The organism is Maritalea sp. (assembly GCF_051251695.1).
In the GTDB taxonomy this organism is placed as follows: Bacteria; Pseudomonadota; Alphaproteobacteria; order Rhizobiales; family Devosiaceae; genus Maritalea.
The window spans coordinates 57,672-115,342 of record NZ_JBPOEU010000008.1 but is presented as its reverse complement, the minus strand read 5'-3'; the positions used below and the strand labels follow the sequence as shown (position 1 = coordinate 115,342).

Here is a 57,671-nt window from a genome sequence, read left to right as displayed (position 1 = left end):
CGCATCGATCAACTTGCCAGCAAGGTTCAGTGCGCTATCACCGGGTAGCTTGGCGCTAAAGTTCTCAATCTGCCAATCCGCACCATCTGTCGTGGCGTCAAGAAGCACATTCCTCAGCGCAATCGAGCGCAATCCCAACTCTGTAATATCAACCGATATGGTCCCGGCAACATTACCCAGTGCCGGTGGGGCGGGCAATTGAGTAATCAACGACACCAGCGCATAGGGGTCATCTTCCCCCACATTCAACGCATCATCCGGTAGCAAATTGACCACGCCGCCCGAAACAACCGCATCAAATTGACGGTCGGCCCCAAGTCGCAAATCAACAGCACCTGTCAACCGGGTTCCAGCACGGTTTTCATCCGGCAGCAATGAGTATTCAGTCAATTTAAAACGCTCTGGCTCAAGCTGAACTTTTGCTTCCAAAATTGCGTCACCGCGCACTTCGTTTTCAGCCAAATTTTGTGGCGCAATGCGAAGGGTGAGGTCTCCATCATAAAACGGCGACAAAGCAGCGGTGGTCAAAAGCCCTTCACTAGAAAGCGAAAAACTCTTATCAGCCGGGGTCAAAAACGAACTTATGCGGATATCACCACGCACGTTTACATCCGAAGTATTGACCCGCAAGGCAAACTCTCGTTCGTCTAGGCGACCGTTTCCATTAAAGGCAAATGGCCCCCTTAGGGCCGTCACACTCAGATTTCCATGAATGTCGTCAACACGCCAATGTTCGTCGGATCGCATGTCGCTCAGTAAAAAACTGCCATTGTTGATCTGCGCATCCTGGATCGCAACATTGTCACGTCCACCATTTTGCGCCAGCGAGAACGGCATTTCAAAGCCGCCATCTTCCGCGACTGTTAAGTGAAATGTGGGCGTGTGCAGCACCAGTTTTTGCACTTCATAAAAATCACGCAAAAACTGCATGAGCGCCAAATCGGCGGCAACAAGTTCAATTTCTGCAATAGGAGAATCTTCGGGGCCAACAACAACCTTGGACATACGCATTTGCGGTTGAGGCAACAACGTGAAGTATAAGTCGCCATTTATCGCAACAGGTGTCCCCAACGCTTGAGAAGCGATTTCTTGCATGCGGTCGCGATAAGGCGACCAATCATAAAGCCGCGGCACAACAAATGCTGCCGCGAGCAGCAGAATAACAACAACACCAACAACAATATAAAGCCGATTTAACAACGAGCTAACCGCAGCATTTCAAAGTTCATTTAAAATTCCAAAACTCACTTAAAACACTATGCGTTTGTAAGCCGCTCGTCACCATAAATTGTCGCAAGAATGGGCAATTCACATGTGAAATCACCGCTTTAGGCTATTTCCTCTTGCACAACTGCGTCAAACAGGCCTATCACAAACTAACGATCAAGTGCGGTTTTAGGGGGATCGCGCGCAAAAATGGCAAAAAATGCACGCCTCATTTATCGTGTTGTTTATCGCTGGGTGCACCCTCACCTCGCGTCATTTAGATCTGCCCAACAGCCAAAAATGTGGCTTCTATCTATTGGCGCAGGTGTTGCCGGTGGCGCTGTCGCGATTCTCTTTCGATCCCTAATCGGTTGGCTGCAATTTCTCTGGTTGGGCACCACTTCAGAACGCTTTTTGGATAAGTTAGCGTCACTGCCTTGGTGGTTCACTTTTGGCGGCCCCCTCGTTGGTGGATGCCTTGTTGGCCTAATTTTGTTTTTTCGCCGAAAATCGCGACATGGTGGCGTCGCGGACGTCATCGAAGCCCGCGCACATGACGGGAAAAAGCTTTCCCTCAAAGAAGCATTGGTTGGCACTGCGATATCGGCAATAACACTGGGATTTGGCGGCAGCGCAGGCCGTGAGGGTCCAGTTGTTTATTTCGCCGCCTCCGTTTCAAAAGCATTATTTCGATATTTCGAACTGCCCCCTTCCGCCCGTAGGATTATGCTGGGTTGCGGTGTCGCAGCAGCGATTTCAGCCAGTTTTAACGCGCCAATCGCTGGTGTTTTGTTCGCCCATGAAGTCATTCTTGGCCACTTCGCGATGTCCGCATTTGTGCCCGTTGTCATCGCATCCGTTATTGCTTCCACCATGTCTCGTGGCTGGTTTGGCGACAATCCTGCATTTTTGGTGCCTGATTTTCAAATAACGTCCTATTGGGAAATTCCGGCTTTCGCCCTGTTGGGTGTTACCTGTGCAATCGTTGCTATTTGCTTCCAAACCTCACTTATCGGTAGTGACTGGGTGGCGCGGCATTTCAAAATCAAAGACTATTTCCGCCCAGTCATCGGTGGCGCGGCGGTCGGGTTCATCGCGCTGTTCTTCCCGCAAATTCTGGGCGTTGGATATGAAGCAACCGACGGGGCATTGACCAACCATTGGTCCTTACAAACCATGCTGGCGCTCATCATCGCGAAAACCGCAGCAACGGCGATCACGCTCGCGTCGCGAATGGGCGGCGGGATATTTTCCCCGGCCCTGTATTTGGGGGCGATGACCGGCGGCGCATTTGGATTAATGGCGGCCGCCTTGTTCCCACAAATGGCCTCATCCGAGGCACTCTACGCCATCATTGGCATGGGAGCTGTCGCCGCTGCAGTGCTTGGCGCACCAATATCCACTACCGTTATGATTTTTGAACTTACCGGCGGTTTTGCATTCTCAATTGCTTTGCTGTTTGCAGTGTCTATTTCCACCGGCATCAGCCAAGCCGTTATGGGCCGGTCATTCTTCTACTGGCAACTTTACACCCGTGGCATCATGCTGGAAGAAGGCCCACACCGGCATTTTGTGAAGTATTTCCGGGTGCGCGATTTCATGACGCCATTTGATAAGGAGGGGGAGGAAGAACCCTTCGACATCCTTTCCGGTAAGCCTTGGCTAAAATCCAAGGACACGCTGGAAAACGCCCTTCGTGCATTCGACGCCACCCACAAATCACGACTTCCAGTGATGGAAGGAACCGGCAAACGCATGCGCCAAGTCGGATGGGTCACACATGTCGACGCGCTTTCAAGCTTCAACAAAGCTCTAGTCGAACAAAGCCGCGAAGAGCATCTGTAGGACTATTTTTGAATTGATATTTAAATCTTGGCCAATTGGGGGAACTCATTGCAAAGGTTTCGTGCGCGAGCGCGCATTGAAGCTGCATCATCTTTGAGGGCCGATTGGGTTTTGCCTTTCGCTATATCAACGCCAATCTCATCATTGCAATTCAACCGCACAAACGCGTCGAGTGCCCATACGCGCAATAGAGTTTTGCTGCTTGCTTCACAAGATTTAATAAACCCACGCACATTTTGCGTTTGCGCATCGTCAATATCTAAGAACTGAATTGACTGTAGCAGGTGAAGCTTTGCCTCCCATCCCGTAAGCAGCGCTGAATTTGACAACAGGCTATCGACTACGTCAGATGGCACCGGCTTTGACTGTTCAAGCGCAGTTTTCACCAACCAAGTTGCACTGGCTTGGAGCCTTGTGTCTGGATGTGAAAAATACGTCGCGACTTGATGCCATTCAGCACCAGAAATTCCATTTTTTACCGCAAGCTTTAATTCATCAACATGCTTGCCATCAAAAGACAAAATTACATCAACTATCGACATCACCCGCTCCTTGCTATGTTGAACATGCACAAAAAAACGCCCAGGTCCAAGACCCGGGCGTTTAAAACTCAATTCAACTTTGATGCTACATCTTGCCGATAGAGAAGAACAATGTCTCGCCGGAATGGTCATCCACACCGTCATTGTCCGTCATCGCAAAACCTTCGCCAGACGCATCAATTGCAAAGCCTTCGATTTTATCTTGAACGTATCCGTTCAGCGATTTCAAGTCGGGCAAGAAGTCACGAACCTCTTCCTTAGCTACGACCGGCAACTCTGAACCAAGAGCCGCTGGAACCATATCTGCAAGTTTTACGCGATATAGCTTTTTGATCTTTGCATTTTCAGCAATTTGGTTGTCACGCTCAACGATATAGACATAGTCACCATGCGCGGTAATTTCTGATAGGCCAACCCAGCCTTTTTCGCCAGTTTCAAGTTGGTAGCGCAAAGCGCCCCATTCTTTGGTTGATGGCTTGTAAGAAACCAATTTCACTTGGCCTTTGGGGTCATCTTTCCACTCACGTTGGATCGCGATCCACAAAACCGTGTCGTCACCTTCGCCAACAACCGTGATACCTTCTGATCCAAAACGCTTCTCAACAGCCAACAATTCAGCAGGGAACGGGATTTCGGCTTTGATTTCGCCCTTGGCATTCACATTGTAAATGGCATGTGGGATCAAACGATCTGTCCGGCCTTCTGAAGCAAGCCAGAAGCCGCCCTTGCCGTCCAAAGCAATGCCTTCAAGGTCAAGCTTTTGGGCAGGCGCACCGTCACGGGTTACACCAATACGTTTGGTGATTTTTGCAGGTTTTGACGTCGCATCAATTTCGTAAATTGAAGGCTGCGCACGCAAGAAACTATCGTTGACGGCATAAAGTTTGCCAGCCACATCAGCATCAGCAACCAGACCCGACAGCGCTACCCAACCGATTGGCCGATGCTCATCCGCCATGTCCGACATGATTTGTGGATAGGCCGCTGGTGCATCCTGCAATTCATAAATCATGACGTGGGAGCGAACACCACCATCTTCAATCAAATCGACTTCGTTTGCTGAAACGAAAAGATTGCGAGAAGGAATAGTCAACGCGCCTTCTGGTCCAATACCAGATGGCAAAAGTTGAACGAACTCAGGCGCCGCACCTGTGTCTTTGTAAACACCAACCATTGAAGCACGTTCCAAAAGAACGAAGAAATACATGTCGTCGCCGAATTTCCCTGTTGCCAAACCCTCAGGTTCAACACCTTTATTGCCGGAGCGTTTTTCTGGGTAATGACCAGCTCGAGCGGCCAAAACTTCCAAAGAAGTATTGGATTCAAAAGCAACAGAGCCATCTTTATTGTAGATGGTGAAGCTACGCGATCCGCCTTTATAGTCACCTTCATTGGCGCCAACAAAACGATTATCATCCAACCATTTCACCGCATCTGGCTCGCGCAAACGCGCAGCTTGAGCACCATCGAATGTAAAAGCACGTTCTTCATCAATGTCGATATATTCAAGATCTACAGAACCGGCAGAGAAATGATTTTTAACTTCACCCGTTTTGCCATCAATGATCGCGTAGTGGTTGTTTTCCTGCATGGAAACAACGATTTCATTTTGCGAATTGAAGTCAACAAACTCAGCTTCAGGATCGGTCCCACCAATCTCAGCAAGGCCCGTAAGATCAACAACCTTCATGCTATCGCAGTTAGCCATGCCACTTTCGATATCAAAGATTGTCACCATGCCAGCTGGCAATTGAGGAAGTTCGCCGTCATTTAGGTCTTCGTCACGCTCATTTTCAATCGCAACCGCGACCAGTGAGCCATCTTTTGAAACCGCAACACTGTCCGGCTGACCACCAAGATCGCAACTCGCAACAACGGTTTTGCTTGCGATGTCGATAATTGCCAAATTGCCTGACGGCGCGACATAGCTCTCAGATGTATTGACACCAACAAATGCTATACCTGCAGCAATAGAAACGGAAGTTGGTTCACCTCCAAGTGCCATAAAACCAGCAGGTTTTGGCGCTTTGGGATCAGCTATGTCGACAAATCCAAGTCCGCCCAAAGGGCTGTCGGAATAAACCAAGGTCATGCCGTCTTCTGTCGCGGCAATAATTTCAGACGAAGATTCACTTTTGGCGTCCATGTCAGCTGGAATGTTGCTGGCAACTGGAAAACTTGCGATTCGGTTGAAATGTGGGGCAGCAGCAGCACTAAGGGCTGTAAAACTAACAGCGCTAAATGCAATTGCACCCAAAATGTGAGCGGATTTCATGTTAAGCGGTTCCTGAGTTGTGGGTTAAACCGCGACTTCGATTAGTCGCCCATTACAACAGCGATATGACAATTCGGCATGCACCTCCGCATATACAAATATATGCAGGTGGCATATAAAGAACAAAACAAGATTCGAGCGCACGTAATGATTGCAAGACTATGAGTCCAAGACCTGGCAAAGCACCGAGCTCACAACCTGGCCCCATTACGTCCCAATTTGGCGGCGGTGCGCCCCGGTATCTTGAAGGCCTAAATGCCGAGCAACAAGACGCCGTTGAATCGATTGATGGCGCCCTACTCGTTCTGGCTGGTGCAGGAACGGGTAAGACCCGCGTTCTGACCACCCGCATCGCGCACATTCTTGCAACACGCAGAGCCCGTGGCCATGAAATTCTGGCGGTGACTTTTACCAACAAAGCCGCCCGCGAGATGAAAGAACGGATTGCTAAATTTGTAGGCGGCTCCGTAGAAGGGATGCCGTGGCTTGGCACATTCCACTCAATCGGTGCGAAAATCTTAAGACGTCACGCCGAACTCGTTGGTCTGAAATCAGATTTCACCATTCTTGATACTGACGATCAAATTCGACTGCTCAAGCAATTGCTGCAAGCTGAAAATATCGACGAAAAGCGATGGCCCGCCCGCCAACTCGCTCATATGATCGACGGCTGGAAGAATAAAGGACTGCAACCCAAGCAGTTGGACATGTCAGATGCCGGTGCTTTTGCTGATGGCAAAGGTGCGAAACTATATGCTGCCTATCAAGCACGGCTGAAAACGCTGAACGCTGCGGATTTCGGCGATCTGCTTCTGGAATGTATCCGCGTTTTAAAAGACAATCCCGGCGTCCTCCAAGAATACCACAAGCGTTTCAAATATATGCTGGTGGACGAGTATCAAGATACAAACGTTGCCCAATATTTGTGGCTTCGGTTGCTTGCGCAAGGCAACTCAAATGTATGTGTTGTGGGCGATGATGACCAGTCGATTTATGGCTGGCGCGGTGCCGAGGTCGATAATATTTTGCGCTTCGAAAAAGACTTCCCGGGCGCCAAAGTCATCCGACTTGAACGCAATTACCGATCCACGTCAAAAATTTTACGCGCTGCCTCTCACTTGATATCGCACAATGAAGATCGGTTGGGCAAAACATTGCAAACCGATGTCGGTGAAGAAGGTGAACCCGTTTCCGTCACGTCTGTTTGGGATTCGGAAGAAGAAGCCCGCACCATCGGCGAAGAAATTGAACAATTCCAGCGCCAAGGCCACAAGCTCAACTCAATGGCAATTTTGGTTCGGGCATCGTTTCAAATGCGCGAGTTTGAAGAGCGGTTTATCAAGCTTGGTTTGAACTATCGCGTAATCGGTGGTCCGCGCTTTTATGAACGCAAAGAAATTCGCGACGCTCTCGCCTATTTGCGTGCGACAACGCAACAAGCCGATGATTTGGCATTTGAGCGTATCGTCAATTTGCCAAAACGTGGATTAGGCGGCGCGACCATCCGCATATTGCACGACGCCGCCAGAGCCGCCAATATTCCGCTGATCCAAGCCACACGCGATTTGATCGAAACCGACGAGCTTAAACCTAAGCAGCGATCCACTTTGCGTATGTTGATTTCCCAGTTTGATGATTGGGCATCGCGGTTACAAAATTTGCCACACGCCGAAGTCGCCGAGGCCATTTTGGACGAAAGCGGTTACACCCAAATGTGGCAAAACGACCGTTCAGCAGACGCGCCCGGTCGGTTGGAAAACTTAAAAGAACTCATTCGTTCCATGGAAGAGTTTGAAACATTGGGCGGTTTCCTAGAACACGTCTCATTGGTGATGGAACGCGATAGTGGCGATGGCAATGAAGATGCGGTTTCTATTATGACCTTGCACGCAGCCAAGGGCTTGGAGTTTGACACTGTATTCCTTCCCGGTTGGGAAGAAGGGCTGTTCCCTCATCAGCGTTCGCTGGATGAAAGTGGACGCACCGGACTAGAAGAAGAACGTCGCCTTGCCTATGTGGGCATTACCCGCGCCAAAAAACGTGCAAAACTGACTGTGGCGCAAAACCGACGCATTCATGGGCTTTGGCAGACCGCACTGCCCTCACGTTTTCTGGACGAACTGCCTGCAGATGCCGTTGAGGTTAAAGACACAGGGTCAAGCTATGGCGGATACAATTATGGTGGCAGAAATACAGCGTCAAAATTCGATAACCGCGACCCGTTTGATAGCGTTTATGAAACACCGGGTTGGCAACGCGCTCAAAAACAGCACAAAGACCGTGGTTATGACAAAGGCCCAACCATAGAGGGCGAAATGGTCGCCCGTTCGGGATCATCGTCCAGTTCGTCGTCATCCTCATTCAAACCGGGTGACAAAGCTTTGCACCTCAAATTCGGTGAAGGCATTATCGCTAGCGTAGACGGCAACAAGCTAACAATTGATTTTCCGTCTGTTGGGCGTAAAAAAGTACTCGAGAGTTTTATTAAGCGCGCCTGATTAGGCCTTGATTAGACCGCCAAAATATCGAAGTTGATAAGCAATATCGTCGCCAACAATAATAACTTCTTTGCCTTCAAATGAAGACACATCACCTACTGAACTATCAACATAATCCCCGTGCGGTCCTGACCATTTAAAACCGCCTAGAAAACGACCTTGCGCGTACATTTCGCTCAACGCGGCCAAAATGGTTTCGCCAGCTCGTTCTGCATCAATTAGGCCCGCCTTTAGGATTTGGCCATAATAGCACATCGACCATAAAGGCTCTCCATTACACCAAACGGCTTCCTGCCCGACAAAGTCAGTGCCACCAAAATAGCTGTCCAAATAGGACCATTCGCCATTTTCATAACGCAAGTCGTGCGAATTTGATCGGCTCGAAGCACTCGTCTTCCCACCCGAAACGTATGTTCGCGCCTTTGCTTCAACGATAAATTGTTCCAATTCCATAAAAAAGAATCCCTTATATGCAAGTGAACGAAACAAGAACAATTTAGATCTATCGACAGCATTTGTCAGCAAATAAATTGACCAAACAGCCACGATAATTCATAACCGCATTAAATTAGGAGCCTTTCGATGACCCTTGAACAAATCACCGTCCCAATGTCCAAACAAGATGCTTTCGCCCTCGCGGACGCCGTGATGGAAGAATATGGATTGGCGCTGTCAGCTTCGGCGTTTGAAAATGCTGATGGGGACTGGGTATTCGAGGCGACTTGCGACCAAAAGCCCGACGTCGAACGGTTCAACGCATTGGCCAAAAGCCTGTTGAAAGGCAAAGTCGAGTTTTCCATTCAGCCGGTGCCGGATAAAGACTGGGTTGCGCACTCGCTGGAAGGTCTGTCCGCCATCGATACGGGAGAATTTTTCGTCCATGGGAGCCACGACGAAACACCGCTCCCGACTGGTAAGATCGCAATTAAAATTGATGCAGGCCAAGCATTCGGCACTGGCCACCACGAAACAACAACGGGTTGTTTGCAGGCAATTTCAACAGTAGCGAACTCAGACACAACACCAGCTAATATATTAGACCTTGGAACGGGAAGCGGTATTCTGGCAATCGCGGCTGCCAAACGGTTTGATCAGAAAATTCTAGCGACTGATATCGACAAAAAGGCAATTGAGGTTGCCCTTGAAAACGCTAAAATCAATGATGTCGCTGACAAAATTGAAACGGCGGTTTCAACCGGCATGGACCATCCTATCTTCGTGGAAAAAGGTCCGTTTGACTTGGTGCTGGCCAATATTTTGGCAGGGCCGTTGGTTGAGTTGGCACCAGATATTGCCAAGCACACCAGCGAAGGCGCCATTGTTATTCTAGCAGGGCTTTTAACGCGGCAGGCTGATAATGTGATCCAAGCCTACGAAACAAACAAAATCGCCCTTCTCGAACGTGTCGAAAAGGGCGATTGGACAATTCTTAGATTGCAACGTGAGGCTTAAGGTAAAACCTTACATGCCACCGGTTGAACGTTGCTCGTTCAACAACCGGCGATAGCCGTTTGTTTCTACAAAGCGAGCAACTTCACGCTCAGCATGTTTGCTGCGTGAAGAAACAATTGCGTCCATTACATTGCGGAAGAAACCAGTTTTGGCCATTTTTAAAATCCTAAGAAAGTTGGGCGTTCGCACCTAAATCAAAATCCGTTCATACGATCATTGTTGATCGCATCATGTCCTTGTGTCTTCAAAAATTGAGCAACCTGACGTTCGGCTTTTAAAGTGCGAGAAGAGATCATCGCATCAACAACACTACGGAAAAATCCAGCTGACTGTGTCATTTCAAAACTCCTAATGTTTCCACAACTTGTGGGGTTGCTTTTTTGAATTTGTGAAATCAATGTAGCGTAGTAAAAAAATTTAGGTAGGACCAAACGCGCACCGCAGCCATGCGTTTTCGGAATGCCCTGCACACCATCCAAAAGGTAAAAACCGCATGTTAAACAATGACAGCACAACGCAATTGCAGCATTTCAACGACAAAACCGATCCGAGCACCGTTGCGCCTCGGCTGTCCGCCGTGCGCAAAGCAATGGCCAACGCCAATGTTGATGCCTTTCTTGTACCGCGAGATGACGCGCATCGCGGTGAAAACGTGCCTGAGGGCGACGAAAGACTAGCCTATATTGCAAGCTTCACTGGATCAGCAGGCTATGCAATTATCACCCAAGATCGTGCCGCACTTTGTGTTGATGGCAGATATACAATTCAGGCCCCCGCCCAAACAGATACTGACGCCATGGAAATCATTGAAATGAAACCGAACGCTGCGTCTGCATGGCTCATCGACGCACTGCCAGCTGGTGCAAAAGTTGGGTTTGATGGTTGGTTGCACACCCCAAACGCCATAAAAGCACTGCGCAGCGCTCTATCTAGCGCCGATATTGAACTGATCGAATGCGCCAACTTGGTCGATGAAACGTGGGCCAATCGGCCAAAGCCACCAACCAGCAAAATTTTTACGTTACCAATCGAGCAAACCGGGAAGTCGGCTACCGACAAAATCGCAGACCTCGCTAACAAAATTAAAGAACGCGGCGCAGACACCATTGTGCTGACATTGCCAGAAAGTTTTTGTTGGTTGTTCAATATTCGCGGCTCTGACATTCCTAACACGCCAGTAACCTTGGGCTTCGCCACTGTCGAGCAATCCGGCGCTGCAAAGCTCTATGTTCAGCCTGAAAAAATCACAGACCTGCTCAAAAACGAACTGGGTGACGCCATTTCTCTTCATCCGATCAAAAAGCTTGAGGCAGATTTGGCGGCGCTCAGCAAGGGAAAAACAATCTGGCTCGATGGCAATACATGTCCGTCGAAACTGGCAAACATTGTTTTGGACGCAGACGGCAAGCTGATTAAAGATCCGGACCCCGTCTTGCGCACAAAGTCTCTCAAAAATGCAGTTGAAATCAATGGAATGAAATCTGCTCAACGCCTTGATTCTGCGGCCATGGCCAAATTCCTATCTTGGTTTGATGAAGAAGCGCCAAAAGGCGAGTTGACCGAAATCGAAATCGTCAAACACCTTGAACAAATTCGACGCCAAGCCAATTCATTCGTCGACATCAGTTTTGAGACCATTTCTGGCTCGGGTGCGAACGGCGCGATGTGCCATTATCGGGTAACCGAAAACTCGGATAGACGTTTGGTCCCAGGTGAACTGATGCTGGTTGATAGCGGCGGTCAATATCTTGACGGCACAACAGACATCACCCGCACCATGGCCACTGGCCCTGCAACGCCTGAACAAAAACGGGACTTCACGCTTGTCTTGAAAGGCATGATTGCCCTTAGTCTTGCTCAATTCCCAAAAGGCACGACTGGCGTTCAACTAGACGTTTTGGCCCGGCAATTTCTTTGGGCACAAGGACTAGACTATGACCATGGAACTGGCCATGGCGTGGGTGCCTTTTTGGGCGTGCATGAAGGGCCATGTGGCGTTTCCAAAAAGAATACTTCGCCGCTCGAACTTGGCAACATTATTTCAAATGAGCCAGGCTACTATATTGAAGGCGGATATGGCATTCGCATTGAGAACTTGCTCGTTGTGATCGAAAGCCCACATAGCACCGAGAAAACGCCCTTCTATACATTTGAAACCATCACCTTTACGCCAATCGACACGCGCTTGATCGATAAATCTTTGATGACGAACAACGAGATTTCTTGGCTCAATGATTATCATGAAAAGTGCAATGAGATGGCATCGTCACAATTAGACGATAAGTCAAAAGCTTGGTTGGCTGACGCAACTAAAGCAATTTAAAGTTTAGTGAGCGCGGCATTTGAATAAGGACATCAAGCGAATGTCGCGCCCGGTTTTTGAAATTCTTTCTGCCTTTGGCAAACTTGGCCTCACCTCATTTGGCGGCCCAGTGGCGCATATGGGTTTTTTCCATGCCGAGTTTGTGCAAAAGCGCAAATGGCTCACACAAGCAGAATATGCGGACCTTGTTGGCCTGTGCCAATTCCTGCCCGGTCCATCCAGTTCACAAGTCGGCTTCGCCCTTGGCTTACAACGCGGCGGTATTTTGGGCGGCATAGTAGCGTTTGTTGCTTTCACGTTTCCGTCTGCAGCCCTTTTGGTTCTGTTTGCGCTTTACGCGGATACGCTAACAGGAATTTTCGGTCTGGGCATGATCCACGGCCTAAAAATTGTCGCAACTGCTGTGGTGGCGCAAGCCGTTCTTGGCATGGCAAAGTCCCTGTGCAACACGAAAACCACAGCAACAATTGCTGTTGCAGCGCTTGCCTTTGTTACTTTAGTGACCGGCCCACTAGGTCAAGTCGGGGCCATTGTGCTTGGCGCACTTGTTGGGGCATTAGTGATCAAATCGAACGAAGAGAAAACCAACTCAACTCCCGATCCAATCAATATCGCGAAGCCAGCAGCACAAGTAGCATTCGCAGCATTTGTCGTGCTGTTGCTTGGTTTACCCGTGCTCGCCCAAACCGTCCAGAGCAATGGAATTGCACTGTTCGATAGTTTCTATCGGGCTGGCGCACTGGTATTTGGTGGCGGGCATGTCGTTCTTCCACTACTTGAAACCGAGATTGTGGGCAACGGGCTTGTGAGCAAAGACACATTCCTTGCTGGCTATGGGATGACCCAAGCCATGCCCGGCCCGATATTTAGTTTCGCGGCCTTTTTGGGGGCAGCAAGCGCGCCGATGCCCATGGCATTTGGCAATGCGATTGTTGCAACGATTGCCATCTTCCTGCCCGGCTTTTTGCTGGTCTACGCCATCATGCCCTATTGGCATCAACTCCGTTCAGCAAATAAAGCGCGCTCCGTGTTAACTGGGGCCAACGCAGCGGTTGTGGGGTTGCTGGCCGGTGCATTTTACGCGCCGATTTGGCAAAGCAGCATTCTATCGGCTGCTGATTTCGCCCTTGGCGCAGCAGCATTTTTGTTGCTCACCGTTTGGAAAACACCACCATGGATTGTGGTGCTGCTCGGCGCACTTGTCGGCAGCCTGTTGGGCCTTGTTTAAATTGCCCCCAGCATTGCTCGAAATGTGGCGGCGCTAACAACGCCGACCACAACCACCCCGAGCAACGGCAATCGTGTCGCCGCCAGCATGGTCACAATCGCTGCCGATGTTTCTGCAATGCCCGTGGCCAAAACTGTCGGCGCGATTACAGACATCAAAACAGCAACCGGCACAGCTTCAAGCGCCGCACGTGTGCGTCCACGCAAATCAACAAAGCGCACCAACACCAAACCAGCGATCCGGGTCAGATATGTAGCGATGCCCATACCAATGATGGCGAGCAGTACAGCCGGGTCGACTTGAAAAAACGACTGCATCTTACTCTCCCTCGACCTGTGGGTCAGCAAGAAACGCAGCAACCACGACACCTGCCACAGCGCCAGCGGCGATGTACCAAGCGCCCGGAACATATGCTTTGCAGGCAATCGCGCTCAGTCCACTTGCCGCCAATATCATCCCGGTTTTGTTGCCTTGCCAGAAGCCCATAATCAAACCGATAAATATTGCCGGAAAGGCAAAGTCCAAGCCCCATTTGGCCGGATCAAGATCAGCCAGCATAGTACCAAGGCTCGCGCCCACCCCGGTTGTCACCACCCAATTGACGTAAAACGGCAATGCAAGCCCCATCATAAAGGCGAAGCTTGTGCCCTCTTTGCGTGCTCGGTGTTCGGACAAAGCCCACACCTCGTCGGCAAGAAAACCAAATGCAATAAGCTGCTTTCCAAATCCCATTTGTCGGGTTTTGCTGCCAAGCGATGCGCTCATCAAAATATGCCGGATATTGACCAATAAGGCGCTGATGGTAATCGCGATCCAAGGCACTGGGGTCGCCCAGAAATCAATGGCGACAAACTGTGATCCGCCAGCGAACACCACACCGCTCATCAACATGGTTTCAAACGGGGTCAGACCTTTTTGAGCCGCAAGCGCACCAAACACCAATGCTATGGGAAAGGCGGCGATGACCAACGGCGCAATGGCGCGTATACCCTCGTTGAAATCACTGCGCGGTAATCGTGCGGCTTCTGAGTTACTCATAAATTCTCCCCTATAGAACGTTATCTATAGCAACTTATTTGAAAATCAATTGGACGATATTGCACAACAATTGGCGCTATTGGGCGTGCATATCTTTAAATGCACCGGGGGTGGTGCCAATGCGGCGTTTGAACTGCCGATTGAGGTGCGATTGGTCGAAAAACCCACAATCAATAGCAACATTCATCGGGTTTTGACCTTGATGCAGCATTTTGCGTGCGCCACGAATACGAATATCGGTGAGATAACTATGTGGGGTTTGGTTCATGTGTTTTCTGAAAACCCGCACAAAGTATGCCCTGCTCATGCCAGCAATGTTCGCCAACATTTCCAAATTGATGTCGTCACCAAAATGAGCGTGCATATATTCACAAACATGCTCTATCGCTTTTGGCTCTCGCTTTTGTAAAACACCAGTGGACCAGCTACCGTAATGATCAATAAGCGCACCAAACGAGCAAAAAATGGCTTCGTCCTTTTCCAACTGGTCCGGGCTCGTTTCAAGCACATTATGGGTTTGAATTAATGCCTGAGCGATACGGGCATCCTCAAGCATCAGGTCGCGAAAGAACAAAGAACCAGTCTGGCGTTTCCCCGGCAAGCCTGCAGCGATTTCATCCATCAGTTTTACGGATGGGTAAAACATACGGTAGCTATAGCCCATCTCCATCGGGCGACCATCATGCACATCTTCAGGATTGATCATAAAGACAGAACCGGGTCCGCCCACGGATTCTGAACCCTTTAGCTTGTGACGCTGATAGCCTGAAACAACCGCACCAATCACAAACGTTTCGTGGGTGTGGGGCGAAAACTCATGCCGCAGAAATGTCGCCTTTAGACACTCCAAACTGTCATAGGTTTCCTCACGCCAGAACTTGGCGCGCTCACCACTTTCTAGCTCCATGCAAACTGCATCTTTTTGGGAAATCATCTCCATAGGCATAAAGACTAAACCAGGATTGCAAATTCGTCTTGGACAAAATTGCACACATCAGAAAGGCTAGCGACCCACAAGGTCGAACCATCCATCTTCGTCCATTGTCTCAATGCCTAGCTCTTGCGCCTTTTTAAGCTTTGAACCAGCACCCGGCCCCGCAACCAGTAAGTCAGTTTTGGCCGAAACCGAACCAGAAACTTTTGCCCCAAGCCGTTCAGCCATGGCTTTGGCTTCCGAACGTGACATTTGTTCTAACGAGCCCGTAAACACCACAGTTTTGCCTGCAACAGGACTATCACCGCCAGACGCGACAACATATTCAACAGGTTTCACTTGTGCCAAAAGTGCATCCATTGCAGCTCTATTTTGCTCGTTCGCAAAAAACCCGACAACCGATTGAACGACCGTTTCACCAATCCCATCGATTGACAAAAGATTTTCACGCGCAGCGACATTCCCTGATCCAGCATCAATGCAAGCCTGCATGAAATTTTCAAACGTGCCGAAATTCTTCGCAAACATCGCAGCGGTTGTGCTGCCCACATGGCGAATGCCCAACGCGAAAATAAACTTGTCGAGTTCTGGCGCCCGACGATCATCAATCGCATCAAACAGCTTGCGTACAGAGGTAGCGCCCCAACCTTCTTGGTCCTTCAGCTTCTTAAAAGCCTCAGCATCACGCTCGCGCAGTGTAAAAATATCCGCTGCAAACTTTACCCGTCCTTCTGCATAAAAGGCGGCGATTTGCTTTGACCCTAAGCCATCAATATCCAACGCATCGCGGGAAACAAAATGTTTGAGTTGGTTCACAGCTTGTGCCGGACAAATCAACTCACCAGTACAACGACGCACCACATCAAGCTTGCCTGTTTTTTCGTTCAGCTCTCGTTCCGCAGGCGAATTGCAAATCGGGCAATGGGTCGGAAACTCAAACGCCCGCGCATCCGCTGGACGTTTATCCAACACCGGGCCAATTACTTGCGGGATCACGTCCCCGGCCCGTTGAATGGTCACCGTATCGCCGATTAAAATACCCTTGCGCTCGATCTCATCTTCATTGTGCAAGGTCGCGTTGGATACAACAACACCGCCGACCGTAACGGGCCTAAGTTTGGCAACTGGGGTTAACGCGCCTGTTCGCCCCACCTGAATTTCGATATCTTCAAGGATGGTCGTCGCCTGCTCCGCCGGAAATTTGAATGCAATTGCCCAACGCGGCGCGCGGGCCACAAAGCCCCATCGCGCCTGCAAGTCGAGCCGATCAAGTTTATAAACTACCCCATCAATATCGTAGCCAAGCAGCGCGCGTTGCTCACCAATCAAACTATGATGCGCCACCATTTCTTCAACGCTTTTGACAAGCGTCATCAAGGGGTTCACCTTGAAACCCCAGCGTTCAAATGCTTGGACCACTCCCATTTGCGTGTCGCTTGGCAACGCAGAAGCATCACCCCATGCATAGGCAAAAAACTTGAGATTGCGGCTGGCTGTGATGTTCGAATCTAGCTGCCGCAACGACCCTGCGGCCGTATTGCGGGGATTAACGTAAGTCTGTTTACCCTCGTCTTCCAGCTTCTTATTAAGCGCTTCAAAGTCGGCATGAGACATATAAACTTCGCCACGCACCTCAAAAACATCAGGCACATCGTCCCCAACCAATTTTTGCGGAATGTCTTTTATGGTCTTCAGGTTTTGGGTGATGTCTTCGCCCTCGCCCCCGTCCCCGCGCGTGGCACCTTGTACAAACACGCCTTTTTCATAACGCAAACTTGCGGAAAGACCATCAATCTTAGGCTCTGCCGTAAAAGCGAGCTTGAGGCCTTCGTCTTTTGAAAAGAACTTTTGAGCCCGACCAACAAAATCCGACAAGTCTTCATCAGAAAACGCATTGCCAAGCGACAACATAGGCACGCGATGCGTTACTTTTTTAAAGCCATCTGCAACGGCAAACCCAACCCTTTTTGTTGGGCTGTCTGCACGTATAAGGTTGGGAAACGCCGTTTCAATATCATCGTTGCGCCGCCGCAATGCGTCATATTCAGCATCGCTAACCTCAGGCGCGTCTTTTTGGTGATAGGCAGCATCATGCTTGGCAATCTCTTTTGCCAACAACTCAAGCTCATGAGCTGCAGTTTCTGCAGTGAGTTCTTCAACGGGCTTTGGATCCGTCACGCAGATACCTCATCAATCAAACGGTGCGCAGCAGCCCGCGCTTCATCAGTTATGGTTGAGCCAGCCAACATGCGCGCAACTTCTTCACGACGGCTCTTGTCGTCTAACTCAGCCACATGGGTGCGGGTTAAGCTGCCTTCCGCAATAACCTGCTTTTCAATAAGCAGATGCTTTGTGGCCCGTGCAGCAACTTGAGGCGCATGGGTGACCGACAGGACTTGAACCTTCGCTGATAATCGCGCCAACCGTTTGCCAATCGCGTCCGCAACTGCGCCACCAACCCCAGTATCAATTTCATCAAAAATCAACACAGGCGCAGAGCCTTTGTCTGCAAGCACAACTTTTAACGCCAGTAGAAAACGTGACAATTCACCACCAGACGCCACTTTCATCATGGGCCCGGGGTGAGTGCCCGGGTTGGTCTGCACATGAAATTCAACAACATCAAAACCATTGGCGCTTTCACGGGTCTCATCAATTTGATGATCCACGATAAACCGCGCTTGCCCCAACTTTAGATCTGGAAGTTCCGCTTCAACGGCCTTCACAAGGGATATCGCAGCCTTTGCGCGTTTATCTGAGAGTTTTTTAGCAGCGCTTTGATATTGCGTTCGCGCTTCAACTAACGCCTCTTGGAGAGCAGATAGATCGTCTCCGCCTTTTTCCAAGTCCGATATTGCCTGTTCGTATTTTGCCAACAGACCGGGTAATTCATCGCAAGACACATGGTGTTTGCGCGCGGCGGCACGCAAAGCAAACAATCGCTCTTCTGTCCTCTCAAGCTCCAAGGGATCAAAATCCATCTGGCGTTTAATTTCTTCAAGCGCCTCAGAACTACGATCAAGGGCAATAAGCGAAGCATCCAAGCTTTCAACAAGTGGTGTGAACAGATTGCCGTCCCCTTCCCCCTTTCGCATCAACTGGCGCATTAACCCAGCCAGCGCGCTAGAAGCAGCATTGGGTCCGTTCAAGACCTGATCAGCATCGCGAACCTCATCAGCTGCCTTTTCAAGGGCCATTAGACCCTGTCGGCGGCTTGAGAGTTCTTCTTCCTCGCCCATTTCAGTATTAAGTTCTGAAAGTTCCGCGATTACGTGCCGCGCGAAGTCTTCGTCTTCTTGCGCTTTGTTTAATTTTGCTTCTTGCCGGTTCAGTGCATATTGAGCTTCGCCCAACGCTTTGTAACGGCCTTCAACTGCCTTCAAACTTGGTTGGCAATCACCAAATGCGTCCAATAATGTCCTGTGGGTATTGGGGTCAACCAACGCCCGATCATCATGCTGGCCATGAATTTCAATCAGATGAGCGCCGAGTTGGCGCATAAATTTGGCTGAGACGGGTTGATCATTGATAAAACCGCGCGTACGGCCATCTGCATATTGCACCCGACGCAGAATGACTTCGTCGTCATCTTCAATCTCATTTTCGCGCAACAATGTGCGCACCAAATGATCATAAGGCAAATGAAGAACAGCGACAACTTGTCCGTGCCCACAGTTCTTGCGCACAAGAGACGCGTCACCGCGCCCCCCAAGGGCCAGAGAAAGAGAATCAAGCAGAATTGATTTACCCGCACCTGTCTCACCCGTAAGCGCGGTCATGCCGCGATCAAGCATAAGATCGAGTTGATCAATGAGAACAATATTGCGAATTGAAATGGCACTTAGCATGCCACGGAATCCATCACAAAATGCAGCCGCTGTCTAGCGATCTGACAACCAATTTCCCTGTTGAACTTCAGGCGCCAGACCCTGCTTTTGCAACAATTTGTAGGCATCTTCATACCACTTGCTCGACGGGAAGTTGTGCCCAAGCACTGCCGCAGCCGTTTTGGCCTCATTTACCAATCCCAAAGCAAGATAGGATTCGGTTAATCGAAGCAACGCTTCTTCAACATGGGTAGATGTTTCGTGATTCTCAACAACAGCGCGGAACCGGTTGATCGCGGCTGTATATTGTTTGTTGCCCAAGTAATAACGGCCAACTGAAATTTCTTTACCCGCAAGCTGATCTTTCGCCACCAAAATTCTCTCTTTGGCGTCTTTGGCATAACGCGAATTTGGATAGCTATTGATGATCGCTTGGAATGTGGCAATCGCGTCTTCTGCGTTTTGCTGATCCCGCGTGATATCTTTGATTTGGTTATATTGAGCGGCGCCCTTCATATACATCGCGTAAGGCGCGTCAGGAGATGAAGGGTAAAGCGCCAAAAAGCGATCCGCAGAAAGAATAGTCTTCGTATAATTGCCAGTACGCGCATGAATGAAAACGTTCATCAGGCGCGAACGCTCAGAATATTCCGAATATGGATGCTGGCGCTCGAGTTTTTCGAATGTCTTCAGTGCAGAAATCAAACGATCGCTTTCGACCTGCTCGATAGCTTTATCGTAAAGCACGTCGGCTGGAATGATTTCTTCTTCGGTTATTTTTTGGCTGCCAAAAATGCTAAATCCGGAACAACCCGCAACGGAAACTGCCAAAACACCAATCATTGTGAGGCGAAGAAACGACTTTAATACACCAAACATTCGCTCAATTCCCTTACCCAAAACGCGGCCAACTCTGTAACCATCTTAAAACAGTTTATGTTCGTCCAGCGACATATACCGCAAAACGATCAAAACTGTGGCACAATTTTTTGAATTTATCCAACCGAACGAATATATCCTTGAGAATCCATACCTAGCGGCACATCTTCTAAGGCATCAAACTCTAACGGCAAATCTTTTGCATTTACGATTTCATAATTCTGCTCGCTTGCGAACAAACCATTCAGCACGAGTGCATTCAGTCCGTGTCCACCCTTGTATGAGCGGAATTTGCCGTAAATTGGCATACCGGCCAAAGCCAAATCGCCAACGGCATCAAGCAATTTATGGCGAACAAATTCATCCTCAAAGCGTAAGCCGTCAGAGTTCATGATCTTGTCTTCGTCTACGGCAATTGAATTTTCTAGCGATGAACCAAGGGCATAGCCAGCTTGGCGCAAAATCTTCGCATCCCGCAAAAAGCCAAATGTTCGCGCCGTGGAAACGTCTGTTGCGTATCGCGCGGGCGTCCAGTCAAAAATCATGCGTTGGCGACCAATCACATCGCTTTCAAAGTCGATCTCAACATCAAATGCACGACCGTTATATGGCTCAAGCGCGGCAAACGCGTCATTTGAACGAACGATGATCGACCGTTTGATCTTGATGAATTTTTTCTCAGCAGGCTGAATGGAAACACCATTTTCAACAATCGCGTCAACATATTTGCCTGCGCTACCGTCCAGCACTGGGCATTCCGGTCCGTCAACGATCAACATCGCATTATCAATGCCCAGACCTGACAGGGCAGAAACAACGTGTTCGATCATGGATATTGTGCCAGCATCGCCAAGGTCGACAGCCGTACACAAATATGTACGTGCAACGCGATCATGTTCTAATGGAAAAACATCTGAGAGATGCCCGTCTTCAAACTTACGACAGATCGAAAAACCGGTATCAGGGGCAGCAGGTTGAATTATAATACTTGAAGGCTGGCCATTGTGCACGCCTATTCCGGTAAAGCTCAGCGCTGCCGCAACGGTACACTGTTTGGTGGCAAGTTTCTTCATTCGCACTGTCCTGGCTCTCTAGCGCCCCGCGCGCTCCGCCTATTTTTGGGTTACTAATAAACAAAAAATACCCAGCGCGAAAGACGCACTGGGTACTTTTTTTATCAATTGCACAATTTATTAACCGTGACGTTTCAAAAAGCTTGGAATTTCCAACTGCTCTTTCTTGGGTTGCTCCTTAGCAACCGGACGCCCTGTACGGTCTAAATCACCAGCAGCACCGGGCGTTTCAACGCGACGTTGGGGCGCACTTGCCTCAACGGCGCTACGCGCAGCAGCATCGTCGGTAATCATGTTTGGTGTTTCATCTTCTTTTTTCTGAAGACCAACATTACTCGCCAATCTGCGGAACAATGCCCGTGCATTTCGAGGCTCTTCACTGCTGCTAGCAGCTTGAGAAACAGCCTCACGCGTAGGCATTGGCAATTCATCTGCCCGTGGCATGCGACGCGGTCCAGTTGGACGCTGTGCAGACTGAGGAACATAGGTTTGCACCGGCTCAACATCGTTCACCTGTGGGCGCTCGTCCATTTGGGTGCGCACAGGATCCGCTGTCGGGATGTATGGCTCAACAGTAACTTCACCTTCTTCGGCAAGCTTTGCATGTCCAACTTCAAGCGCTTCATTTACTGCCTGCTGCATAGCAGCGTCCAAGCCCTCAATTGGGTTTGGCGTTGCAGTCGGAGCCGCGATCTGTGCTGGCTCAGTTGCCGTCGCAGGTGTAGCATTCGTTACAGGCTCAGAAGCGCGAATTTCACGCTTCACATGAATGGCCCGATCGGCGTTTGGCTGCACTGGATCCAAAGCTTGGACCATTGCGGCATCTGTGCCGGTTGCAACAACTGAAACCCGAATTTTGCCATCAAGACTATCATCAAAGGTCGCGCCTAGAATGATATTGGCGTCCGAATCAACTTCTTCGCGAATTCGGCTTGCAGCTTCATCAACTTCATAAAGCGTCAAATCACTACCGCCAGTGATAGAAATCAGCAATCCACGCGCACCTTGCATCGACACGTCATCAAGCAATGGATTTGCGATGGCGGCTTCTGCGGCGTGACGCGCACGGTCTTCACCTTCAGCTTCGCCCGTACCCATCATGGCTTTACCCATGCCGCGCATAACAGCACGAACATCTGCAAAATCAAGATTGATCAGGCCCTCTTTCACCATTAGATCGGTGATGCAGGCAACGCCGGAAAATAGAACCTCATCAGCCATCGAAAACGCATCAGCGAATGTCGTTTTGTCGTTGGCGACGCGGAATAGATTTTGGTTCGGGATCACGATCAGCGTGTCGACATGGCGATGAAGTTCATCAATACCATCGTCAGCCAGACGCATACGTCGGGCACCTTCGAACTGGAATGGCTTAGTCACCACACCAACCGTTAAAATGCCCTGTTCGCGAGCTGCACGCGCAACCACTGGCGCTGCGCCCGTGCCTGTGCCACCGCCCATACCGGCGGTAATAAACGCCATGTGCGAACCACTAAGGTGATCGTTGATCTCGTCGATTGTTTCTTCGGCTGCCGCTCGCCCTACTTCTGGGTGCGAACCGGCGCCTAGACCTTCCGTAACTCCCACACCCAACTGCACAACGCGCTGCGCTTTTGAAAGCGCGAGTGCCTGTGCGTCTGTGTTGGCAACAACAAATTCCACACCCTCAAGGCCGGAATCGATCATATTGTTAACAGCGTTTCCGCCTGCACCACCAACACCGTAAACAGTGATCCGTGGCTTGAGTTCGTGAATATCTGGAATTTGAAGTTTGATGCTCATTTCTGGCCCCATTGTTCTCCTGTACCCCAGAATTACGCCTAGATCGTTAATCCATCCCTAACAATTTGAGCATTTTCATTAACTTTAATGCATTTTGCATTTCGAATAAGTATTATTAAACAATATGTTTAGCTTAACGAAAACTTAAAAACTTGTCCGGAGCCAGTTGCCAACGCGTGAGAAGTAGCCGTCAGTGCCTGTTAGTTTGCGTTGAACGACGGGCTCGACATATTCAAGCTCACACACTTGGGGATAGATAAGCATACCCACCACGGTTGAAAATGCTGGGCCTTTCGCCACGGCAGGCAGGTTAGACACGCCTAAAGGTCGCCCCTGACGCACATTGCGTGCAAGAATGCGACGTGCGAGTTCAGACAACCCAGTCAGTTCGCTGCCCCCGCCCGTTAAAACGAAACGCCTACCACAAACATCCATCATGCCGGTCGCAACCATGCGGTCGCGCAACACAGTTAGAATTTCTTCAACCCTTGGCCTAACAATTCGCGTTAAGGCAGCGCGGGGAATTTGAGTGGGCGCTTCGTTTTGCTGGGAACCCACGGGCTGAATTGAAACCAAATCTCGTTCATCGGTTTGGCCGGGCAAAACACTCGTATAGAGCGTTTTAAGGCGCTCGGCGTCTTCAATGCTCACCGAAAGTTGCCGAGCAATATCAAGAGTAATATTGTGCCCGCCAACTGCCAATGCATCCGCATAGACCAAATATCCATCTTTAAAGACACTCAGTGTGGTGGTCGCGCCACCAAAATCAATCGCCGCAACGCCCAATGACGCTTCATCATCAACCAGTGCCGACAAGCCACTTGCATATGGCGTCGCCATAAAAGCCTGAACTTGCAGGTGACAACGATTAAGAACAAGCTCCACATTTCGCATCGCCAGCGTTTCAGCTGTAATAACCGAAACATCAACGCCCAATGTCTGCCCCACCATGCCACGCGGATCACGGATGCCACTATGACCATCCAAAGAATATCCAATCGGCAAGGCATGTAAAACAGAGCGATCGTCGCGAATAGAACGGTCGTTTACAACCCGCAGCACTTTTTCAAGATCGCGGTCTTCTGCCTCATGTCCATCAAGCGACACGCTTGCTGAAAATGTTTCGGACCCAAGTCGACCCGATGAAATATTTACAACAACAGACTGAACCGTCACCCCAGCATTGCGTTCTGCCATACCAACAACTGACCGGACAGCTTGCTCGGCTTGCTCGATGTCAGTCACCACGCCGCCTTTAACACCAGCAGAAGGCCCATAGGCAAAGCCTAAGACCTGTACGCTGTGCGTGCGTCCCTTTAGGGCCTTGCCCTCGTCACATGGGCTAAGCCGCGCCACAACGCAGCAAATCTTTGTCGACCCAATATCCAAAACAGAAATCAAACTGGCCCTGCCCGGCTGGACTGGTTTCAGACGAGCAGTCATGGCTTCACTCATCATTGCGCAATTTCCTCTTCGACTGGTGTGCGGTCAACTACGCGAACTGCCAAATAGTCGGCAATCCGCATGTCCAAAACTTCAATATCACGCGCAAATAATTGCTGCTCTGTTTCAAGCTGCGCAATTTGTGTTAGCGCCTGCTCGACGCCCGTTTCAGGCAACATAATGCGCAGCCCGAAATCGTAAATCAGATCCCACCGACGATCACCAATGCGGCTCGATGCCAATAGCCCTTCGGTCAGCGCCGGAAATTTATTTAGCATAGTGATGAAAGCCGGCACGTCATCCGCAGCACCATCACCAATGAACATTGGCAGTCCCTCAATTGGGGTCTCAATTGGCGCGATCCGGTTTCCGTTTTGATCAATTGCAAAATTGACCCCATCAACAATCCAAATCGCAACCGGTTTTTTCTCGGTCAAATCAACGATCAACGAATTGGGGTAAATCTTCCGAATGGTTGCGGTTTCAATGCTGGGCAATGCTTCAAGCCGCAACCGTGCGGCGTCAGCATCAAAATTAACAAGCGATAGGTTGGCTTCAAGCCCAACTGCTTCGAAAAGCAACTCCTCATTTGTGAGCGCATAACCAGAAAGTGACAATTCAGCGACCGAAAGACCAGCTTGAGCAAACAAAGCAGATGTTCCACCGGAGACATCGCTCCAATAGTTGGCAAGATGGTTTCGACTATAAAGACCTGCGGCGCCAATTCCTGCAACCAAAAGCAATGCGATCAGACGGACGGCCAATCGCTTATGCAACACCCAAAGATTGCGCCAACGCGCGACAACAACGTGGGTTGCACGACGAAAAATCAGGTCAGCGCCCAACGGTTGAGCCATCGCAATTGCTTTGCCTGTTCGATCACGCTTTATCTGTTGCAACTCGCATCCTCCACAATCCAAGACACCAGTTCTTCAAAACTGTGTCCTGCATGTCCGGCAATTTCTGGCACCAATGATGTTGGCGTCATGCCGGGTTGCGTGTTAATTTCAAGACAAATCAACTCGCCATCACCGTCTGCGGTTTCCATGAACCTAAAATCTGTTCGTGTAACGCCGCGACACCCCAATGCTTCATGGGCCTTCAATGCTAGTTTTTGTACATTCTGGTAAATTTTCGGTGAAACTTGCGCTGGCAAAATGTGCGTTGAGCCGCCTTCGGCATATTTCGCCTCATAATTATAAAAGTGCAAATCAGTAACAATCTCGGTCACACCTAGGGCAACACCACCCATAACAGCGCATGTCAATTCGCGTCCCGGAATGTAACATTCGACCATCAAATGATCGCTACCTTTCCAATCGGTGCGCAAAATTTCTTGCGGCGGATGCGCACTGTCATGCTTGATTAAGAAAACCCCAACGCTAGACCCATCATCATATGGCTTTACCACATAGGGCGGCGGCATCTGGTGGCGCGCGGCAATCTCTTCGCGATGGGCGATAATATGATCAGTTACTGGAACACCCGCAGCTTTAAACATGATCTTTGATTGATGTTTATCCATCGCCAATGACGACGCCAAAACGCCTGAATGGGTGTATGGAATACCCATAATTTCAAGCATACCCTGCACGGTGCCGTCTTCGCCAAATTTGCCGTGCAACGCGTTAAAGACCACGTCAGGTTTAGTGGCCGTCAAACGTTCTGCGAGATCTCGGTCAACGTCTATTGACGTGACTTTATATCCTGAACGCTCCAACGCGGCAGCACAGTCGCGGCCCGACGCCAGCGACACTTCGCGTTCATTTGTCCACCCACCCATCAAAACGGCAACATGCTTATCCATTGTTACACCTGACCGGTGAAGACATCACCGTCCAAGAATTCGCGCACTTCTTGACCAGGCACGAAATGGCCCATCCGTCGGATTTCCCAATGGAACTCTATTCCGGAATTTTTACGAACCTTATTGCGGACTGTTTCGCCCAAAGTTTCAATATCGTGCGCAGTTGCATCACCAAGATTGAGCAAAAAATTACAGTGCTTTTCTGAAACCTGCGCATTGCCGACTTGCAATCCACGACACCCTGCCGCATCTACCAATTTCCAGCTCGAATGACCTTCAGGGTTCTTAAATGTAGAACCACCAGTCCGAGCGCGGGTTGGCTGGGAACCTTCGCGGGTTTCAGTGATCTCTTTCATCCGGGCTTTGATATCGTCAACGTCGCCCGCAAAACCTTGATAGACAGCTGAGGTAAAAATCACGCCACGCGGTCCATTGTTCTTGCGGTATTTGTAACCCATGTCGGCGTTGGACAATGTCACAATTTCGCCGTCACGGTTTACGCCACGCAACTCGACCACCCGGTCTTTTGTTTCCGTGCCATAACACCCCGCATTCATATAAAGCGCGCCGCCAATGCCGCCCGGAATGCCCCGGTAAAAGGTCAACCCATCAATGCCAGCGTCAGCCGCAGCGGTCGCCACTTTCACATCCGGCATGGCTGTGCCAACGCGAATTTTATGTTCACCCAAAACTTCAGCACGACCAAAGCCTTTAGCTGACAAACGGATAACAACCCCGTCCAAACCACCATCCCGAATGAGTAAGTTTGACCCCAAACCGATCACTGTAATTTTGATGTCGGCAGGAAGGTTCTTGAGGAAATATTGCAAATCCTCTTCGTCTTTCGGCTGAAAAAACAATTGCGCCGGGCCGCCAACACGAAACCATGTGATTTCTGACATCAACTGGTTGGGCACCAAGCGGCCACGCACGCCGTCGATCCAGTCCGCGAATTGAGGCAAAAGATCAGGGAAACTCATTATTTACCTCCAATAAGGGCTTCGAGTTCACTTGGCAGCGTTGCCGCCCACTGCGTAATTGAACCCGCCCCCAGGCAAACAACATAATCCCCCTTCGAAACCCGCGACGCCAAAATAGGTGCCAATGCTTCAGGCCGATCAACCACCCGCGCATCCCGGTGTCCCTTTGCGCGAAGTCGATCAACCAAGCTTTCGTGACTTACGCCATCAATTGGCTCTTCCCCAGCAGAAAAAACCGGCGCAACCAAAACCGTGTCAGCGTCGTTAAAACTGCTCGCAAAATCTTCAAATAGATCATCTAAACGCGAATATCGATGAGGTTGCACCACCGCGATGATATCGCCTTTTGTGGCCGATCGAGCGGCCTTTAGCACTGACGATATCTCAACCGGGTGGTGCGCATAATCGTCGATCACCCTGACACCAGCGACTTCGCCAACGGTGGTGAAGCGGCGTTTTACGCCAGAAAATTCATTCAACCCCCGACGGATATCATCCGGCTCAACATGCAATTGATGCGCAACAGCTATGGCCGCTGTGGCGTTCAAAACATTGTAAATGCCTGGCATCGGCAGAACCAAATCATCAATCAAAATCGAAGTGCCTGCCAGACGATCCCGAATTTCCACTGAGAACAGCGACTTTCCGTCCCTGGTGCGAACGTCTTTAAGAAGAACATCGGCTTGCGGATTTTGTCCATAAGTAACGATCCGGCGATCTGTCACCTTGCCCACAAGGTCTTGCACCGTAGGATGGTCAAGACACATCACCGCGAAGCCATAAAAGGGAACGTTTTCGACAAAAGTTAAAAACGCATTCTGCACAGCTTCAAAATCACCATAATGGTCGAGATGTTCTGCATCCACATTGGTAACAACTGCAACGTCTGCAGGCAGCTTAACGAATGTGCCGTCGCTCTCGTCAGCTTCTACAACCATCCAATCCCCGTCACCCAAGCGCGCATTGGTGCCATAAGCATTGATGATACCGCCGTTGATAACGGTAGGGTCCACACCGCCAGCATCCAGCAAACTCGCAACTAGCGAGGTGGTTGTGGTTTTGCCATGCGTGCCGCCGATAGCAACAGCGTTCTTAAACCGCATAATTTCAGCCAGCATTTCAGCACGCCGAACCACGGGCAACGAACGTTGCCGGGCCGCGATCAATTCTGGATTGTCCGCGTTAATCGCCGATGAGATCACAACAACAGCAGCATTGTCTAAATTTTCTGCCCGCTGGCCAATGTCGACATGAATGCCTTTATCCTGCAAGCGCTGCACGTTTGGGTTCAGCGACAAGTCCGACCCGCGAACTTCGTAGCCCTGATTGTGCAATACTTCAGCTATACCGCTCATTCCAATACCGCCGATACCGACGAAATGAACTGGACCAATATTTTGTGGCATCTTCATCTCGATGCTCTCCTACTCTTCTTGTGCGGCTTTTTCAGCAACTTTTGCCAATTGCTGAACGGCATCATGCATGCCAAGTGTTTTCGCGTTCATTGCCATTTTTTGCAGCTTTTGCTCGTCGCTTAGAATAATCGTGAGTTCTTTCGCCAATGATAGCGGTGAAAGTGTACTCTGCTCGATGATGACACCTGCGTCGGCTTCGACCATGTTCTGTGCATTGTGCAATTGGTCCTGATCGACAGATCCGGGAAATGGCACGTAAATTCCGGGCCGCCCGATAACCGACATTTCAGCAATGGTGCTCGCGCCTGATCGACAAATCACCAGATGCGCGTTAGAAATGCGGCGCGGCAGGTCTTTGAAAAAAGGTGCCAGTTCAACATTGAGCCGGTTTTCAGCGTAAACCGAAGTCGCGCGCTTCATGTCTTCCTGACGACATTGCTGGACCAAGCGGATACGGTTTTTCAACTCATCAGGCAAATTCATCATCGCGCCGGGCAAAACATCCGAAAAGATTTGCGCACCTTGAGAGCCCCCGGTGACCAACAAGTGAATTGGCGATTGATCATCAATCGCGGGATATGGCTTTTTCGCTGCTTCAAAGACTTGATCACGCACTGGATTGCCCGTCATCACACATTTTTCAGAAAACTTTTCGGCGTATTTGGTTTTCGTAAAACCAAGCGCTACAATATCGGCAAATCTGGCAAGCGCACGATTAGCGCGACCCAACACAGAATTCGCTTCATGCAAAACGCTCGGAATACCGAGCAATGACGCCCCAAGCACCGGTGGAAATGTTGGATACCCGCCAAATCCAATGATCGCGTCAGGGTCTTCTTTTTTTAAAACCCCATATGCCTTTGCCAAGCCTTGCAGGATTGTAACACCAGCTTGAAAGGTTTTAACCGGACTGCGCAGGTTTGGTGTCGCAGCAGGGATGATATGAACTTTATCAGCAGGAAAATCGTCGGCGAAATTGTTCGCACGACGATCGGTCATCAACTGAACTTTATGCCCGCGCCGGATCAACTCATTTGCCAAAGCCTGCGCCGGAAACAAATGTCCGCCCGTCCCGCCGGCCACTAAAATAAACTTGCTCATGCAACCTCGTGATTGGGCATAGCGCGAAACGCTGGAAGACCCGATTGAATGGTTTGTTCCGGCTTACGGCGCGACAATCCCAACAAAATCCCCATGCCAAAAGCAATGGCCATCATGGACGTTCCGCCAGACGAAACGAACGGCAGCGTCATCCCTTTAGGTGGAATGAGGTTGAGGTTCACCAATAGGTTTATTGAAGCTTGCATACCGAATTGAATTGCTATCGCACTGATCGCCAAACGTGAAAAAAGATTTTGCTGTAGCTGTGCTAGAAAAAGACTACGTGCAACCACAAACGCGATCAAAGCGACCAAACCAAGGCAAAACAGAATTCCAAATTCACCGGCTGCAGCTGAAAAGACGAAATCGGCATGGGCATCCGGCAATGCGCGCTTCGCGACGCCCTCGCCCGGACCTAAACCAAACCACCCGCCCTCAAGCAGTGATTGAAGAGCTTTTTCGACTTGATAATTGTCGCCCGTTTCAGGGTTTAAAAATGCATCAAATCTTCGGGTAACGTGCGGAAACATGAAATATGCGGCGGTAATACCAGCAATTGAAACACCACCAAGGGCCAAAATCACCCACCATGAAATTCCAGAGATGAACAGCAACCCGGCCCAAGTCAAAACCACCAAGGCGGTTTGTCCAATGTCTGGTTGCAACAGTAAAATTCCAACGATCCCCCCCAGAATTGCCACTGCCATTAAATGTCCGGGCATACCGGGTGTTTTCATTTGTTCGGAAATCAGCCATGCCGAGATAATAGCGAAGGCAGGTTTTACAAATTCAGAAGGCTGAATGGAGAACCCGACCAATGAAATCCAACGCTGAGAGCCTTTGATCTCTGTTCCAACAAACAATGTTAGCGCCATCATGGTGCCCATAATCACCAACACCGCCAGCGCCAAATGCCTTGCGCGCCGAGGGGGCAAAAATGAACCGACCACCAACACTCCAATGGTTGGCACCAGAAATATGATATGGCGAATAATAAAGTGCCATTCGCTCAATCCAATGCGAACAGCAACAGCTGGACTGGCAGCAAATGACATCATCACCCCGGCAGCAAGCAGACCAATCAATGCGGCCAGCAAAGGCCGATCAATTGTCCACCACCATTCCGCGAGGGGTGTTTTTCTCTCTCTTGAAAGCTCACGTAAAAACATGTGACTAATCGTGTTCCATCATTGGCGATCAACTTAGTGAACAAAAATACACTAAGATTGGTTACCAACTCGCAACGATTTGAAATTTCTTTGACGTTCTAACGCAATTTGAGTGACGACAAGCCAATCATGGCGAGCACAAACGAGATAATCCAAAACCGGATAACAATTTGACTTTCAGTCCAACCCAAATGTTCAAAGTGGTGATGGATTGGTGCCATTTTGAAAATGCGTTTACCCGTTGTTTTAAAAGAAACAACTTGCACGATCACCGAAACGGTTTCCAAAACAAATAGACCGCCAATAATCCCCAAGACAATCTCGTGCTTAGTGGCAACCGCAATTGCACCCAACATACCGCCAAGCGCCAGCGAACCTGTATCTCCCATAAAAATCGAAGCAGGCGGCGCGTTAAACCATAAAAACCCTAGACCCGCGCCGATCAATGCACCGCATAGCACCGCAAGTTCACCAGTACCGGGCACAAAATTGATCAGCAAATAGCCGGAAAACACTTCGTTACCCACCAAATAAGCGATAAGCCCAAATGAGCCCGCAGCGATCATCACTGGAACAATCGCTAGACCGTCTAGTCCGTCAGTTAGATTTACCGAATTGCCAGCGGCAACAATAATAAAGCCGCCAAACACAACAAAGAATATACCCAAATCAAGGGCGAAGTCTTTTACAAATGGAAAGGCAAGGGAGGTTGAAAACGGTGCCTCCCCCAGTTGAGACACAACATAACAGGCAATCGCAGCGACCACAGATTCAAGCACCAACCTCTGCCGCCCGCCAAATCCGGAATTTGTCGCTTTAGTAACTTTCAAATAGTCATCGTAAAAGCCAATAGCGCCAAAACCAACCGTTACACCCAACACGACCCAAACATATGGGTTGGATAAGTTCGCCCACAACAAGGTTGAGACGATCACACTAAGCAAAATCATCAGGCCGCCCATTGTCGGCGTGCCTTTTTTGGCAATCAGATGGCTTTGTGGCCCATCTTCCCTAATGGGTTGACCATGCCCTTGACGGGATTTTAGCTGCGAGATGAGATGAGGGCCAAATATAAAGACCATGAAAAGCGCGGTCATCGTCGCGCCGCCAGTTCTAAACGTTAGATAACGAAAAACGTTGAACGCAGCGAACTGCTCACCAAATTGTTGTAAGAAATAGAACATTAAGTTCTCAACCTTGTCTGTTATTAGCGCTCAGAAAACCGCTGATGCAAATCCGCAGCAATGGGGCCAAGTCCAATACCTTTGGACCCTTTGATCATAAGTACATCGCCGGGGGCAAGGGTCTCGTTTAACAAATCTGTGAGATCAGCGGTATCGTTCAGATGCGTAACGTTGAGTTTTTCACCGATTTTGGCCTGCAAATGCGCCATCAACGGCCCAACAAGAATGATCCGGTCAGCTTGAGCCGTCAATACAGCATCCGTCAAATCTTCATGGAACTCTTGAGAACGTTCCCCGAGCTCCAACATATCGCCAAGCACTGCAATCTTGGACCCTACGGCTGTTCTACGCGCGAAAACGGCCAATGCTGCGCGCATGGACAGTGGGTTGGCGTTAAAGCTCTCATCTAAAAATATAATTTCGCCGTCGGCCAGTTTGAGCTTGGAAACAGAACCACGACCAACAGGGGCGGTAAATTTGCGAAGTCCGTTTACGATTGTCCCAGCGTCGACGCCAAAACTAGAGGCGACAGCAATGGCCGCAGCAGCGTTGATCAATGCATGTTCACCGAACTGGGGGACACTCACACTAAGCTTGGCACCGTCCAACGTGATTTCGGCAACTAAACCGTCCTGTTGATGGCTCACATTTTGAACACACACATCAGCATGTTCCGATTTTCCAAATGTTTGAATATCTTTGAAACCAATCTCGTTTGCTCGGGTTTCAATCGCTTCCAAATACGGATGGTCTGCGCCAAGAACAACGTGCCCGTTCGGCTCCAATCCCTCAAAAATCTCTGCTTTGGCATCCACAATGCCGTAAATGTCGTCAAAGTGCTCAAGATGCACTTCGCCAATATTGGTGATGATAGCCATGTGGGGGCGGATCATTTTTACAAGAGGGCGAATTTCGTTTGAATGGTTCATACCCACTTCAAACACACCGAACTCCGTACCCTGAGGCATCCGCGCCAACATCAACGGCACACCCCAGTGATTGTTGAATGATTTTATGGAAGCATGAGTTCGCCCAGCACCCTCAAGAACAAGGCGGACAGCTTCCTTTGTCGATGTTTTGCCCACGCTACCGGTAATCGCGACAATCTTTGCTTTCGTGCGCGCCCGCGCAGCAATGCCTAGTTTTTCCAAGGCAATCAGCGGATCATTTACGATAACGAGGGGTAATTCAACGGAATTGCTGTCAGCCCATTGCGCGGACACCAAAGCGGCCCCTGCCCCGTTTTTGACAGCGAGGTCAACAAATTGGTGACCGTCAAAACGGTCACCTTTGATCGCAACAAACAGATCATTTTCAGAAATGTCTCGACTGTCGATCGACACGCCTGTGAACTCTGTCGCAGTGCAAAACCGAGCTTTGCCGCCCGTGGCCGCGAGGATTTGATCTAGCGTCCACAAAGGCATGGGCTAAGCACCTACTGCCTTCAAAACGACCTCATGATCCGAGAAGTGATGCTTGGTTTCCCCGATTATTTGATAGTCTTCATGGCCCTTACCAGCAACCAACAACACGTCGCCGGGTTGCAATTGGCCAATTGCCTGTTCAATTGCCGGACCACGGCCAGGAACTTCGACAACATTCTTTGCTTCGGCTAAAACGTTTGCTCGAATTTCTGCAGCATCTTCCGTTCTTGGATTATCGTCCGTCAAAATCGCAATATCTGAGTTTTCAGCGGCGGCTTTGCCCATTGGTCCGCGCTTGCCTTTATCCCGATCACCGCCGCAGCCGAACACAGAAACCAGCTTTCCTTTTGCAAATGGCCGAAGTGCCTGCAATGCAGTTTCAATAGCGTCTGGTGTATGCGCATAATCAACATAAATGGCAGCGCCATTGTGTTCGGCAACCAACTCCAGTCGTCCCCTAGCACCCCGGAGTTTTGACAGGCTTTCTAACGCATCGTCTTTATCAACACCGGTCGAAACAGCCATGGCGAAAGCAACTAGCGCATTGGTCACTTGGAATTTACCCGCCAGCGGCAAATAGAATTCAGCATCCTCACCCACTAGGCGTCCAGTTACACGCTGACCGTAGCCTTCGGGTTCAATTTTTGTAACTTCGAAGTAAGCGCCATTTTCACCAACGGTGATAACTGTCGCCCCTCTCTCAAGCCCTGCGAACATGAACGGGGTTGCTTCCTCGTCGTCCATATTGATGACGCATGTGCCACCTTCTTGCATGAGGTCTTTAAACAGGCGCAATTTAGCGTCGTGATAGGCCTCCATGGTCTGATGGTAGTCCAAATGATCGCGAGAAAGATTGGTAAATCCAACAACCTTAAACTCCATGCCGTCCAAGCGTCGCTGATCCAATCCATGGCTGGATGCTTCCATCGCAATATGATCCACATTGCCGCTTTTCAATTGATGAAGTGTTTGGTGCAAACTCATTGCGTCAGGCGTCGTAAGCTCACCGCCGGTTGTGCTGCCGCCAACAGTAACGCCAAGCGTACCAATGCTGGCCCCCTTCACACCGTTAAGCTCCCATATCTGGCGGATCATCGACACAACGGACGTTTTGCCATTCGTTCCCGTAACGGCAACAGCTGTTTCAGGATGTGGGTCGTTCACAAGTCGTGCCGCTTTTGCAAAACACGCTCGCACATCATTGACCAAAATCACTGGCACGCCAATATCATGGTCTAGGCCACGATCGGTTACAATCGCCACGGCACCCAACCGCACAACATCGCGCACAAAATCATTACCGTGAAACTTCGACCCTGGTAACGCAAAAAAAGCAAAGCCAGATGCAACTTTTTGCGAATTCGCGGTTATGCCCGTAACAGTTAAATTTTGATCGCATTGGGCACCATTTGTACCACTAAGCAATTCTTGGAGGGAAAACCCCATTTTTTCGTCCCCTATCGCAATTCAGCTGGTACCAGCTGCGCATCTAGTTCTTCATCAAGATTAGGCACCACCCCTAACATAGGCGCAACCCGTTCAACGATACGCCCAGTAACAGCGCCTGCATTCCATGCCGCTGTGTGACCGCTTTTTTCATCTTCTTTTTGCGGCTCATCGACCAATATGACCATTGCATATTTTGGTGAATCCATTGGAAACGCTGAAGCAAATATGTTCAAGCGTTTGTCCGACGAGTATTTGCCGTCGACGACTTTTTCCGCTGTACCGGTTTTACCGCCAACCCGATAACCATCTGGCGCAGCTTTTCGCCCCGATCCTTCAAGTGCGTTAAGACGCAACAAGTATCGAATATGATCACTGGTGCGATCACTTACAATCTTTTTGCTGTTCGCAAGCGCGCCAATTCTGTCGCGCGGCAACAATGTCGGCGTGATATAATTCCCGCCATTTACCAGTGCGGCGTAAGCCGTAACCAACTGCAAAGGCGTCACTGAAAGACCATGCCCAAATGAAGCTGTCGCAGCTCCAACTTCGGAGAACTTCTTGGCGATTTGACTTGGTGTTTTTTCCGGCAGCTCGATAACTGGCTTACCTTCCATTCCGATTTCTTTCAGGAATGCTCTAAATCGCTCTTTACCCAACGCCTGCATCATTTTGATCGTACCGATGTTGGACGAAAACTTAATCACTTCTGGTAAACTCAAAACGCGATTTTTGCCGTGAAAATCACCTATCCTAAAGCGACCAAACCGCACAGCTTGGGTCGCATCAAAACGGTCAGTAATTTGAACACGACCAGAATCAAGCGCGGCAGCAGCCGTGATGGTCTTGAAGGTTGATCCCAACTCAAACTTACCGGCTGTGATACGATTGATCCGTCCTTCTTCCAGAGCACCCGAAGGCACGTTCGGATCAAAATCAGGCAACGAGACCAGCGCTATAATTTCGCCAGTGCGCACATCCATCATCACGCCAGCTGCGGCAATCGCTTTATAACGTTCAAGCGCATCAACAAGCTCGCGACGCATTGCATGTTGCACACGCAAATCGATCGATAAATCAACGGATTGCAACGATCGATCACGCGCAAAGCCAAGGTCTTGCAGCAACGCTACTTCGCGATTATCCAAGAACCGCTCCATGCCAGCAATGCCGACATTATCCACATTAACAGCGCCCAAAATATGAGCGGCAACATTACCCCCAGGATAAAACCGGCGCGATTCAGAAACGAAATCAATTCCTGGAATGCCAAGACGCAGGACACGTTCTTTTTGCTGAGGCGACAATTCACGTTTCAGCCAAACGAAGCCCTCATCGCCATCCAATCGAGACCGCAACCACTTGCGATTCATATCGGGAAATTCTTTGCCAATCGCCTCAACAGCTTCATCAACATCAATGATGCGACGGGGTTCTGCGAACAGCGACGGCACCTGAATGTCGATCGCCAGCGGGCTGCCATTGCGATCAAGTAAGGTCGGCCGCGTTGCGGTAAGTGCTGGTCGAGCTTGGCCCTGACTAACCTGATCAACCTCAACCGTGGCCAGCATCACCAGACGGCCAGCAACGATGGAAAACAAAACCATGGCCAATGCCAAAGAAAGCCGAATACGGCTCCTCGTCATATGGCCACGAGATTTACGTGCTCCGTCAATGGAAATCGGGACGCCCATGTCGTTGCTCACATCACTCATTGGCCAACCAACTCTTCTTGATCGTTTGGATCGATACCTGCTTCAAGCGACATTAATAGTGCATCCAAACCATCACTATCTGGCGCTGCTGGGCGCATCGGCACATCACTCAATGAGCCATATTGGGCGACGACAATCGGCGCAATGCCAAGCGTTTCAGCATGTCGGTCAACAATGGATTGCAATCGCGCTGGCTGATTAAGATACGCCCAATCCGCATCCAATGAATTCAGTATTTGTTTTTGCGACGTAATATCTCGTTGTAGTTCAATCACTTGCGACTGAACGTCTTCGGTTCGATATTTTTGTCCATAGACCAAAATAAGAGCCACAAAGCTCGTGCAAAGCAAAAGGAAGTTAAATGCGCGCATCAGGTCGAAAACTCCCGTCGCGCATATCCCGGCACACCCAATCCTTCAATGCTCAGCGTACGGGCAGCTTCTTTGTTACGTGTTGCAAACCGCAAAGTCGCAGATCGCGCCCTTGGATTTTGCTCCAATTCAGCTTCACTCGACCGAATTGGCTTTGAAATTTGACCCCAAGGTGACGCGGCTTTGTCATGCATTGGCGCGTGACGAGAGCCCTTTTCCTGCGGTTTAAAAAATCGCTTCACCATACGGTCCTCAACTGAATGAAAACTCACAACGGCAAGTACGCCGCCTGCTGGCAACAATTCTTCTGCAGCAAACAAACCCCGAACCAGTTGGCCATATTCCGCATTTACAGCAATGCGTAGGGCCTGAAAACTTTTGGTTGCCGGGTGGCTGCCACCGGGCTTGCGGCCAAGCTTCTCGCTGATAAGGTCCGCGAGTTGTTTCGTTGTGGTAAATGGTTCTATTTCTCGCTGCGCAACGATAGCGCTGGCGATTTGCCGCGCGCGCCGCTCTTCACCCAACTCAAACAGAATATCTGAAATTTCGCGTTCGTCGCGTTCATTGACAATATCGGATGCACTCTCGCCGCTTTGCTCCATACGCATATCAAGCGGACCATCGCGCATAAATGAAAAGCCGCGTTCCCCCTCATCCAACTGCATAGAACTTACGCCAATATCCAACACAACTGCATCGGGCGCCTCAAAATGATTTTGCGCGGCAAGTGCCTCAAGGTCAGCAAATCGACCTTGAACGAACTTAAACTTGCTTCCAAACTCATCCGAAAGGTTTTCAGCAAATGGTAGTACGTTGGGGTCGCGATCGATTGCGGTAACGTTTGCCCCTGCGGCCAAAAACGTTCGCGAATAACCACCTGCGCCAAATGTCCCATCCACAATATGCTTGTCCGACAATGGGGAAATTGAGCGAACAACTTCATCCAAAAGAACTGAAATATGTGGTGATTGATCCGCCAAACAATATTACGCCGGGTGCAATAAAACACGACCGGCAGTACTCCCTAGCGCCGAACTTGGCGTTGTTACTAAAACATTGGCCGCACCCAAACCTGGTGCAAGCCTCTTAGGCATTTTCCCAAATGAGCCTTAATTTTGTGTTGCATTTGATTCAAATGAGAGAAAAAAGCCAGTTGGTCTGTAAGCCGGATTTTGTAGGGCATAGTTAAACTATGCGCGACAGCCATTCATCTTGGGCATCTGTTACCAGAATACCTCATGCAACCTACCCGGATGACTAACCTGAAAACCGGTCGGTCTTGCGACCACGCCATCCCTATTTGGTTTTGCTCTCGGTGGGGTTTACCCTGCCAAGCTCGTTACCGACCTTGCGGTGCGCTCTTACCGCACCTTTTCACCCTGACCACGCCAAAGCGTGGCGGTTTGTTTTCTGTGGCACTTTCCCTGGGGTCGCCCCCGCCGGGCGTTACCCGGCACCGTGTTTCCTTAGAGTCCGGACTTTCCTCCATTGCTCGCGCAACAGCGACTGCCCAACCAACTGACTGCGGATGACTTATGGGGTGAAAGTTAAAACGTCAAGCAGCGAACGCTTAACAACTATGAAGAACGAGAATCCAATATTGAATCGTAAGCGGTGTTAATCACTGCCAATTTCTTCGTTGTGACCTGCACTAATTCGCTCGGCACCCCCTTGGCGATCAAACGATCCGGGTGATGTTCACTGACCAATTTCCGATAGGCGATTTTCAATTCACGATCACTAACGTCTGGGTCAACGCCGAGTAAAAAATAGGGATCCACATCAGAAAGCATAACGTGACGTGCCGCCAAGCGCGAAAACTCTTCGTCGTTTAAGCCAAAGATTTCGCCGACCACCTGCAAATAGCGCAATTCGTCTTCATGAATTAGCCCATCAGCCTCTGCAATATGAAAAAGACCATCCAACACATGTTCTAACGCGCCGTGATCATCTTGAAAAAGACGCGCAATGCGTTTGGCATAAGATTCAAAGCCTGCAACATCTTGCTGGGCCAAATCAAAAATGCGCTCAACTTGAACCTCAGCACCAGCTGGGATTTGCACATTTTCCCTAAATGCTCGAATTTCATCGGCGGTAACAACACCGTCTGCAGCAGCCATTTTCGCTGACAAGGCAACCAAAGACAGGGTAAATGCCGCATCTTTGCCGCCGAGCAACCAATTTTCAGGGTCAAAAAGTTGGGCAAGCGATCCCGCAATTCCGGTTCCATTTGAAAAGGAACCGATCTTTTCCGAAATAATTTGCCAAACTGACATGTGTTGCCCCTCACCAACCGAGCGGCATGCTCGATTGGCCTAGATATAGAACAATTTTCGGCCCTTTCTAGGGCGAAATCAAAAATTGCGACGATTTACGCCGGACGCCGTCCGAGCAACCGTGCTAGCGCAAACACCAGAGATGACCGGTTCATGGTGTAAAAATGGAACTCAGTGACCCCACGATCCACCAGCTCAGTAACCTGCTCTGCGGCCACTGCCGCAGCCACCAGCGCGTGGGTTTCTGGATCATCTTCCAAGCCGTCAAACCTGTCCGCCAACCAATCCGGTACGCTTGTGCCACAGCGTTTTGCAAAACTTGCGACCTGCGTAAAGTTATGAATGGGCTGAATACCGGCAACAATTGGTGCGTGAATACCCGCATTTCGTGCCCGGTCAACAAACCTCAAATAGTCGGTATTATCAAAAAACATTTGCGTGATGGCACGGTTCGCACCGGCATCGATTTTCCGTTTCAGATTTGCTATATCTTCTTGCCAATGTGGGCTTTGCGGGTGCATTTCCGGATAGCAAGCCACTGAAATATCAAAATTCCCGATTTCGCGAATACCCGCAACCAGTTCTGCAGCGCTTTTATAGCCGTCTGGATGGGCCTCAAATGGCATACCAACCCCTTCGGGTGGATCGCCGCGCAAGGCAACAATTCTTGAAATACCGGCTTCTTGATAGCCTCGAATAACATCGCCAACTTCTTCCTTTGACGCCCCAACACATGTCAAATGAGCTGCCGCATTTACTCCAGTATCTTTTTCAATACGAGAAACAATGCGTGTTGTTCGGTCGCGGGTGGTGCCACCTGCCCCATAAGTCACAGAAACAAACCGAGGCTTCATTGGCGCCAATTTATCCATCGCCTGCCAAAACCGTTCTTCCATTTTGTCAGATTTTGGTGGGAAAAACTCAAAAGACAATTGAAGTTTTTCAAACTCATAGCCCGATTGACGCGAAAGTCGCTTCGGTTGGCTTGAAATTGGCGTATCACTCATAGTTCTATTCCAGTCCGTTTCAGGATTGATCTGTTAAATGCCAAATGCACACCGTCAAACCACCACCCGGTTTGTTGTGCGGAATTTCTTTGTGGCTCGATACGCGTAAATTCGCAGCGCCTGCCCACGCAACCATTTGCGCATGGGACAGTCCAAGACGTCGGTGCGCTTGCTCTTCGCGTAAAAATTCAAGCTCGTGCGGCATGAAATCCACCACCGCAATTTTGCCGCCCGGCTTTAATGTGTAGCGCGCATTTTGCAAAGCTTGTCCAGGATCATCGAAATGATGCAAAACTTGGTGCAACATCACAAAATCTGCACTCGCACGATATTCTTCCAATTGGCCGATATCGCCAAGTCGCACAAATACGTGCTGTTGACCCGTATTTTCAAACTTCGAACGTGCAACAGAAATCATCTCGCGACTTGAATCAATGCCGACGCCTTTTTTGAAGTGCCCATCCAAAAGCTCGAGCATCCGACCGGTACCAGTGCCCAAATCGATAAAGAGCTCGGCTCGCTGACCATCCATCATATCCAAAATGGCCTGTTCAACAGCAGATTCGGGCGCATGTAGAGACCGCACCCGGTCCCAATCTTTAGCAACTTTAGAAAAATACGTGGCCGCGCGCGCCCGGTGATCACGTCGAACAGCATCAAGCCGACCCACATCTGCTTGAAGCACCGTATCGGTCCGGTCCAATTGCTCAAGCAAGTGCTCCACCAAGATGGATGCACCGGGTTCGTCGGAAAGCCGAAAAAACGCCCAAGCCCCCTCGGCATGGCGAGTAACAAGGCCCGATTCGGTCAAAAGCCTGAGATGACGCGAAACGCGGGGCTGACTTTGGTCCAAAATCTCTGTAAGGTCTTTTACTGACAGCTCGCTTTCCGAGAGCAGCGCAAGCAAGCGCAGCCGGGTAATTTCCCCCGCTGCCCGCAAAATTTCCACAAATTCTATAAGCGCCGTCACAAGTTGCCCCAAGCAAACATTAGATATAAAGGTATCTTTATATCCCAATTACAGAATTTGGCAACGAAATAGGTTAAACCAATTCTACTGCCAAAATAAACGACCTCAATAACAAAAACATCAATTAAATCAAAGATTAAATAAGAGTCGTAAACAAGATGACAAAACAAGGTCACGCAACTGTTAAGGAAATAGATGCGAAAAAGCTCCGGCTTTGCGGTATCCTTAACGCACTATCAGATCCAATTAGGATCTCAATTGTAGAGCAACTTTCATCTAAAGGAGAGCAGTCGGTTGGCGCACTAAGCGAGCCATATGCAATCACAGCTCCAGCAATATCCAGACATTTGCGGGTTCTAGAATCTGCAGGTGTGATCGAAAGACGTATTGATCGACAGTGGCGAATTTGCTCACTCGATAAAACCGCACTTTCACAAGTTGCCGAATGGTTAAAGCTGAACGGGTAGCCCGTTCAGCTAACTTTTTTAAAAATAGAGAAAAGACTAAGCAACGTTTACGGACTGTTGCCGTTCTGGGCTGCCCTTTTTCGCGAACGAATGGGCTCTCCACATCTCAAAAATATCATGTGCATCTTTTTGCGAAAGCAAATCATATTTGATGACAGATTCTTCGGCGTCTTCGACCGAGACTTTGTCGCGCCAAGGCAGTGATGAAAATATCTGCTTGAACAGGTCAGGTTTAAAATTCATTGCGCGAACAGCGACGGTTACGGCGCTGGTGTCTTGTGTGGCGAGCCACTTGATCAAGACTTCAGGTTTTATCCGCAGCAAGATTGCCAATGAACTTGCGACATGATGGCCATAGCCAAACCGGCAAAACCGTTCAACTGATTTCAAATTAAACTGCCGACGATCCGCAAGCGCCTTCACTTGTCCCCAAGCCATTTTCCACTCGGTTGCGTTAAAGCCAACTTCGTTGCGTACCCGGTTGAGAACAACAGACTGTGCGTCGACAATCTTTTCTTCATCAACGTCAATGTTCGCGTCTGAAAGCTGCTTTAAGGCGCTTTGGCCAGCAGCAGATAGACGTGAATGAATTTCTTTCCAATTTACGTCCCGGCGATTTCCAAGGCTTGCGGCAATTGACTTGTCATTTGCCGCACGGGCGATCAATCCTGAACCCGTTTGTTGGCCAATTTGCGCGTTCTTGTTTTCAACCAACCGCAATATCGCACTGCTATCCGCGCATTCAACGATTTCAGAACCAACTCGGTCTGTAACGGGATTACGTCCAGCAATAGCCCAACGATGTTCATCAGATTGTCCTTGAACAATCTCAATCAAATCATCGTCCGAAAGAACACTTGAGAACTCAAGCAATGGCGCAGCAACTTCAATTTCATCGTGTGCCAACTTAATAACCACCGCACCAGGCGCTCGGCTTAAGGGTGCGAGTAATTTTGCCACCTCTGCACGCGCTTCTGCTTCAACGACCTCAGCCAATTGACATAATACTTCATCATATTTCGCGATTTGCTCATCGTCACAGCGATCTACAACATGGTGAAATAGTTTCGCCATGTTCCGCATAAGCGCAGCACATTCGATACTGTCTGAACGATTGTTCAAAACATGAAAGTTCGAAAACGCTGACCCTTTACCACTAGTACTTTCCACAATATCACCTCCAAAATCCCTGATGTTGAAAGTGACTATGGACAACAAGTATGCGAGGGCACTGAAACTTTTAGTTCAAATTTGCCTCTAAGTGCACCAATGAAACGGGTAAACTATTAACCAAGAAGCCCGGCGCACCAAAGCGCCGAGCTCAAATTTTAAACCGACCAAAGCTAAAGCGCAGACCTAACACCAGCAGCATAGTCAGGATGAACCTGAGCAAATAGAGCTAGCTGACGATCAACAATGTCTTGTGGTACGCCGTCCATTGCTGCGGCTACGTTGGCGTAAAGGCGTTGTTTTTCGCCTTCATCGAACAATTCAAACAGTTCACGCGGCTGTGAGAAATCATCATTGCCAATCCGATGGTTGTGCCTATCTGCCACCCCTTCGACCGCCAGTGGCGGCTCTGCAACACTCGGGTCTTCATGCGCGCCGCCAAAACTATTTGGCTCGTAATAGGCATCCACATTACCGGTTTTTTGCCCCATAAAATTCATTTGCCCATCTTTATGATAATGATGAACTGGACTTACAGGCTGGTTCACGGGCAGTGCTTCATAGTGCGTGCCCAACCGATATCGATGCGCGTCTGCATATGAGAAGACCCGCGCTTGCAACATTTTATCCGGCGAATATCCAATGCCTGGCACAACGTTGGATGGTGAAAACGCTGCTTGTTCGATCTGCGCAAAATAGTTATCAGCGTTGCGGTTCAATTCCATCACACCAACATCAATCAACGGATAATCCCCATGTGGCCAGACTTTGGTCAAATCAAATGGATTGAACGAGGTATCGTTCGCCTGTTCTTCACTCATGACTTGAATGCAAACACGCCACTTCGGAAACTCCCCCCGATCAATGGTGCCAAACAGCTCCTCTTGATAAGTCTCGCGGCTCTCACCCACAACCTTGCTTGCTTCCGCATTTGTGTAGTGTTTGTGGCCTTGATGGGTTTTGAAATGAAACTTCACCCAAACACGCTCGCCATCCGCATTCCACATGGAAAAGGTGTGTGACCCATAACCATTCATATACATCGGCGCGACGGGCAATCCGCGATCTGACATCAAAATGGTAACTTGATGCAAGCTCTCGGGTGAAAGGGACCAAAAGTCCCACATCGCCGTGCTTGAGCGCAAGTTTGTCCTCGGATGCCGTTTTTGCGTATGGATGAAGTCTGGAAATTTCATCGGGTCTCGAACAAAGAACACAGGTGTGTTGTTGCCAACCAAGTCCCAGTTTCCCTCTTGGGTGTAGAATTTGAGCGCAAACCCACGAACATCACGTTCCGCATCTGCCGCACCCAATTCACCTGCTACGGTTGAAAAGCGCGCCAGCATATCAGTCGTCACACCCTTTTGCAGCGCTGCCGCACGAGTATATTTAGAAATATCTTCTGTAACCGTCAACGTACCAAACGCACCCCAACCTTTAGCGTGAACCGCACGCTCAGGAATACGCTCACGGTTTTGATGGGCAAGTTTTTCAATCAGTTGATAGTCCTGCATCAAAACCGGGCCGCGTTCCCCAGCAGTCTGTGTGTTTTGATTGTCGGAAATTGGTGCGCCACCAGTCGTTGTTAGTGTAGGCGTTTTGGTCATGTTCAATCCCTTCCTTAAATTATGAGCACAGCCTAAATTCCCTGACATCAACAATCAAATTGATTAATATTACCAAATCAATTAGAAAATCTAATGATGATAACCCTAAAACAAATGCGCTATGCGCTTGCGGTAGAACACCAACGCCACTTTGGCCGCGCCGCAAACGATTGTTTTGTCACCCAGCCCGCGCTTTCTCAGCAGATTACATTGCTTGAGGAACATCTAGGCTGGGCGATATTCGAACGTACGGGAAAAACTGTACTCCCCACACCGCGTGGCAAACTCTTTCTTAAAGATATCAAGCGAATTTCAGGCCTCACAACTGAGTTGGAAGAACAGTTCGCCCGCAATCCCAATCAGATGCAGATGACCATAACGATGGGACTCATCCCCACCGTCGCGCCCTATTTGCTGCCGACATTGCTGCCTGCACTTGTGACCCAAATGGACCCGCTTCGGTTTTTTGCAAGCGAAAGAACCACAGACGATCTAATAGGCGCGGTGAAAAGCGGAGAATGCGATTTCGGCATATTGGCGACTGATGTAAATGACGAGCGATTGGTGCAAACCCAACTTTTTGCCGATCCGTTTGTTCTGGCAACACCACCAACCAGCAACATTGTTGGACCTGTCGATTTGTCTCAAGTAGAACGCGAACAGATGCTTTTATTGTCTGAAGGTCATTGCCTGCGTGATCAAACGGTTGATGCGTGTCGGTTGGGCGCGGACCTGGGGCAAAAGACATTCGCTGCGACGTCCCTGTCTACAATAGTAGAACTGGTTGCCAATGGCTTAGGCATGACGCTTTTGCCGGCTATTAGTTTACGTCGTGAGGGGCAAGGCAACCGACTAAACCTTATCAGTCTAAAGCAACCCGGAGCTGGACGCGTAATCTCAATGGTCTGGCGACGTTCCTCGCCGCTTTCCAGTGTATTTCAGGACATTGCGGAAATTGTTAGTACCATTGGACGACAAACCCTGGTCGAAGAGAATGAACTCCCCTCTAAACAACATAAAGTTCCTGCGGCCAAACGCGCACCTTGATCTCATCACCTACATTGATGATGCCGGGACGTTCTACCCAGCCGACAATACCGCGCGTTGTTTTTGCCGCTTTGACAAATCCAAACTCGATATCGTCGCGGCCTTCTTGCGCGTCCTGCAGGCTTTTACCGGAGATCTTACAAGGCGCATTATAGCCATCAATGCGTACCACGGCACCGGAGGGGAAAAAGAACAAAGTGCGTGACGGCACGCGGGACAGGTTGGGAATGTCCTTGGTGACAAAATTTGCACCGATCCGCCCCACATCTAATTCGTCCAAGTTTAACGCATCACCAATTTCTGCCAGTTCTTCTTGCGACAGAATTGAAATATGACGCTCATTGCGCATCTCAGTACCGCGCTTGTACCAAGGCTCTCGACCACCCGACTTACGCGTAAGTCCATGATGATGGTCGCCAATAATACCGTTGAAATCCAACTCAATTTGATCAACAGGTCGCGAAACAAAACCTTCCCCGTCGGCTATAAATAGTCCCTCGAGTTTTCCGATAAGTTTTTGTGCGCCAATGCTCGTCATGTTCGCTTCGCTTTTCTTATTTTTGCCTGTCTGGAAACAGAATCATAGGTGAATACTGCCAACGATACCCAAATCAAAACAAAGCTCAATAACCGCAATTGGCCAAGCGGCTCACCAAGCAACCAAACAGCCATTATGAAATGAATTGAAGGCGCGATATATTGAAAGATACCCATTGTCGTCAGGCGCAAACGCCGAGCACCGATAGAAAAAAGAACGAGCGGTATCGCAGTTACTGGCCCAAGCAACATCAACAAAACCCAGATTGAAGGTGTGCTGTCGCCAACAGGAATAGGGTTGGTCGGCCCCAACCAAATCAGAAGCACCACCGCAAATGGCACCAACAATAGTGTTTCAATCAACAAACCAGGCGCCGCACCAACTTCTACTGTTTTACGAAAATAACTGTAAAACCCGAAACTGAATGCCAGTGTTAGCGAAATCCAGGGCAGTCCCCCGAGGCCAACGGCTTGAATAGCGACGGCAATCACCGCAATTCCAATCGCGAGGGCTTGCAGCTTGTTTTGCCGTTCACCCAAAAGCACCATCCCAATGGCCACATTGACCAAAGGATTGATGAAATAGCCAAAACTGACGGCCAGCAATTGATCATTGTCGACGGCCCAAACAAAGAGCCCCCAATTCACCGTGATCGTGATTGTTGAAAAGACAAGCCAAACCATCGACTTTTTCGATTGGAAGATCGGCAATATCTCCCTAATTCTATTGACCATTATGAGAAACAAAGCGACAAAAAGCGCAGCCCAAATCACCCGGTGCGCAATAATTGTATAAACGCTGATATCACCCACCAGCTTGAAATAAAGCGGTGCTATGCCCCACAAAATATAGGCAGAAACAGCACTTATTCCGCCGAGTTTTGTCTCGCGCGCGGCATTCTCATCTGTCATTCGAGTGTCTCTTTATGCGGTAGGAGAAGAAAGCTACCACGCGAGCAAGCTCGAAACCAACAAAACAAATCAATGGCGATGATCACCAAGATTGATCGATCAACTAATAGGAGCCCAAAAACTGCGATAAGAATGGATTGAAAAGGTCAGGCCGCTCCATGCTCAACAGGTGAGCACAGCCTTCAATCATGACGTCAGCGGAATTAATAAGCTCGTCGGCCAGAATGGAATGCCGCTCAATTACATGGGCAAAATCATGCTCTCCACAAACAAGCAGTGTGGGCGCATTGACTTGATCCAACAATTCCCATGCCTCGTCTCGGTCTTCTTCTTGAGGTAAATCGGCATGGCGAAGCGCTTGCTCATTCATTTGCAAAAACAGTTCCCGCAAAGCACCGTCCACGCGACCACTTTGTTGCAGAGGACCGTCAAGCCAAGCGTGGGCTTCGATAAGATTGATTTGATCAACATCGTCCGTTTGATCAGCGTGATCAAGTGCCGTCAATATGGGATCATATTCAGGTGGAAGATCAGGCGAAGGTGCGCCAGAAACAGAACTCGAAATCAAGACAAGCCCAGCTGTCTGATCAGGATGTCGCAACGCAAAATCAATTGCCAAACGGCCACCCTGTGAGCAACCCAGAAAAATGGCAGCTCCAACACCGAAGTGCGATAGCACCGCTTCTAAATCGTCAATTTCATTGAATTCAACATCATCGCTAACAGTTTGTCCAAACCCACGTCTGTCGTAAGCGATGGCGTGAACATCGACATCCAAATTGTCGAGCTGCGGCTGCCACATTCTGCAATCCGTGACGCCCGCATGTAGAAAAACAACGGGCAATCCCTCACCTTGGCTGACGCCAAAAATCGTACCGCCATCTACGGATAATTGAAAATTCGCCATGCGTTTGCCCCTAACCTGTCGCATTAGAATATATGAGTCGTCGGATTTGGGCAGTATACAAAGCAACACTAATTCAGTTGCACAAACATAAATTGGTTACGCCTGATCAGCAAAAGCAATTGGGCAGAAGCAATTGCTGCTCCTGCCCAATCCAATTCGTCATCCAGTCCAATGCCTTATCCAAAACGGTTCAGACATAAAGGCTGATGTATCCAGCAACCAACCTATCGCGTCAACGGCTTGTACGTCACCCGTTTTGGGTTAACCGAATCCGCGCCTAAGCGGCGGATTTTGTCGGCTTCATATTCAGCGAAATTGCCTTCAAACCATTCAACGTGGCTGTCGCCTTCAAACGATAACATATGTGTCGCCAAGCGATCCAAGAACATCCGATCGTGAGAAATCACCACAGCGCAACCAGCAAACTCTTCCAACGCTTCTTCCAGCGCGGAAAGTGTTTCGGTGTCCAAATCGTTGGTTGGTTCATCGAGCAGTAGAACGTTCGAACCCGACTTCAACATTTTTGCCAAATGTACGCGGTTACGTTGCCCACCAGACAGGGATCCAACTTTTTGCTGCTGATCGCCACCCTTAAAGTTAAACGTCGACGTGTAGGCACGGCTGTTCATTTCACGCTTGCCAAGCATGATGATATCATTGCCTTCAGAAATTTCTTCCCAGACCGTTTTGTTGGCATCAAGCGCATCACGGCTTTGATCAACATAGCCGAGTTTCACCGTGTCCCCAATGGTAATGGAACCACCGTCAGGTTGTTCTTGACCAGTGAGCATTTTGAAAAGCGTTGATTTACCCGCGCCGTTGGGGCCGATAATGCCAACAATACCACCAGCGGGTAGCTTGAAGTTCAAATCCTCAATCAACAATCGGTCGCCAAAGCCTTTGTTCAAACCCTCAACATCAATCACCTGATCACCAAGACGTTCGCCAGGTGGAATAATGATTTGCGCGCTATTGGACTGCGTCCGCGCTTCGTTGACTTTCACCAACTCGTCATAAGCTTTAACACGCGCTTTAGACTTTGTTTGACGCGCTTTTGGCGAAGCGGCCATCCACTCTTGTTCGCGGTTCAATACACGTTCACGGGCAGCATCCTCACGACCTTCTTGTGCAAAGCGTTTCGCTTTTTGGCCAAGATAGGCTGAATAGTTGCCTTCGTATGGAATGCCACGACCACGGTCGAGTTCCAAAATCCATCCCGTAACATTGTCCAAGAAATAACGATCGTGGGTAATGATCAACACGGAACCAGTATATTCGCGCAGGTGCTTTTCAAGCCATGATGTTGTTTCAGCATCCAAGTGGTTGGTTGGCTCATCGAGCAACAAAAGATCAGGTGCAGCCAACAGCAATTGGCACAGCGCAACACGACGTGCTTCACCACCAGAAAGGTTTTCAACCGAAGCATCACCCGGAGGGCAACGAAGCGCTTCCATCGCCATTTCTACTTTACTGTCCAAATCCCATAGATTTTCAGCGTCGATCTGATCCTGAAGCGCAGCGCCTTCATCGGCGGTCTCTTCAGAATAGTTCATCATCAATTCGTTATAACGCTCGATGATGTCCTGCTTTTCTTTCACCCCAAGCATCACGTTGCCTTTGACATCGAGGCTCGCGTCAAGTTGTGGCTCTTGCGGCAAATAGCCAACTTTAGCGCCTTCTGCGACCCAAGCTTCACCTTGAAACTCAGTGTCTAGGCCTGCCATGATTTTGAGAAGCGTTGATTTACCAGAACCGTTAGGCCCCAGCACACCAATCTTGGCGTCAGGGTAAAAGCTTAGGTGAATGTTATCCAGAACCTTCTTGCCACCAGAATAGGTCTTGGACATGCCATGCATGTGATAGATGAATTGCCGTGCCATGAAATGTGCAGCTCCGAAAACAAGTAAAATTGGTTTGCACCCTGTTAAGCGAAACGAGCTGCTTGGGCAATGGTTGAGCGATGAAAACAAGAACCCTTTACATTTGTGGGGGCACACTATGCTCCATTTTTTCTCAATCAGGGCTTAATCGAACTGATTGCTATACGGGCAAGCCACTTAGCGGCTTCACGACACGGATCGCTAAATTGGATTGAATTTTGGTTACATGCGGCAGTCGAGACAAACGTGTTCTGTGGACACGCTCAAAATCCTCGGCGTCCTCGCAAACAAGCCGCAACAAATAGTCAGCGGCGCCGGCCACCAAGGCACATTCCAAAATCTCAGGGGCAGAACGTACAGCTCCTTCAAACTCCTTCAACGTTGCCTCGCTTTGATCGGTTAGAACAATTTCCACATAAAAATTCATCCCAAACCCCAACTTGTCTGAATTGAGATGGGCGTGGTAGCCAGAAATAAGCCCTCGTTCCTCCAACAGCTTTACCCGGCGGTGACATGCTGACGAGGACAGACCAACTTCATCCCCGAGCTCATGCATCGGAATTCGGCAATCCTTTTGCAATGCGCGTAAGATTCGACGATCCAGCTGATCTAGCACAATCATCCTGATATTCTCCCAAATTCTTGGATTATCTCCTAATATCAGTCCGTTTTAGATGATATCCGCAAATTTCTCCACCCCACTTCATAATACACTTTTATGAAATCAACACTGGAGGAGGTTTTAAAATGCGCATTGGTGTTCCAAAGGAAATTAAAAATCATGAATATCGGGTCGGCCTAACGCCAGAGAGCGTTGCCGAACTTGTGGCACATGGTCACGAACTTTTTGTCCAAACACAAGCTGGTGCCGGCATTGGCGCGGCTGACGAAGTTTATACTGCGGCTGGCGCAAAAGTCTTATCGACAGCAGCAGAAGTGTTCGACACCGCAGAGATGATCGTGAAAGTAAAAGAGCCCCAACCAGCAGAACGGGCCATGCTCAAACCAGGTCAAATTCTTTATACATATCTTCACCTTGCTCCTGATCCAGAACAAACAAAGGATTTGGTCGATAGCGGCGCGATTTGCATTGCCTATGAAACCGTAACTGACAATCAAGGCGGACTTCCGCTTCTGAAGCCCATGAGCCAAGTTGCTGGGCGTATGTCCATTCAAGCTGGCGCAGCAGCACTGGAAAAGGCACACGGCGGGCGCGGTGTCTTGATGGGCGGCGTACCCGGCGTTGCTCCTGCAAAGGTGATTGTTGTTGGCGGCGGCGTTGTTGGTTTTAACGCAGCACAGATGGCCGTTGGCATGCATGCCGACGTAACGATACTCGATCGAAACCCTTCACAGCTGGAGCGTTTGTCCAACCACTTTGAAGCCAGTGCTAAAGTGATTTACTCCACAAAAGCAGCGTTGGAAGAGCTCGTAGCGACCGCAGATCTCGTAATCGGAGCTGTCCTTGTTCCAGGTGCATCAGCACCCAAACTTGTCAGCCGCGAGATGTTAAAAACCATGCAAGCTGGCGCTGTTTTGGTGGACGTGGCCATTGACCAAGGCGGTTGCTTTGAAACATCAAAAGCCACAACCCATGCAGAGCCAACATATGTTGTTGATGATGTCGTTCATTACTGTGTGGCAAATATGCCTGGAGCCGTGGCTCGTACATCAACATATGCATTAAACAACTCAACGCTGCATCACGCCGTACAAATCGCAAACAAGGGTTGGAAAAAGGCCCTGAAAGACGACTCACATCTGAAAAACGGTCTGAACGTGTGTGAAGGTAAAGTCACATGCGAACCAGTAGCTATCGATCTGGGTTATGACTATGTGAATGCAGACACTTTCTTAAACTAAAAAACAAAAACTGATCCATCTTGAAAGCCGGCACGTTAAAAAAAAGCGTGTCGGCTTTGACGTTTCAAATTCATGGATATGAAAGCAATTTACCCGCTGGTTAATGAAACTAGTGGATTTTACGTATACGCGATGGTACAGACCTTATTCTAGTTAACAACAATGAAGACAATTTCGCATAACCTATTATTAAATATAATAAAAAAATTCAGTGCAAATCCGGTCGGTCATTTTACGCAATTGACGACCGTTCATAAATTTGATGTTAATATATTAAAAAGCGGAGGTTTGTTTGAAAGGGTGATAAAATGGACATGCTCAATGCAATGCAAACATTCGTGGCAGTTGCTGAAAATAGCGGAATAACAGCAGCAGCTGATAAGCTTGGATGCTCGAAGGCAATTGTGTCTCGAACACTAAGTCTTTTAGAAGAACGCCTCGATGTCCGGTTGCTCAATCGAACAACTCGTAAAGTATCTCTGACGGAAGTTGGAGCAGAATATTTAGAGCATTGTCGCGCCATTTTGGAGCAGAATGCTGAGATTGAAAGTCGCTTTGCCGAAAAGGGTCTTGAACCTCAGGGCCTCCTGCGCATTAGTTCTCCAATGACATTTGGAACACAGCGGATCACCCCACTACTACCTGAATTCATGGAAAAGCACCCCAAGGTTCAGGTGGATATTCAACTCAGTGATAGATTTGTCGATATTGTTGAACAAGGCATGGATCTCGCCATCAGGATCGGGGCAACTGGTTCTGACTCCCTAATTGTTCGTAAATTTGCCGAGACAAAACATATTATTGTTGCTGCACCAAATCTCATCGAAAAAATGGGCGGTGAACCATCAACCGTTGATGGCCTCAAACATTGGCCGTCGATCGGTTATACCTTGCGTACCGCTACACCAGTTTGGCAATCGATTCGAACAAATTCAGAATTTGAGCGCGCACGTTCCAACAACGGCGAAGCAATTTTGCGGATGACGGAAGCAGGCGTTGGAATGGCTTACCTGCCCAACTTCATCGTCAAAGATTCAGTAAAAGAGGGAAAACTTAAAGTTCTTCTTCCAGGCCTTGCTGAGGAAACAACACCGCTTTACGTTCTTTACCCACATCGGCGTCGCCTAGCCCTAAAGACGCGCGTTTTCATCGATTTCTTGGTCCATAAATTTGCAAATATGTAATTTTGGTGCCTGGCCTAACGACAATGATGAAACGCAAAAAAGGCCAGCCGTCCAGAGCTGACCTTTTTCACTTCAATTTCAACGCCTAAAGCAATTTTGCGATTACTCAAAGAATGTTGAAATCTCCTGGAGAGGCTTTTTCTGCATCGCATGTTTGGGAATTCTCGCGTCAGCCGCCGGATACCCAACAACAAGCAAAATATATGGTTTGTCAGTTGACGGCCGATCGCAAAGCTTTGTCAAAAAGCTCATGGGATTCGGCGTGTGGGTTAGCGAGACCAGCCCAGCTTCGTGTAAAGCCAACAACAAGAACCCTGTAGCAATCGAAACTGACTCTGGCACATAATAGTTCTTGTATTTTTGGCCGTCGGCGCCAATTGACCGGCGTTGCCCAAAAATACTGATCAACCAAGGTGCCGTTTCCAAAAACGGTTTTTCGGGATCAGTACCAATTGGCTTTAGGGCGCGCAGCCATTCTTCACCGGCGCGTCCTTCGTAAAAGCTAAGTTCTTCTTCTTCCGCTGCGACACGAATTTTTGATTTCATTTCTGGATTTGAAATCGCACTAAAATGCCAAGGCTGATGATTTGCACCATTTGGCGCAGTTCCTGCCGCCAACAAGCATTTTTCAATTATGTCACGAGGAACTGGTCGATCCGAAAATTCACGAACAGTATGGCGCTGCTTAACGCGGTCATAAAAAGCATCGGCAGCCGCTCGCATATCTTCTAGTGACTTTTCTTTGTAGTCCGGAAGCAAAACAGGTTGGAAATCTTCGTCAAATTGATGATCAATCACCATATTCCCCAATATTGTCTGATTAGATTGTCAGACAATATTCAAGGAAATGCCAAATTGCAAGACCAATTCAGTCTTCACATCACAAAAAACTAAAAATGTAAGTGTGTTCAACCCGCTCGTTGGCTACTCATCAGCACGAAAATAGTCATCGTCCAATGCCTGCACTAAGTCGCCGGCTTTATGAATATGTTGAATCATTGCCAACTCTGCAGCTTGTGCATCGCCATTCACCATCGCGCGAACAATAACCTGATGATCATCATTTGTTGTGAAGACCGCGTTTTGCCCCACCAACACTCTGAACTGCAGCCAAAAGATTGAGGTTTCAAACCGTTTTATCGCCTGTAGCAAGTAGATATTATCGGCAGATTCAGCAATCAGACTATGAAATTGAGTGTTTAAGTTTGAAAACAAACTTAAATCTGAATTGAAAACAGATCCATCAAGCTCTTCCTGCAAACGCAAAAAACGCTGCGGCATTCCTTGTGCATTTTTAGTCCCAAGACGTGCAGCCAAACCCTCAAGATTAGCTCGAACACAATAGACATCTGCAGCTTGTTTGCGCGTAAGTTTGGTAACAGCAACACCGCGATGGCGCTCAAAGGTCAGCAGCCCAGACGAAATAAGGCGCTGAAACGCTTCACGCACCGTGCTGCGGCTAAAACCGAATTCCTTTGTGTAATCAGCCTCAACCAACCGTGTCCCCGGCACAAGGCGACCGCTGCGAACGGATTCGGTAATAATCTCAACAACTGTCTCGACATTTGAACCCGCCATTCGCCCCTGCTCTCCGGTACATTCCTATCTCATTGTTGTAATTAATAAAACACGTAACCGAAAGCCGATTTTACTCAAATCGGACCGGACACACAACTTTGTCTGACAAAAAGAATTTTTACACCTCTCTGAAAATTCAAATCGTGACGCCAGTATCAAAGATCAAACAAGCGAACCACACCTTGGGTAGACCAGCAATAAAGCGAAATATTCGCCTCCATCGCCTTATCCAAAGCAAATCCAGTTGGCGCAGAAATCGAAACAACCGCTTGAACGCCATGCCGAGCTGCCTTCTCGATAATTTCGTACGAACATCGGCTACTGACAAGCAAAAAACCATCTTCATGATCGCCCAAACGGGCGCGCGCACCCAGCAACTTGTCGACCGCATTGTGTCGCCCAATGTCTTCACGAACCAGACTAATATTACCATCAAGAGATGCCCAAGCCGCCCCATGGACCGAAAACGTCTGCGCATTCAATTTCTGATGGTCAGGCAAAGCCTGAATAGCTTTCTCGATTGCGTTTTCAGCAATTGGGCTTTTGTGATGTCCAACTTTGGGAAGCGGTGCCAACAAACTATCGGCATTTTCCATGCCACACAGCCCGCAACTCGCAGACCCCACCATGTTGCGACGTTTTTGCCGAATATCGAGGCGATCCAAACGTTCTTGGTCGATCTCGATCTTGATGTCATGCCCAACACCAACATCTTCGGTTTGAATGGATCTAATTTCGCCCAGCCCATTTACAATATGTTCTGATATCGAAAACCCGACCGCGAAATCCTCCAGATCACTGGGCGTCGCCAACATCACTGCATAATTGCGTTGGTTGAAAACCAAGGCAACAGGACATTCTTCTGCAATATGCCAATCAGTGTTCTTCCCGCCAACTGAGACACTCAGCTGACGGGAAGTGCTTGTGCTGTAAGGTCGATCTTTACTCACTCAGCAGGCTCTACCGGCGCTTTTTCAACAATCTTCCGCATGCGCGGCGTTTCAAGCGCGTAGTGCTCTTGCCATTCAGACTTGTGGTTGGCTGGGGTCACTTCAACCGCAGTCACCTTATATTCGGGACAATTGGTCGCCCAATCCGAATTCTCAGTGGTGATCACATTTGCCCCGCTCTCTGGGTGGTGGAATGTTGTATATACAACGCCTGGCGCCATCCGCTCTGAAATCAGTGCTCGCAGCGTCGTTTCACCCTTGCGGGAACGAATTGACACCCAATGCCCGTCTAGAATGCCCTTGGCTTCTGCATCAGACGGATGGATTTCCAACACATCTTCTTCCCACCAATCAACATTGTCCGTCCTGCGCGTTTGAGCACCCACATTATATTGGCTCAGTATCCGACCAGTCGTGAGAATAAGTGGGAATTTACGATTTGTTTTTTCGGTTGTCGGCACATATTCCGTGACGATAAATGCACCCTTACCGCGCACAAACCCATCCTCGTGCATAATAGGTGTGCCGTCCGGCGCGTCATCATTACACGGCCATTGAACGGAGCCTTTTTCATCCAAGCGCTTAAAGCTGACACCGGCAAATGTTGGAGTTAGCGCCGCAATCTCATCCATGATTTGTGATGAGTCAGTGTAGTTCATTTCAGTGTAGCCCATGGCGTTGGCCAAACGCTGGGTGACTTCCCATTCTTCCAAACCCGTCGCAGATTTCATCACCGGCCGCACACGGTTAATCCGTCGCTCAGCGTTGATGAATGTGCCGTCCTTTTCAAGGAACGATGTTCCGGGCAAAAACACATGAGCAAAGCGCGCTGTTTCATTAAGGAAGAGATCTTGAACAATCAAGATATCCAGCGCTTTCAGAGCAGCCTCCACGTGAAGCGTATTTGGGTCCGACTGTGCAATATCTTCACCTTGCACATACATGCCCTTGTAATTCCCTGAAATGGCTTCATCAAACATGTTGGGGATACGGTATCCGGGAACGCCATCCAGTTTACGTTGCCACGCGGTTTCAAAGGTGCCGCGCACCTCGTCATCGCCAACAGAACGGTAACCGGGAAGCTCATGCGGGAATGAACCCATGTCGCAAGAGCCCTGCACATTGTTTTGTCCACGCAGCGGGTTCACACCCACGCCGCGTCGTCCAATATTGCCCGTTGCCATGGCAAGGTTTGCCATGCCCATAACCATAGTGGACCCTTGACTGTGCTCTGTTACACCCAATCCGTAGTAAATCGCTGCATTGCCACCGGTTGCATAAAGGCGCGCTGCCGCACGAATTTCTTCAGCATCCACGCCGCTCTCTTCCGCTATGGTTTCAGGCGCGTTGATGTTATCAAGGATGAAATTGCGCCATTCATTGAAGCTTTGCATGTCGCAACGTTCTTCAACAAACTTCTGATCAATCAAGCCTTCTTTGGCGATAACATGGGCAATTGCATTCACAACAGCAACGTTCGTGCCCGGTTTAAGTGGCAGGTGATGCTCCGCCTCAATGTGGGCCGACTTCACCAAATCAATTTTGCGCGGATCAACAACAATTAGCTTAGCGCCTTCACGAAGACGACGTTTCATTTGCGAAGCAAATACCGGATGCGCATCGGTTGGATTGGCGCCAATGACAATCATCACATCAGCTTCTTCAACACTATCAAAGTCCTGCGTACCGGCCGACGTTCCAAACGTCTGGTTCAAACCATAACCAGTTGGTGAATGGCAAACACGTGCGCATGTATCTACATTATTGTTACCAAAGGCAGCCCGAATGGTTTTTTGAACAACCCAAACTTCTTCTGAAGTGCAACGCGAAGATGTGATGCCACCAATGGCTTTGGGACCGTGATCCGCTTGTGCCTTTTTCAGCTTCTCAGCAGAAAAAGCAAAGGCTTCATCCCAAGAAACTTCGCGCCAAGGGTCCGTGATTTTCTCACGGATCATCGGCTTCGTGATCCGATCATTGTGGGTTGCATATCCCCACGCAAATCGACCTTTTACACATGAGTGACCGTGGTTCGCTTTACCGTCTTTATAAGGCACCATGCGAATGAGCTGGTCACCCTTCATTTCCGCTTTGAACGAGCAGCCAACGCCGCAATATGCGCAAGTGGTCAAAACAGATCGGTCAGGTGTGCCATGCTCAATGACAGAGTTTTCCTGCAATGTGGCAGTTGGGCAGGCTTGTACGCATGCACCACAAGAAACACACTCAGAGGAAAAGAAATCCTGCCCCCCAACAGCAACTTTACTGCCAAACCCGCGACCATCAATGGTCAGCGCCAAGGTGCCCTGCACCTCGTCACATGCGCGAACGCAGCGTGAGCAAACAATGCATTTCTCAG

50 protein-coding genes and 1 other RNA gene (2 of these 51 cut by a window edge) are annotated in these 57,671 nt (G+C 49.3%); 9 read left to right on the top strand and 42 right to left on the bottom strand.

All coding sequences use genetic code 11. The annotated features are described in order from the left end of the window. Positions 1–1,200 carry the 5' end (the start) of an AsmA family protein gene (locus tag ACSHWX_RS06500; RefSeq protein ID WP_435667386.1) on the bottom strand. Its footprint begins 2,490 nt before the window's first position, so only the first 1,200 of its 3,690 coding nucleotides appear in the window; the start codon lies at positions 1,198–1,200; its stop codon lies beyond the left edge, outside the window. A 216-nt stretch (positions 1,201–1,416) separates the two neighbouring features. Between ACSHWX_RS06500 and ACSHWX_RS06495 the strand changes: the two genes are divergently transcribed. Then, positions 1,417–3,051, top strand: a complete 1,635-nt coding sequence (locus ACSHWX_RS06495; protein ID WP_435667385.1) for a chloride channel protein — start codon at positions 1,417–1,419, stop codon at positions 3,049–3,051. A 20-nt stretch (positions 3,052–3,071) separates the two neighbouring features. On the opposite strand, the gene ACSHWX_RS06490 is transcribed toward ACSHWX_RS06495, so the two are convergent. Together ACSHWX_RS06490 and ACSHWX_RS06485 are read right to left on the bottom strand one after the other, a co-directional pair. Beyond that, positions 3,072–3,593, bottom strand: coding sequence for a hypothetical protein (locus ACSHWX_RS06490; RefSeq protein ID WP_435667384.1), 522 nt, complete (start codon positions 3,591–3,593; stop codon positions 3,072–3,074). Positions 3,594–3,678: 85 nt separating this feature from the next. Continuing rightward, positions 3,679–5,868: an esterase-like activity of phytase family protein gene (locus ACSHWX_RS06485; protein WP_435667383.1), complete on the bottom strand. Its 2,190-nt coding sequence runs from the start codon at positions 5,866–5,868 to the stop codon at positions 3,679–3,681. Positions 5,869–6,029: 161 nt separating this feature from the next. Here ACSHWX_RS06485 and ACSHWX_RS06480 point away from each other — a divergent pair, with 161 nt between their 5' ends. Next, positions 6,030–8,366: an ATP-dependent helicase gene (locus ACSHWX_RS06480; protein WP_435667382.1), complete on the top strand. Its 2,337-nt coding sequence runs from the start codon at positions 6,030–6,032 to the stop codon at positions 8,364–8,366. On the opposite strand, the gene ACSHWX_RS06475 is transcribed toward ACSHWX_RS06480, so the two are convergent. Next, complete coding sequence (locus ACSHWX_RS06475) at positions 8,367–8,819, bottom strand: DUF5680 domain-containing protein (protein WP_435667381.1); 453 nt, start codon at positions 8,817–8,819, stop codon at positions 8,367–8,369. A 129-nt stretch (positions 8,820–8,948) separates the two neighbouring features. Here ACSHWX_RS06475 and ACSHWX_RS06470 point away from each other — a divergent pair, with 129 nt between their 5' ends. Beyond that, the gene (locus ACSHWX_RS06470; protein ID WP_435667380.1) at positions 8,949–9,818 is read left to right on the top strand and encodes a 50S ribosomal protein L11 methyltransferase; all 870 of its coding nucleotides are present in this window, start codon (positions 8,949–8,951) and stop codon (positions 9,816–9,818) included. 9 nt (positions 9,819–9,827) lie between these two features. On the opposite strand, the gene ACSHWX_RS06465 is transcribed toward ACSHWX_RS06470, so the two are convergent. Next, a complete protein-coding gene (locus tag ACSHWX_RS06465; RefSeq protein ID WP_435667379.1) occupies positions 9,828–9,974 on the bottom strand; it encodes a hypothetical protein in 147 nt (48 codons plus the stop codon). A 38-nt stretch (positions 9,975–10,012) separates the two neighbouring features. Beyond that, positions 10,013–10,156: a hypothetical protein gene (locus tag ACSHWX_RS06460; protein WP_435667378.1), complete on the bottom strand. Its 144-nt coding sequence runs from the start codon at positions 10,154–10,156 to the stop codon at positions 10,013–10,015. A 155-nt stretch (positions 10,157–10,311) separates the two neighbouring features. On the opposite strand from ACSHWX_RS06460, the gene ACSHWX_RS06455 reads away from it, so the two are divergent. Both ACSHWX_RS06455 and chrA read left to right on the top strand, forming a co-directional pair. Next, positions 10,312–12,141, top strand: a complete 1,830-nt coding sequence (locus ACSHWX_RS06455; RefSeq protein ID WP_435667377.1) for an aminopeptidase P family protein — start codon at positions 10,312–10,314, stop codon at positions 12,139–12,141. A gap of 40 nt (positions 12,142–12,181) precedes the next feature. Then, positions 12,182–13,369: a chromate efflux transporter gene (chrA, locus tag ACSHWX_RS06450; RefSeq protein ID WP_435667376.1), complete on the top strand. Its 1,188-nt coding sequence runs from the start codon at positions 12,182–12,184 to the stop codon at positions 13,367–13,369. Here chrA and ACSHWX_RS06445 read toward each other — a convergent pair. The 25 genes from ACSHWX_RS06445 to ACSHWX_RS06325 form a co-directional block, all read right to left on the bottom strand. Next, positions 13,366–13,686, bottom strand: coding sequence for an AzlD family protein (locus tag ACSHWX_RS06445; RefSeq protein ID WP_435667375.1), 321 nt, complete (start codon positions 13,684–13,686; stop codon positions 13,366–13,368). The two genes, chrA and ACSHWX_RS06445, sit on opposite strands and share 4 nt — an antisense overlap. A 1-nt stretch (position 13,687) precedes the next feature. Further along, complete coding sequence (locus ACSHWX_RS06440) at positions 13,688–14,407, bottom strand: AzlC family ABC transporter permease (protein WP_435667374.1); 720 nt, start codon at positions 14,405–14,407, stop codon at positions 13,688–13,690. A gap of 76 nt (positions 14,408–14,483) precedes the next feature. Continuing rightward, complete coding sequence (locus tag ACSHWX_RS06435) at positions 14,484–15,314, bottom strand: AraC family transcriptional regulator (protein WP_435667373.1); 831 nt, start codon at positions 15,312–15,314, stop codon at positions 14,484–14,486. 96 nt (positions 15,315–15,410) lie between these two features. Beyond that, complete coding sequence (gene ligA, locus ACSHWX_RS06430) at positions 15,411–17,519, bottom strand: NAD-dependent DNA ligase LigA (protein ID WP_435667372.1); 2,109 nt, start codon at positions 17,517–17,519, stop codon at positions 15,411–15,413. After that, positions 17,516–19,189 carry a DNA repair protein RecN gene (gene recN, locus ACSHWX_RS06425; protein ID WP_435667371.1) on the bottom strand — a complete coding sequence of 558 codons (1,674 nt, stop codon included), beginning with the start codon at positions 19,187–19,189 and terminating at the stop codon, positions 17,516–17,518. The genes ligA and recN overlap by 4 nt, the downstream gene beginning before the upstream one ends. A gap of 33 nt (positions 19,190–19,222) precedes the next feature. Continuing rightward, positions 19,223–20,047: an outer membrane protein assembly factor BamD gene (locus tag ACSHWX_RS06420; protein WP_435667370.1), complete on the bottom strand. Its 825-nt coding sequence runs from the start codon at positions 20,045–20,047 to the stop codon at positions 19,223–19,225. Positions 20,048–20,163: 116 nt separating this feature from the next. Then, positions 20,164–21,120: a UDP-3-O-acyl-N-acetylglucosamine deacetylase gene (gene lpxC, locus ACSHWX_RS06415; RefSeq protein WP_435667369.1), complete on the bottom strand. Its 957-nt coding sequence runs from the start codon at positions 21,118–21,120 to the stop codon at positions 20,164–20,166. Positions 21,121–21,240: 120 nt separating this feature from the next. Further along, on the bottom strand, positions 21,241–22,902 hold the full coding sequence (gene ftsZ, locus ACSHWX_RS06410) for a cell division protein FtsZ (RefSeq protein ID WP_435667368.1): 1,662 nt from the start codon (positions 22,900–22,902) through the stop codon (positions 21,241–21,243). Between the two features lie 144 nt (positions 22,903–23,046). After that, positions 23,047–24,345, bottom strand: coding sequence for a cell division protein FtsA (gene ftsA, locus ACSHWX_RS06405; RefSeq protein WP_435667367.1), 1,299 nt, complete (start codon positions 24,343–24,345; stop codon positions 23,047–23,049). Positions 24,346–24,356: 11 nt separating this feature from the next. Further along, a complete protein-coding gene (locus ACSHWX_RS06400) occupies positions 24,357–25,244 on the bottom strand; it encodes a cell division protein FtsQ/DivIB (protein ID WP_435667366.1) in 888 nt (295 codons plus the stop codon). Further along, a complete protein-coding gene (locus ACSHWX_RS06395) occupies positions 25,232–26,152 on the bottom strand; it encodes a D-alanine--D-alanine ligase (protein WP_435667365.1) in 921 nt (306 codons plus the stop codon). Before ACSHWX_RS06395 ends, ACSHWX_RS06400 begins: the two co-directional genes overlap by 13 nt. A 2-nt stretch (positions 26,153–26,154) precedes the next feature. Beyond that, the gene (gene murB, locus ACSHWX_RS06390) at positions 26,155–27,132 is read right to left on the bottom strand and encodes a UDP-N-acetylmuramate dehydrogenase (RefSeq protein ID WP_435667364.1); all 978 of its coding nucleotides are present in this window, start codon (positions 27,130–27,132) and stop codon (positions 26,155–26,157) included. Then, entirely contained in the window at positions 27,132–28,544 is a 1,413-nt protein-coding gene (gene murC, locus ACSHWX_RS06385; protein ID WP_435667363.1) for a UDP-N-acetylmuramate--L-alanine ligase, read from the bottom strand. Before murC ends, murB begins: the two co-directional genes overlap by 1 nt. Before the next feature lie 12 nt (positions 28,545–28,556). Continuing rightward, on the bottom strand, positions 28,557–29,648 hold the full coding sequence (gene murG / locus ACSHWX_RS06380) for an undecaprenyldiphospho-muramoylpentapeptide beta-N-acetylglucosaminyltransferase (protein WP_435667362.1): 1,092 nt from the start codon (positions 29,646–29,648) through the stop codon (positions 28,557–28,559). Continuing rightward, positions 29,645–30,817 carry an FtsW/RodA/SpoVE family cell cycle protein gene (locus tag ACSHWX_RS06375; RefSeq protein ID WP_435667361.1) on the bottom strand — a complete coding sequence of 391 codons (1,173 nt, stop codon included), beginning with the start codon at positions 30,815–30,817 and terminating at the stop codon, positions 29,645–29,647. Before ACSHWX_RS06375 ends, murG begins: the two co-directional genes overlap by 4 nt. Before the next feature lie 98 nt (positions 30,818–30,915). Continuing rightward, a complete protein-coding gene (gene mraY, locus ACSHWX_RS06370) occupies positions 30,916–32,001 on the bottom strand; it encodes a phospho-N-acetylmuramoyl-pentapeptide-transferase (RefSeq protein WP_435667360.1) in 1,086 nt (361 codons plus the stop codon). Positions 32,002–32,024: 23 nt separating this feature from the next. After that, positions 32,025–33,425, bottom strand: a complete 1,401-nt coding sequence (locus ACSHWX_RS06365; RefSeq protein WP_435667359.1) for a UDP-N-acetylmuramoyl-tripeptide--D-alanyl-D-alanine ligase — start codon at positions 33,423–33,425, stop codon at positions 32,025–32,027. Between the two features lie 3 nt (positions 33,426–33,428). Continuing rightward, complete coding sequence (locus tag ACSHWX_RS06360; protein WP_435667358.1) at positions 33,429–34,871, bottom strand: UDP-N-acetylmuramoyl-L-alanyl-D-glutamate--2,6-diaminopimelate ligase; 1,443 nt, start codon at positions 34,869–34,871, stop codon at positions 33,429–33,431. Positions 34,872–34,882: 11 nt separating this feature from the next. Continuing rightward, positions 34,883–36,586 carry a peptidoglycan D,D-transpeptidase FtsI family protein gene (locus tag ACSHWX_RS06355; RefSeq protein WP_435667357.1) on the bottom strand — a complete coding sequence of 568 codons (1,704 nt, stop codon included), beginning with the start codon at positions 36,584–36,586 and terminating at the stop codon, positions 34,883–34,885. Continuing rightward, the gene (ftsL, locus tag ACSHWX_RS06350) at positions 36,583–36,957 is read right to left on the bottom strand and encodes a cell division protein FtsL (RefSeq protein ID WP_435667356.1); all 375 of its coding nucleotides are present in this window, start codon (positions 36,955–36,957) and stop codon (positions 36,583–36,585) included. The genes ACSHWX_RS06355 and ftsL overlap by 4 nt, the downstream gene beginning before the upstream one ends. After that, the gene (rsmH, locus tag ACSHWX_RS06345; RefSeq protein WP_435667355.1) at positions 36,957–37,937 is read right to left on the bottom strand and encodes a 16S rRNA (cytosine(1402)-N(4))-methyltransferase RsmH; all 981 of its coding nucleotides are present in this window, start codon (positions 37,935–37,937) and stop codon (positions 36,957–36,959) included. The genes ftsL and rsmH overlap by 1 nt, the downstream gene beginning before the upstream one ends. A gap of 165 nt (positions 37,938–38,102) precedes the next feature. After that, positions 38,103–38,479: RNase P RNA component class A (rnpB, locus tag ACSHWX_RS06340), an RNA gene on the bottom strand. A gap of 55 nt (positions 38,480–38,534) precedes the next feature. After that, complete coding sequence (locus ACSHWX_RS06335) at positions 38,535–39,233, bottom strand: TerB family tellurite resistance protein (protein ID WP_435667354.1); 699 nt, start codon at positions 39,231–39,233, stop codon at positions 38,535–38,537. 95 nt (positions 39,234–39,328) lie between these two features. After that, a complete protein-coding gene (metF, locus tag ACSHWX_RS06330) occupies positions 39,329–40,240 on the bottom strand; it encodes a methylenetetrahydrofolate reductase [NAD(P)H] (RefSeq protein ID WP_435667353.1) in 912 nt (303 codons plus the stop codon). A gap of 19 nt (positions 40,241–40,259) precedes the next feature. Further along, positions 40,260–41,210, bottom strand: a complete 951-nt coding sequence (locus tag ACSHWX_RS06325; RefSeq protein WP_435667352.1) for an ArsR/SmtB family transcription factor — start codon at positions 41,208–41,210, stop codon at positions 40,260–40,262. A gap of 158 nt (positions 41,211–41,368) precedes the next feature. Between ACSHWX_RS06325 and ACSHWX_RS06320 the strand changes: the two genes are divergently transcribed. Then, positions 41,369–41,677 (top strand): ArsR/SmtB family transcription factor, encoded by a 309-nt coding sequence (locus tag ACSHWX_RS06320; RefSeq protein ID WP_435667351.1) that lies wholly within the window; start codon positions 41,369–41,371, stop codon positions 41,675–41,677. 36 nt (positions 41,678–41,713) lie between these two features. Here the strand turns inward: ACSHWX_RS06320 and ACSHWX_RS06315 are convergent, their stop codons facing one another. Both ACSHWX_RS06315 and ACSHWX_RS06310 read right to left on the bottom strand, forming a co-directional pair. Beyond that, on the bottom strand, positions 41,714–42,847 hold the full coding sequence (locus ACSHWX_RS06315) for a DUF2336 domain-containing protein (protein ID WP_435667350.1): 1,134 nt from the start codon (positions 42,845–42,847) through the stop codon (positions 41,714–41,716). Between the two features lie 173 nt (positions 42,848–43,020). Beyond that, entirely contained in the window at positions 43,021–44,454 is a 1,434-nt protein-coding gene (locus tag ACSHWX_RS06310) for a catalase (RefSeq protein WP_435667349.1), read from the bottom strand. Positions 44,455–44,547: 93 nt separating this feature from the next. Here ACSHWX_RS06310 and ACSHWX_RS06305 point away from each other — a divergent pair, with 93 nt between their 5' ends. Continuing rightward, positions 44,548–45,501: a LysR substrate-binding domain-containing protein gene (locus ACSHWX_RS06305; RefSeq protein WP_435667348.1), complete on the top strand. Its 954-nt coding sequence runs from the start codon at positions 44,548–44,550 to the stop codon at positions 45,499–45,501. On the opposite strand, the gene ACSHWX_RS06300 is transcribed toward ACSHWX_RS06305, so the two are convergent. The 5 genes from ACSHWX_RS06300 to ACSHWX_RS06280 form a co-directional block, all read right to left on the bottom strand. Continuing rightward, positions 45,461–46,039 carry an MOSC domain-containing protein gene (locus ACSHWX_RS06300; protein WP_435667347.1) on the bottom strand — a complete coding sequence of 193 codons (579 nt, stop codon included), beginning with the start codon at positions 46,037–46,039 and terminating at the stop codon, positions 45,461–45,463. The two genes, ACSHWX_RS06305 and ACSHWX_RS06300, sit on opposite strands and share 41 nt — an antisense overlap. Next, the gene (gene rarD / locus ACSHWX_RS06295; protein ID WP_435667346.1) at positions 46,036–46,950 is read right to left on the bottom strand and encodes an EamA family transporter RarD; all 915 of its coding nucleotides are present in this window, start codon (positions 46,948–46,950) and stop codon (positions 46,036–46,038) included. Before rarD ends, ACSHWX_RS06300 begins: the two co-directional genes overlap by 4 nt. Before the next feature lie 103 nt (positions 46,951–47,053). After that, complete coding sequence (locus tag ACSHWX_RS06290; RefSeq protein ID WP_435667345.1) at positions 47,054–47,857, bottom strand: alpha/beta fold hydrolase; 804 nt, start codon at positions 47,855–47,857, stop codon at positions 47,054–47,056. Between the two features lie 224 nt (positions 47,858–48,081). After that, entirely contained in the window at positions 48,082–49,737 is a 1,656-nt protein-coding gene (gene ettA, locus ACSHWX_RS06285; protein WP_435667344.1) for an energy-dependent translational throttle protein EttA, read from the bottom strand. A 160-nt stretch (positions 49,738–49,897) separates the two neighbouring features. Next, on the bottom strand, positions 49,898–50,359 hold the full coding sequence (locus ACSHWX_RS06280; RefSeq protein ID WP_435667343.1) for an Lrp/AsnC family transcriptional regulator: 462 nt from the start codon (positions 50,357–50,359) through the stop codon (positions 49,898–49,900). A 125-nt stretch (positions 50,360–50,484) separates the two neighbouring features. Here ACSHWX_RS06280 and ald point away from each other — a divergent pair, with 125 nt between their 5' ends. Together ald and ACSHWX_RS06270 are read left to right on the top strand one after the other, a co-directional pair. Continuing rightward, the gene (ald, locus tag ACSHWX_RS06275) at positions 50,485–51,600 is read left to right on the top strand and encodes an alanine dehydrogenase (RefSeq protein ID WP_435667342.1); all 1,116 of its coding nucleotides are present in this window, start codon (positions 50,485–50,487) and stop codon (positions 51,598–51,600) included. Between the two features lie 308 nt (positions 51,601–51,908). After that, positions 51,909–52,784 carry a LysR family transcriptional regulator gene (locus ACSHWX_RS06270; protein ID WP_435667341.1) on the top strand — a complete coding sequence of 292 codons (876 nt, stop codon included), beginning with the start codon at positions 51,909–51,911 and terminating at the stop codon, positions 52,782–52,784. 102 nt (positions 52,785–52,886) lie between these two features. Here ACSHWX_RS06270 and ACSHWX_RS06265 read toward each other — a convergent pair whose 3' ends face one another. From ACSHWX_RS06265 to fdhF, 4 genes are all read right to left on the bottom strand, one after another. Continuing rightward, entirely contained in the window at positions 52,887–53,582 is a 696-nt protein-coding gene (locus ACSHWX_RS06265; protein WP_435667340.1) for a nitroreductase family protein, read from the bottom strand. Positions 53,583–53,708: 126 nt separating this feature from the next. Continuing rightward, on the bottom strand, positions 53,709–54,362 hold the full coding sequence (locus tag ACSHWX_RS06260) for a GntR family transcriptional regulator (RefSeq protein ID WP_435667339.1): 654 nt from the start codon (positions 54,360–54,362) through the stop codon (positions 53,709–53,711). A 155-nt stretch (positions 54,363–54,517) separates the two neighbouring features. Continuing rightward, complete coding sequence (fdhD, locus tag ACSHWX_RS06255; RefSeq protein WP_435667338.1) at positions 54,518–55,312, bottom strand: formate dehydrogenase accessory sulfurtransferase FdhD; 795 nt, start codon at positions 55,310–55,312, stop codon at positions 54,518–54,520. After that, on the bottom strand, positions 55,309–57,671 hold the 3' portion of the coding sequence (gene fdhF, locus ACSHWX_RS06250; RefSeq protein WP_435667337.1) for a formate dehydrogenase subunit alpha. Its footprint extends 490 nt past the window's final position; the window shows 2,363 of its 2,853 coding nt (coding positions 491–2,853); the start codon falls outside the window, past its right edge; it ends in the stop codon at positions 55,309–55,311. Before fdhF ends, fdhD begins: the two co-directional genes overlap by 4 nt.

Excerpts from the sequence above, each read along its gene's own strand:
- ACSHWX_RS06495 (WP_435667385.1), top strand. The coding sequence starts at position 1,417 with ATGGCAAAAAATGCACGCCTCATTTATCGTGTTGTTTATCGCTGGGTG.
- ACSHWX_RS06490 (WP_435667384.1), bottom strand. The coding sequence starts at position 3,593 with ATGTCGATAGTTGATGTAATTTTGTCTTTTGATGGCAAGCATGTTGAT.
- ACSHWX_RS06485 (WP_435667383.1), bottom strand. The coding sequence starts at position 5,868 with ATGAAATCCGCTCACATTTTGGGTGCAATTGCATTTAGCGCTGTTAGT.
- ACSHWX_RS06480 (WP_435667382.1), top strand. The coding sequence starts at position 6,030 with ATGAGTCCAAGACCTGGCAAAGCACCGAGCTCACAACCTGGCCCCATT.
- ACSHWX_RS06475 (WP_435667381.1), bottom strand. The coding sequence starts at position 8,819 with ATGGAATTGGAACAATTTATCGTTGAAGCAAAGGCGCGAACATACGTT.
- ACSHWX_RS06470 (WP_435667380.1), top strand. The coding sequence starts at position 8,949 with ATGACCCTTGAACAAATCACCGTCCCAATGTCCAAACAAGATGCTTTC.
- ACSHWX_RS06465 (WP_435667379.1), bottom strand. The coding sequence starts at position 9,974 with ATGGCCAAAACTGGTTTCTTCCGCAATGTAATGGACGCAATTGTTTCT.
- ACSHWX_RS06460 (WP_435667378.1), bottom strand. The coding sequence starts at position 10,156 with ATGACACAGTCAGCTGGATTTTTCCGTAGTGTTGTTGATGCGATGATC.
- ACSHWX_RS06455 (WP_435667377.1), top strand. The coding sequence starts at position 10,312 with ATGTTAAACAATGACAGCACAACGCAATTGCAGCATTTCAACGACAAA.
- chrA (WP_435667376.1), top strand. The coding sequence starts at position 12,182 with ATGTCGCGCCCGGTTTTTGAAATTCTTTCTGCCTTTGGCAAACTTGGC.
- ACSHWX_RS06445 (WP_435667375.1), bottom strand. The coding sequence starts at position 13,686 with ATGCAGTCGTTTTTTCAAGTCGACCCGGCTGTACTGCTCGCCATCATT.
- ACSHWX_RS06440 (WP_435667374.1), bottom strand. The coding sequence starts at position 14,407 with ATGAGTAACTCAGAAGCCGCACGATTACCGCGCAGTGATTTCAACGAG.
- ACSHWX_RS06435 (WP_435667373.1), bottom strand. The coding sequence starts at position 15,314 with ATGGAGCTAGAAAGTGGTGAGCGCGCCAAGTTCTGGCGTGAGGAAACC.
- recN (WP_435667371.1), bottom strand. The coding sequence starts at position 19,189 with ATGCTAAGTGCCATTTCAATTCGCAATATTGTTCTCATTGATCAACTC.
- ACSHWX_RS06420 (WP_435667370.1), bottom strand. The coding sequence starts at position 20,047 with ATGTTTGGTGTATTAAAGTCGTTTCTTCGCCTCACAATGATTGGTGTT.
- lpxC (WP_435667369.1), bottom strand. The coding sequence starts at position 21,120 with ATGAAGAAACTTGCCACCAAACAGTGTACCGTTGCGGCAGCGCTGAGC.
- ftsZ (WP_435667368.1), bottom strand. The coding sequence starts at position 22,902 with ATGAGCATCAAACTTCAAATTCCAGATATTCACGAACTCAAGCCACGG.
- ftsA (WP_435667367.1), bottom strand. The coding sequence starts at position 24,345 with ATGACTGCTCGTCTGAAACCAGTCCAGCCGGGCAGGGCCAGTTTGATT.
- ACSHWX_RS06395 (WP_435667365.1), bottom strand. The coding sequence starts at position 26,152 with ATGGATAAGCATGTTGCCGTTTTGATGGGTGGGTGGACAAATGAACGC.
- murB (WP_435667364.1), bottom strand. The coding sequence starts at position 27,132 with ATGAGTTTCCCTGATCTTTTGCCTCAATTCGCGGACTGGATCGACGGC.
- murC (WP_435667363.1), bottom strand. The coding sequence starts at position 28,544 with ATGAAGATGCCACAAAATATTGGTCCAGTTCATTTCGTCGGTATCGGC.
- murG (WP_435667362.1), bottom strand. The coding sequence starts at position 29,648 with ATGAGCAAGTTTATTTTAGTGGCCGGCGGGACGGGCGGACATTTGTTT.
- ACSHWX_RS06375 (WP_435667361.1), bottom strand. The coding sequence starts at position 30,817 with ATGTTTTTACGTGAGCTTTCAAGAGAGAGAAAAACACCCCTCGCGGAA.
- mraY (WP_435667360.1), bottom strand. The coding sequence starts at position 32,001 with ATGTTCTATTTCTTACAACAATTTGGTGAGCAGTTCGCTGCGTTCAAC.
- ACSHWX_RS06365 (WP_435667359.1), bottom strand. The coding sequence starts at position 33,425 with ATGCCTTTGTGGACGCTAGATCAAATCCTCGCGGCCACGGGCGGCAAA.
- ACSHWX_RS06360 (WP_435667358.1), bottom strand. The coding sequence starts at position 34,871 with ATGGGGTTTTCCCTCCAAGAATTGCTTAGTGGTACAAATGGTGCCCAA.
- ACSHWX_RS06355 (WP_435667357.1), bottom strand. The coding sequence starts at position 36,586 with ATGAGTGATGTGAGCAACGACATGGGCGTCCCGATTTCCATTGACGGA.
- ftsL (WP_435667356.1), bottom strand. The coding sequence starts at position 36,957 with ATGCGCGCATTTAACTTCCTTTTGCTTTGCACGAGCTTTGTGGCTCTT.
- ACSHWX_RS06335 (WP_435667354.1), bottom strand. The coding sequence starts at position 39,233 with ATGTCAGTTTGGCAAATTATTTCGGAAAAGATCGGTTCCTTTTCAAAT.
- metF (WP_435667353.1), bottom strand. The coding sequence starts at position 40,240 with ATGAGTGATACGCCAATTTCAAGCCAACCGAAGCGACTTTCGCGTCAA.
- ACSHWX_RS06320 (WP_435667351.1), top strand. The coding sequence starts at position 41,369 with ATGACAAAACAAGGTCACGCAACTGTTAAGGAAATAGATGCGAAAAAG.
- ACSHWX_RS06310 (WP_435667349.1), bottom strand. The coding sequence starts at position 44,454 with ATGACCAAAACGCCTACACTAACAACGACTGGTGGCGCACCAATTTCC.
- ACSHWX_RS06305 (WP_435667348.1), top strand. The coding sequence starts at position 44,548 with ATGATGATAACCCTAAAACAAATGCGCTATGCGCTTGCGGTAGAACAC.
- ACSHWX_RS06300 (WP_435667347.1), bottom strand. The coding sequence starts at position 46,039 with ATGACGAGCATTGGCGCACAAAAACTTATCGGAAAACTCGAGGGACTA.
- rarD (WP_435667346.1), bottom strand. The coding sequence starts at position 46,950 with ATGACAGATGAGAATGCCGCGCGCGAGACAAAACTCGGCGGAATAAGT.
- ACSHWX_RS06290 (WP_435667345.1), bottom strand. The coding sequence starts at position 47,857 with ATGGCGAATTTTCAATTATCCGTAGATGGCGGTACGATTTTTGGCGTC.
- ettA (WP_435667344.1), bottom strand. The coding sequence starts at position 49,737 with ATGGCACGGCAATTCATCTATCACATGCATGGCATGTCCAAGACCTAT.
- ACSHWX_RS06280 (WP_435667343.1), bottom strand. The coding sequence starts at position 50,359 with ATGATTGTGCTAGATCAGCTGGATCGTCGAATCTTACGCGCATTGCAA.
- ald (WP_435667342.1), top strand. The coding sequence starts at position 50,485 with ATGCGCATTGGTGTTCCAAAGGAAATTAAAAATCATGAATATCGGGTC.
- ACSHWX_RS06270 (WP_435667341.1), top strand. The coding sequence starts at position 51,909 with ATGGACATGCTCAATGCAATGCAAACATTCGTGGCAGTTGCTGAAAAT.
- ACSHWX_RS06260 (WP_435667339.1), bottom strand. The coding sequence starts at position 54,362 with ATGGCGGGTTCAAATGTCGAGACAGTTGTTGAGATTATTACCGAATCC.